The organism is Enterobacter cloacae complex sp. P14RS (genome assembly GCF_014895895.1).
In the GTDB taxonomy this organism is placed as follows: domain Bacteria; phylum Pseudomonadota; class Gammaproteobacteria; order Enterobacterales; family Enterobacteriaceae; genus Enterobacter; species Enterobacter bugandensis.
The window spans coordinates 29,015-82,710 of record NZ_JADBQM010000005.1; the positions used below are offsets into that span (position 1 = coordinate 29,015).

Genomic DNA, 53,696 nt, shown 5'->3' on the forward strand with positions numbered 1-53,696 from the left:
CAGTTGTCGTTTGCCAGGTTTTTGGGTCCATCGATAGTAAAATCCTGATTAAACTGGGCTTTGCGAATCAATGAGTACCATTAAAGATCAGCTGCTTACTTAAATAATTACCGAGTAAGCTTGAGGGGGGGAGATTGCGGCATGGCAGTATAAAAAAGGCCCATGATTAATACGATAATGGGCCGTTCTGTAAAGCTAAGATATTATGAATATTTTAATTTTTTTCAAAAAGATATGGTGAAATAAAAACCTTTCGATTAATTGCAAGATAATCCGACCACCATTGCATCATCGCTTTTCGAGCATCAAGGTATTCCGCTTTATGTATGTAAGCCGCCCGCACGCTGTTGCGCTCCTGATGGCTCATCTGGCGCTCCACTGCATCCTGCGACCATAAACCGGACTCCATCAGGGCGCTGCATGCCATTGCCCTGAGGCCGTGACCGCAGATATCATGTTTAGTGTCGTAACCCATAAAGCGCAGTGCCTTATTCACGGTGTTTTCACACATCGGTTTATATGGGTTATGGTCGCCGGGGAAGACCAGCTCACCATCACCGGAGATATCTTTAATCCGTTTCAGAATGGCGATGGCCTGTTCTGAGAGGGGTACGATATGAGCAGTGCGCATTTTGGCACCGCGCCCGGAATAACGCACGCCTGCAATGGCTTCGCGTGTGGCGGGTATCGTCCAGGTTCTATTTCTGAAATCTATTTCTGACCAGCGGGCAAAGCGCAGCTCACTGGAGCGAATGAACAGATGCAGCGTCAACAGGACGGCAAGCCGGGTCAGTTCACGGCCTTGATGATATGCCTCAATACGTTCAAGCAGTTCAGGCAGCCGCTCCAGTGGCAGGGCGGGATAATGCCGTCTGACGGGAGGAGCCGTTACGCCGTCAAGGTTTGCCGCCGGGTTGCTGTCGATTAACCCCTGATGAACTGCATGACGCATGATGTTGCTGAGGTGCTGCCGCGTGCGGGACGCAACTTCAAGCAGTCCTTTTTCCTCAATCCCTTTCAGCAGGCCAATGAAATGCCGGGGTTTAAGCTCTGAGACTGACAGGTGGCCGATAACCGGAAATACATGATTGTTCAGGCTGGCAAGCAGACGGTCAGCGGTGTTCTGCGACCATTTTTTATTACTTTTATGCCACGCCAGTGCCACGATTTTAAATACTTTCTCCGATGTGTAGGCTCCGCGTTCAACTGCCCGCTGCTGTGCCGGGTTGATGTTCAGCGCCAGCATCTTACGGATACCTTCGCGCTGCTGGCGGGCATCAGACAGGGAAACGGCAGGATAGGCACCCAGTGCAATGCGGGATTCTTTGCCGTTTATACGATATTTGAGATACCAGTGACGTGAGCCGCCCGGTTTGACAAGAAGATACAGACCGTGAGAATCGGAGACTTTAAAGGATTTATCAGAAGGTTTAAGAGTGCGGATTTTCGCATCGGTAAGGGACATATGGGGGTCACTCCATTATCGAACTAACCTGACCCCAGATTTGACCACCAATTTTTCCCGATGCGGAGGATTAAATCAAAATACACCGGGAAGAATTTTCACGCTAACCTCTTGAATCAGTATCAGATAAAGATTCGCAAGGAGGCATGAAAACAGGAAATTGGCTCCTCTGACTGGACTCGAACCAGTGACATACGGATTAACAGTCCGCCGTTCTACCGACTGAACTACAGAGGAATCGTTGTGGAGGCTTATCTTAGCGGCGAAAAAACTTTTGTCAAACCTGATCTTAGGGAAAATCGACTGATTGCCGATTCTGTCGTCAGTTTGTTGTAAATACACACATCTTTTTCAGGAAAATACTTTGCAGGATTAGCATTTCTCCCCCATCATTTGAAATGGAGTTTCAACTATTCTCGCTAAGGTCCATTTTGAACGTCACTGCCCCTCTGCGCCAGGCGATCGTGCGCACGCCATGGTACGCAAAACGTAAAAGCTATCGTGTTCTGTTCTGGCGTGAAATCACCCCTCTTGCCGTGCCTATTTTTCTGGAAAATACCTGCGTTCTGCTGATGGGAGTGCTGAGCACCTTCCTGGTGAGCTGGCTGGGGAAAGAGGCGATGGCGGGGGTCGGGCTGGCAGACAGCTTTAACATGGTGGTGATGTCATTCTTTGCCGCCATCGATCTCGGGACGACGGTTGTGGTGGCCTTTAGTCTCGGCAAGCTGGATCCCAAACGCGCGCGCGAGGCTGCACGTCAGTCGCTGATGATCATGACCCTCTTTTCGATTGTTCTGGCGGCGGTGATCCACTATTTCGGTAAAGAGATTATCGATTTTGTCGCCGGGGAAGCCACGAACGAGGTGAAGGACCTGGCGCTGACCTATCTCGAAATGACCGTCTTAAGCTATCCGGCGGCGGCCATCGCGTTGATTGGCAGCGGCGCGCTGCGCGGGGCAGGTAACACCAAAATCCCGCTGCTGATCAACGGTGGGATGAATATCCTGAATATCATCATCAGCAGCGTGCTGATCTACGGCGCGTTCTCGTGGGATGGGCTGGGGTTCGTCGGGGCCGGGCTGGGATTAACCATATCACGCTATATCGGTGCGGCGGCCATCATCGGGGTGCTGATGACGGGGATTACCCCCTCGCTGCGTCTTACGCTTAAGAGCTATTTCCGGCCCTTTAATTTCGCCATTATCTGGGAAGTGATGGGGATTGGTATTCCCGCGAGCATTGAATCCGTGTTGTTCAACGGCGGGAAGCTGCTCACGCAGATGTTTGTCGCCGGAATGGGCACCGACGTTATCGCCGGTAACTTTATCGCCTTCTCCATCGCCTCGCTGATTAACCTGCCGGGTAACGCCCTTGGGTCGGCATCAACCATCATCACGGGTAAACGGCTCGGGAAAGGGCAGATAGGCCAGGCGGAGCGGCAGCTGCGCCATGTGTTCTGGCTGTCGACGATTGGGCTGACGCTGATCGCCTGGGGCACCGCGCCGTTTGCCGGGCTGATGGCCGCGTTCTATACCCACGAAGATGACGTGAAAGAGGTGGTGAAGATCCTTATCTGGCTCAACGCCGCCTTTATGCCCATCTGGGCGGCATCCTGGGTGTTGCCTGCCGGGCTGAAAGGGGCGCGCGATGCCCGTTTTGCCATGTGGGTGTCCATGCTTGGCATGTGGGGGTGTCGCGTTGTTGCGGGCTATACGCTTGGCGTGGTGCTGGGCTGGGGCGTGGTGGGCGTCTGGCTGGGGATGTTCCTTGACTGGGCCGTACGCGGGGCGCTGTTCTACTGGCGCATGGTCAGCGGGCGCTGGCTGTGGAAATATCCGCGACAAAATGCCTGACAATTGCGCGAAATGGAGAATAATTCGGCAAACGATCGGAAATATGCATTCTGCCTTTGACATCATCGGGGAGCATCGATAATATGCGCCCCGTTCACACGATTCCTCTGTAGTTCAGTCGGTAGAACGGCGGACTGTTAATCCGTATGTCACTGGTTCGAGTCCAGTCAGAGGAGCCAAATTTGAAAAGCCTGCTTTTGAAGCAGGCTTTTTGCTTTTCTGCGTCAGGTAAATGCAAAACGGCAACCTTGTTGCCGTTTTTAGTGTTTTCACCCTCTCCCGTGGGAGAGGGATGGGGTGAGGGCATCAGACCGCACGAAATTACACACGAACCGGCGCCGTCGCCTCTTCCAGCCACGAACGCGCCTCGCTATTCACCCGCGGCGTCAGCGCCTCACGTACCTGCTGGTGATACGCATCCAGCCACTGCTTTTCCTGCTCGCTCAACAGCTGCAATTCCACTTGGCTTAGATCGATCGGGATCAGCGTCAGCGAGGCAAACTTGCAGAACCCCGGTCGGCTCTCCACAATTTCTACCTGGTTTTCAATACGGATACCGTGGCTATCGCCCAGATAGTATCCCGGCTCAATGGTCATGATGTTCCCTGCCACCAGCGGCCACGGGTTCACCTTTTTGGCGATGCGATGCGGGTTTTCGTGGATCAGAAGCTGGTGGCACACGCCGTGCCCGGTACCGTGATCGTAATCCAGCCCCATCTCCCACAGCGGACGACGCGCGAAAGCATCCAGCTGGTGCCCCTGCGTACCGGAAGGGAACTGCAGGGTAATCAGCGACAGGAAGCCTCTCAGCACGGCGGTGTAGTGCAGACGCTGCTGCGAGGGGACATTACCCCACGCCAGCGTGCGCGTGGCATCGGTGGTGCCGTTAGCGTACTGCCCGCCCGAATCGTTCAGGTAAAAATGGTCATGACCGATGGGCTTGTTGCTGGCCTCGCTTGAATGATAGTGGCACATCGCCGCATTGCTCGAAGAGGCGGAAATGGTCGCGAAACTCTGCTCGATAAAACCGGGCTGCTGTTTGCGAAATGCCAGCTGCTTCGCCTGCACTTCCAGCTCCGTTAGCGGTTGTCCCGCCGCCGCACGCAGCGGCACTTCGCGGCTCAGCCAGGCCAGGAAGTTGACCCATGCGGCGCCGTCCTGGAGATGGCACTCGCGATACCCTGCCAGCTCGACCGGGTTTTTGGTAGCCTTAATGAGGGTAATGGGATCTGTTCGCCAGACAATTTCACCGCGCGGTTCAATGGCAAAGCGCAGGGCCACCGGCGCGGAGTCGGCATCAACCATCACCCGCTTCCCTTCAGCAAGTTGCTGACAGCGCTCAATAAAGGTGTCCTGTGGCGCAATCGTGAAGGCGTTCAGAACTGCATCAGGGAGTTCTGCGAGCTTATTATCGTTAACAAACCACTCAACGCGGCTGTCGCGACCGAGCAGGGCAAATGAGAGCGGTACCGGACTGGTGGGGATATCTGAGCCGCGCACGTTGAGCAGCCACGCAATGTTATCCGGCAGCGTAACGGCCAGGTAGTCAGCGTTGTTCGCGGCCAGCACGGCGGCAACGCGCTGACGTTTGTCTTCGCTGCTTTCACCGCTTATCGCAACCGGCATCTCACGGATAAGCCCCGCCGGTGCGGCAGGGCGATCGATCCATAAGGCGTCAAACGGTGACGCGTTCAGCGGCACGAGCGCGCACGGTGTGGCAGACAGCTGCGTAAACTCGGTATTCGTCATCAGCATTGGGTCAAAACCGATGCGCGTGCCCGCCGCGACGTTGGCCGTCAGCCAGTCTGCCAGCGGCTCGTTGTGCAGATGGTGGATCTCAACCTCATCCATATTCACCTGAACGCGGGCCTGCACCTGATAGCGCCCGTCGACGAACAGCAGCGCTTTATCCCTCAGTACCAGCGCGACGCCAGCAGAGCCGTTAAAGCCTGTCAGCCAGGCCAGCTTTTCGTCGTTCGACGCGCAATTCTCGCTTTGCCAGGCATCGGTGCGCGGAACGATCATCCCGTCGAGGCTGTTTTCCTGAAGCCACTGACGCAGGGCAGAGAGCGGAGCAGGGGTGTGCATGGTTTTTCCTTATTGTTATTAGCGGAACGGCGGCTCGTTGAAGGTGCGCAGCTTACGCGAATGCAGTCGGTCGCCTTCCGCCCGCAGCAGGTCGATGGCGCGAATGCCGATCTGCAAATGTTCGGAAATCGCCCCTTCATAGAAACGGTTGGCCTGACCCGGCAGCTTAATTTCGCCGTGCAGCGGCTTATCGGACACGCACAGCAGCGTGCCGTAAGGAACGCGGAAGCGATACCCCTGGGCGGCGATGGTGGCGCTCTCCATATCAATCGCCACCGCTCGGCTCAGGTTGAAGCGCAGCGCGGAGGCGGAGTAACGCAACTCCCAGTTGCGGTCATCCGTTGTCACCACCGTACCGGTACGCAGGCGCTGCTTCACCTCTTCACCCGGCATGCCGCTCACCTCTTTGGTGGCGTCATACAGCGCGCGCTGTACTTCGGCGATGCTCGGGATTGGGATATCCGGCGGCAGTACCGCATCCAGCACGTGGTCGTCGCGCAGATAGGCGTGGGCCAGCACGTAATCGCCAATCAGCTGGCTTTCGCGCAGGCCGCCGCAGTGGCCAATCATCAGCCACACGTCGGGGCGCAGCACCGCCAGATGGTCACAGATGGTTTTGGCGTTCGACGGGCCGACGCCGATGTTGATCAGGGTGATCCCCTGACCGTCGGCGGTGATCAGGTGCCAGGCGGGCATCTGGTGTTTTTTCCACGCCAGATCGGAGATGGCCTGCTCGGGCGCTTCGGTCTCGGCGGTGATCCAGATCCCGCCCGCGCAGGAGAGGGCGATATATGGACTGTCCGGATCAAGGATCTGGCTACAGCCCCAGCGAACGAACTCGTCCACGTAGCGGGTGTAGTTGGTAAACAGCACAAACGGCTGGAAATGCTCGGCGGGCGTGCCGGTGTAGTGGCGCAGGCGCGCCAGGGAGAAATCCACCCGACGGGCGTCAAAGTGCGACAGGGGGGAAAACTCTGCCGGGTGATAAATCCCGTCAGCCGTCTCATCGCCAATCTGTGACAGCTCGGTCGTTGGGAAGTGGCGGGTCAGTCCCGCGCTCATGGAGCGGTCAAGAGTTAGCGCCGAACCGTCAATCACGTACGGGTACGGGATCTCATGCTGTGAAGGCTCCACGGCAATGTGCGCGCCGTAATCCTGATACAACAGCGTTAGCTGCTCTTCCAGATAGGGGCGGAACAGTGCAGGGCGGGTGACGGTGGTGCTGTAGCAGCCGGAGTGGGTAAAACGGGCGTAGGCGCGGGTTTTCGGCGTCGTGCTTGCGCTGCCGTCCCAGGTCACAGAGAGCGATGGATAAACAAAAAGGCCTTCGTTTCTGGCCTTTTGATCGGGAAGTTTCCCCGTTTCGATGTATTCGCTAATGGCGCTGCGCAGCGCGTTGACGGACTGTTCATACAGCGCGTCGAGTTTTTCCAGCGCCTGAGCCGGGGTCAGGCTGGAGCCCTTATTATTCATCTCTGTCTCCTTGTTCCACAGGTGTGCGACTCTATCCGATAGTATGTCACACGCCTGTGAAACAAAAGGGAGATCAGGCGTGGCTCGTCTCTTTCATCAGAAGCGCCGTTGCCGCCGACAGCAGGCAGCCGGCCAGCAGATAAATCGCCACGCTGTGCCAGTTACCACCGGAGAAGGCCACCAGCGCGGCGGCGATAAACGGCGTAAATCCGCCGCCGACCACGCTTGCCACCTGGTAACCCACGCCCGCGCCGCTGTAGCGGTAGCTGGCGCCGAACAGTTCGGTAAACATCGGCTGCTGCACGCAGACCACCATATCGTGAGCGATGTTCGCGAGCATAATGGCGAAGAAGACAATCCAGAACACAGAATGAGCCTCCAGTGCCATAAAGAACGGCCAGGCGCTGAGGCTGCCAATCAGCGCGCCGGTGATGTAGACGCGGCGGCGGCCAAACCGGTCCGCCAGCCAGGCGAAGCAGGGGATGGTCAGACAGCTGATCCCGCCAACCAGCAGACCGATATTCAGGAACAGTTCACGGGGCAGGCCGAGATTCTGCGTCGAGTAGTTCAACGCAAAGGCGGTGACGATATACATCGTCAGCAGCTCGCACAGGCGCAGGGCGATAATTTTCAGAAAAGCGCCAGGGTGCCGAATCAGGGCTTCCATCACCGGCAGCCGTTTTTTGACGGACGGCTCCTCACGCTGCTGCTGCTGTTCGAACTCTGCCGACTCATCCATCCCGTTGCGGATCCACAGGGCGGCAATGACCAGCACGATGCTGAAGATAAACGGGATGCGCCAGCCCCAGCTCAGAAACTGCTCGTCGGTGGTGAGCTGGCTGATTAACGATACCAGCCCGGTGGAAAGCAACAGCCCGACGCCGTACCCGACCTGCACGCCGCTGCTGTAAAACGCTTTCTTGTTTTTTGGCGCACTCTCAACGGATAACAGCGCCGCGCCGCCCCATTCGCCGCCCACGGCGAAGCCCTGGATGGCGCGCAGCGTCACCAGCAACACCGGCGCCCACCAGCCGATGGCGGAAAACGACGGGAGAATGCCAATCAGCGCGGTGGCAATCCCCATCATCCAGACGGTAAGCATCAGCATGCGCTTGCGGCCAAGCCGGTCGCCGAAGTGGCCGAAAATCACCCCGCCCAGCGGGCGAAACAGAAAGCCGACGCCGAAGGTGGCAAACGCGGCGAGCGTGCCCATCGCAGGGCTGACCTGGGGAAAAAACTCGCGGTTAAACACCAGCGCGGCGGTGATGCCGTAGAGCAGAAAATCATACCAGTCGACGACGGCACCCGCGAAGCTGCCGAGGGCGGCGCGGCGGGCGCGATTGAGCGAAGGTGTCTCCTCGTTGGGACGATCGGAGATGAGGGTGGAGTCCATAGTTGTCCTGTCCGTACTGTTTTTTATTATTGGTATAAGAAAAGGTCACTCACATAGCTGCCGTCATATAAACGGAACCTATGAGACTACCGCGACAAAACGCCTGAGAAAACGTTTTTATCTTTCCGGGAGGCGCTGAATAAATAAATTTCATCTTCCCCTGCCTCGAGATAAATCCGTCTGTTTGGCTCCGGTTCGTGCTGAATGGATTACAGTAATAGATACCGCTGCGTGACTAAAGCTGAGGGAAAAACGATGCAACGTAACTTTTCGGCATTCTGGATGATCCTGTTTTTATTCGCCGCACCGCTTCATGCCGAGCCGAAAGTCTATGGCGAACAGCGTATTAGCGGCTGGTGGAATGCGCTGACGGATGATATCTCCCAGACCTGGGAAGAGCCGCAACGTTACGATTTGTACTTGCCGTTTCTGAGCTGGCACGCCCGCTTTATGTACGATAAAGAAAAAACCGACAATTACAACGAAATGCCGTGGGGCGGCGGCCTGGGCGTGTCCCGCTATAACGAAGAGGGCAACTGGAGCGCGCTTTTCGCAATGATGTTCAAGGACTCGCACAACGAATGGCAGCCCGCGATGGGCTATGGCTGGGAGAAGGGCTGGTATCTGGATAATGCCAAAGATTTCCGCCTTGGGCTCGGTGCCGCCGCGGGCATCACGGCGCGAGATGATTTTGCAAACTATGTGCCTCTGCCGTTCATCTTCCCGCTGTTTTCAGCTGGCTATAAGCGCGTTACCGTCCAGTTCACCTATATTCCCGGAACTTATAACAACGGCAACGTGCTCTTTGCCTGGCTGCGCTTAGGCTTTTAAAGGGTGATCACCTTTTTTGCCACGGCGTTAGACAATACCAGCATGGAGAAGAGAACAGAGGTGACGAACGTAAGCACAATCAGCGCCAGCTTCATGCCGAGAGAGGTCACCGGTATCAGCGCCGTCAGCAGATGAAACACCGAGTAATGCACAATATATACGCCGGTCATCGTTTTGCTGATGGCGGCCAGAATGGACTCCTTTAATTCAGCATTGCGGCGAAAGCGAACGCCGTTCGCCGCAATCACCAGGGCAATAATCAGGATGTAGATCTGCGAGCCGGTGAGAATAAAGGCGTTCCTGTCGGCCTTAAACAGGGCAAAAAAGAAGTGGCGCTCGTAAAACCAGGTGAAGAGATAGATAAACGGGATGGCGACAACCGCCGCCCGAACCACGTTTTTGCGGCTTATCCACTCGGCGACTTTTGGGTCGCAGAAGAGCTGCCCGGTCAGATAAAACAGCAGCCATGTCCACAGCCGATACTGCGGCGAAAGCGAAAGGACGTGCGTTTCAGGATAAAGCGCCGATAACAGATCGTATCCGTAGGAAAAGCACAGCAGAGCAGCAATCGCGCCGCAGAACAGCGATCTCCGCTGGCTAAGCCACTCCACCGCCGGGTGGAAGGTGTAAATCACGACAAATGCGAACACGAACCAGGGCTGAATTAAATACCCGCGCTGATAAGGCTCCCAGAGGTAGTAGATCGTTATCCAGAACAGAAAAACAATCACCAGACTTTTTATTTTCCCCAGCTGCCAGCGCGTGCCGTGCCGGGATTGCCCGTCGAGATAGCCCGACACCACAAAAAACAGCGGCGTGGCGATGGTCGAGATAAAAGTTAAAAAGCCCAGGATCCAGTGATAGTCATAGTCATAATGATCCCAGGTATTGTAGATGGTGAAGAAGGTGACCGCCGTCATACAGCCCAGCGTCTTGATAATGTTCAGCCCTGTCGCATTCATTGTTGTTTGGCTTCGTCCTTACGATGGAAACACGCATAGATCACGGGGAGTACCAGTAGCGTCAGGATTGTAGCAAACCCCAGTCCAAACATAATCACAACGGCCATGCTCTGGAAGAAAACATCCAGCAGCAGCGGTGCCAGGCCAAGTACGGTCGTGAACGCGGTGAGCAGGATAGGGCGCAGGCGCGAGGTGGCGGCATAAACGATCGCGCTGTGCTGATCCTTGTGCGTTTTCTGCTGTTCGATCTCTTCCACCAGCACGATGCCGTTGCGGATGAGCATTCCGCTCAGGCTCAGCAGACCAATCAGCGCCATAAAGCCAAAGGGAATGCCGGTAATTAAAAATCCTGGCGTGACGCCAATCAACGCCAGCGGTACGGTCAGCCAGATCGCGACGGCATTTTTTACCGAGCTGAACATCAGCACCGTAATGACAAACATCACCAGATACCCGAGAGGTAGCGTAGTGAACAGCCCTTGCTGCGCTTCGCTGGAGTTTTCCGCGTCGCCCCCCCACTCGATGCTGTAGCCGTGTGGCAGGGGAAGGGCATCCACCTGCGGCTTCACGCGGGCGAGAATATCACCGGAGGTTTGCTGGCTCAGCGGGTCCGGATCCGTCTGAACCGTCAGTACCCGCGAGCGGTCGCGTCGAAGGATGAGCGGATCTTCCCACTCCAGCGTGAAGCTGCTAACGACGTTACTCAGCGGGATATACTGCTGCCGCGCCTGGCTCCACACCAGCACGTTGTTCAGGTGGCTGGCGTCCAGCCTTTCGCTTTCCGGAGGCCTCACCACCACGGGCAGCAGGTCACTGCCTTCCCGATACAACCCCGCCCGGCTGCCGGAGAAATTCATCTCCAGCGCGTTGTCGACGTCCTGCTTATCCACGCCAAGCTCGCGTCCCAGCGCGGCGACGTACTGCGGACGGATCACTTTGCTGCGGTTTTGCCAGTCGTTTCGGACGCTCCCCGTGGCCGGGTCGCGCGCCAGGATATCGTCCACCTGGCTGGCAATCAGACGCAGCCTGTCAGGATCCGGGCCTTTAATGCGCACTTCAATGGCGCTGTCGCCGGAGGGCCCAAACATCACCCGTTTCGTGCTGGCGTTGACCTGCGGGTAGTTACGCGCGATGTACTCATCCACGTAGCGCGTCAGCGCGGAGATGCTGCGCTGGTCATCCATACGCACCATGATCTGCGCGTAGTTGCTGTACTGCCGCTGTCCGCTGTAGGTCAGAATAAAGCGCATGCTCCCCTGACCGATGGTCGAGACGGTGGTTTCCACGCCGGGCCGTCCCTTGATGGTTTTCTCAATATCGCCGGTCATTTTCTCGGTCCATTTGATATCGGTCCCGTAGGGTAACCAGAGGTCGACAAAGAAAATCGGCGTATTGGACGACGGGAAAAAGTTTTGCCGCACCGCGCCAAACCCCCAGACAGACGCGGCCAGCAGGGCGGCCATCACTACCAGCGTTGGCGCTTTATGGTGCAGCAGTGCGTTCAGCAGGTGCTGGTAGAGGCGGTAGAGACGTTTGTCGTAAGGATCTGACTCGTTAGTGGCGTCCGGCGCACTGTCGTTTTTAAACAACCACCACTTAATCAGCACCGGGGTGAGGGTGAGCGCCGAGAACCAGCTCAGCATCAGGGAAATCAGCAGCACCTGGAACAGAGATTTACAGTATTCCCCGGTGGAATCCTGCGATAGCCCGATAGGGGCAAACGCAAGGATGGCGATCACCGTCGCCCCCAGCAGCGGCAGGGCGGAGCGGCGGATGATGTTGTTAGCGGCGGTTAACAGCGGGGAGCCCTGCTGCCGGGCAATCAACACCCCTTCGACAATCACGATGGCGTTATCCACCAGCATGCTGAGGGCGATAATCAGCGCCCCGAGCGAGATGCGCTGTAGCTCAATGCCACACAGATACATAATCAGCAGCGTGCCCAGCACGTTAAGGGCGAGAGAAACCGCGATGATGATCCCGCTGCGTACCCCCATAAAGATCAGCAGCACGCCGATGACAATCGCCAGCGCCATCAGGAAGTTAATAATAAAACCGTTAACAGAATGGCCCACTTCGGCTGCCTGATCGTAAAACAGATCTATCTGTATGCCTGCCGGTTTTTCCGCCGACATCTGGTTTAGCTTCGCCTCCAGCGCGTGGCCCACGTCGATCACGTTCACGCCGGGAATAAACGAGACGCCCATGGTGACGGCTTTTTTGCCGTTGGCATGGTAGATACTGGCGGGCGATTCGTTCAGCCCGCGCGACAGCGTGGCGATATCCCGCAGGCGCGTCGCCGCCCCGGTGCCGGAAGGCGTGATGATGAGATCCGCCAGTTCATCAAGATTCTCGAACTCACCAGTGGGGTGCAGACGAATGGATTCGCTGCCGGAGGTGATTTCTCCGGCGCTGGAAACGACGTTGAGCCTGCTGAGCAGGGCGGAAAGCTGGTTCAGCGTAATGCCGCGCGCGGCCATTTTGGTCAGGGAAATATCGATGTTGACCTGTTGGCTAATGGCCCCGCCGATGGCGACCTTCGCGACGCCGGGAACGAGAATCAACGCGCGGCGCAGCTGCTCTGCATATCTCACCAGTTCAGGATTACTGAATTCATCCCCGGAAATGGCGAAGAAGAAGCCGAACACGTCGCCGAAATCGTCATTCACAAAGGGCGTGACGACGCCGGGCGGGAACTGACGCGAGGCATCGCCCACTCGGCGGCGCAGCTCATCCCAAATCTGCGGCAGTTCGTTCGAGTGATAGCGTGAAGCGATGTTAACGGTGATTTGCGACAGCCCGTTTGATGAGATGGAGCTCACGTTGTCCAGATAAGGCAGCTGCTGAAGGGCATTCTCCAGCGGCAGCGTCACCTCTTCTTCAACCTGCTGAGCGGATGCGCCGGGGTAGTGGGTAACCACCACAGCGGTTTTGATGGTAAAGGCGGGATCTTCCAGCCTGCCGATATTCAACAGGGCGAAAATCCCCCCAATGCCCAGCAGCAGAATCGTTAGCCAGACGCGAACCGGGTTATTAATAAATTGACGAGTGATATCCATTACAGTCCCCGCTCACGCGTCCAGATACGCACCGGCTGGTTAGCATGGAGCTCTCCCACGCCTGCGGCCACCACGCGCTCGCCCGCCTTAAGCCCGCTGGTGATCGTCACGCCTTCGGTTATCACTTGCCCCACGCTGACCTTGCGGTCTTCAAGATGGAGCGTGTCGCCTTCTCCCGCCACAACCCAGACGTGCGGCTCATTGCGTGGGCTGTTGTCCGGGTTAAAGACGGCCTCAACCGGTACAACCAGCGTCTGAGCGCCCGCGCCAGCCGGGAGGTTGGTTAAATTGATGGTCACCGTACCGCTTACGCCACCGACGGCGGGAAAATCATCTGGTCGCGGCATGGTCAGTATCACCTGCCAGGTCAGGGTATTACTGTCGCTGCTGCCCGAGTGCTCTTTGTAGACGGCGGTAAATTCCCGATCCGGAATGGCGTTAATTCTCACTACCGGACGATACTGCGCGTTGCGGATATCAAAGGTCTTAAACAGGTTTTCAGGGATGCTGAACACCACATCAAGCAGATCGGTGCGGGTTAACGTCGCGATGGGCTGACCGGCAGACACCACCTGATGGTTTCGGACATGTACGCTGGCCGCCGTCCCGCTGAAGGGGGCGACGAGCGTCATCTGATTCAACTCTTCTCGGGCAATCTGCAGCGCCGCATTCGCCGAATCGCGGTTCGCACGCTGCACGTCCATTTCGGCTTTCGAAATCGCCTGGCGGCCCGCCAGCGTCTGGAAGCGATCGAACTGCCTCTGGGCCAGCGTCGCCGCCGTCTGCATGTCGTTAACCCGCTGCTGGGCTTCACGGGCGTTCAATCTTGCAAGCTGTTGGCCCTGCTTGATGGCTGCGCCCTGACGCACATCGAGCGCTTCAATTTGACCAGCGCGCTTGAAGGAAAGGTCTGTGGCATCGCCCGATTCAATGCGGGCGGGAAAAACGCGCTGCTGGGCATGACCGGGAACCGTCACCTCCGCCACTTTAACCATTCTGGGCAGGGGGGAGGCTTGTTCAGGTTTAGGATCGCACGCCGTGAGCGTTAACAAAACGAACGGTAAAAGAGAGAGGTAACGTTTCACTGTATTCCCCTAATAAATAACTGTTTTATTTATTCCATAACCTGGACAGGGGTGACACTATTCTGCCAGAACAGTGACGACCATATAGGTAAATAAACCAATCGCCGTGCTGGCGATAATGGCAAGCGCAATAAACATACCCAGTCGGATCAGGCTTATGCCATACATACATTCCTCCATGAGCCGGAAGCGGTAACTCACTATGAGCATAGTCGGCGAAAAGATAAATGTTAAATAACCATTAGCAGTGGGGACGCGCTAAACCTGAAATTCCTGTGCTACGTTTAATATTATTCATCTCTTTTACCGTAACTGGCATTAAGGGCAACCCCCTGCATTTAATGCGTTTTTTTTGCTTCATTCACTCTCATGTTGGTTATAAAAAGGATGCTCGATATGTATAAAAACATTCTCGTTCCGGTGGATGTCTACGAGACAAGCCTGGCGGATAAAGCGTTGCAGCATGCACAGTTTCTGGCGCAAAGCGCATTGGGTGACATTCATTTGCTGCACGTCATGCCAAAATTTTCAGCCGAGCTGACGCGCGGTTTTATTTCAGATGCGCGAAAGATGGATGAATATATGATTAATAATTCAAAAGAAAAACTGTCTGACCTGGTCAAAAAATTGAATTTGCCAGAAGAGCGCGTTCACCTCCATGTTCGCAGCGGAAATGTTCGTGATGAGGTTATTAAGCTGGCGGATGAACTTACTGCTGGCGCGATTATCGTCGGCTCCCGCAATCCAAATATTCAAACCCATTTGTTAGGATCGGAGGCGGCAAGTATTGTCCGTTACGCCCATGTTCCTGTTTTCGTTATTCGTTAATTTCATGAAAGCAAGGTGATTTCTGAATAGAACCTGAGGAAGTAACAATGAAAACAGGAAAACCTGAACGTCCGTATTATCAACAAACCGTTGATGAAACCCTGTCGAATATCCACTCCACTCTGGAAGGACTTAGCGGCACTGAGGCATCAGCCCGACTTCAGCAGCATGGTGAGAATGCGTTACCGCAAAAAAAGGGCAAACCCGCCTGGCTGCGCTTCCTGGCGCATTTTAACGATGTACTGATTTACGTTCTGCTGGTGGCCGCGTTGCTTAAGCTCTTTATGGGCCACTGGGTAGACATGTTTGTGATCCTTGGGGTTGCCATCATTAACGCGCTGATCGGCCATATCCAGGAGAGCAATGCTGAGAAATCGTTGCAGAGTATTCGCAATATGCTCTCCAGCGAAGCCGTGGTGGTACGACAGGGGAATCATGAAACGATCCCCACTACGGCGCTGGTCCCGGGCGATATCGTGGTGATCCGCGCCGGGGATCGTATCCCTGCGGACCTGCGCGTGATTGAGGCGCATAACCTTCGCGTGGAGGAGGCCATCCTGACTGGCGAATCCACCGTTGTTGAGAAAAACAGCGATGCGTTAAGCGGGGAACTGCCCTTAGGCGATCGCTATAATCTGCTCTACTCAGGCACCACCGTCAGCTCCGGCGGCGGTAAAGGCGTGGTGGTGGCAACCGGGGGCGAGACCGAGCTTGGCCACATCAATCAGATGATGTCCGACATTGAAAAGCACCGCACGCCGCTGATGGTGCAGATGGACAAGCTCGGTAAGACCATTTTCATCACTATCCTGGTGATGATGGTAGCGCTGTTCGTCTTTAGCCTCCTGTTCCGGGATATGCCGGTTTCTGAACTGGTGCTGTCGCTTATCAGCCTCGCCGTTGCCGCCGTGCCGGAAGGCCTGCCGGCCATCATTTCCATCATCCTTTCGCTTGGCGTACAGGCCATGGCGCGTCGCAAGGCCATTATTCGCAAGTTGCCCACGGTGGAAACCCTGGGCGCAATGACGGTCATCTGCTCGGATAAAACCGGCACCCTGACGATGAATGAAATGACGGTCAAAGCGGTGATTACCGCTGACACGACCTATCGCGTGGAGGGCGACAGCTACGAACCGGTGGGAAATATTCACCCCGTAGATGACCCGACGCCCGTCAGCGTGACGCAGGGTTCCCTGCTGGAACGCTACCTGCGCACCATTGACCTCTGTAATGACAGCCAGCTGATCAAAGACGAGCAGGGGCTGTGGAAAATCACCGGAGGACCAACCGAGGGTGCCCTGAAGGTGCTGGCGGCGAAAATCCCGCTCCCACCGCTTGATACGGAAATGCGCAGTAAAATCCCGTTTGATTCGCAGTATAAATACATGTCCACGCTCTACCGACTGGGTGAAGAAGAGGCGATTTTAATCACCGGCGCGCCGGACGTCCTGTTCCGCCTCTGCCAGTACCAGCAGACGAATGACGGACTGCAGCCGTTCGATCAACCTTACTGGGAAGGGAAGATTGAAGAGTATGCCCGGGAAGGGCTGCGCATGGTGGCGGCGGCCTGGAAACCTGCCCGCGAAGGACAGCGCGATCTGGATCACCCGGACCTCCATGATGGCGTGATCCTGCTGGGTATTGCAGGAATGATGGATCCGCCGCGTCCGGAGGCCATTACCGCGATTGCCGACTGTCTGCAGGCCGGGATTCGCGTGAAAATGATCACCGGCGACCACCCGCAAACGGCCATGAGCATCGGGCAAATGCTGGGGATTGGTAACGCCGCAAGCGCGATCACCGGACGCGAGCTGGAGGCGATGGATGACCGTCAGCTGAGCGACGCCGCGCAGCAGTACGATATTTTCGCCCGAACCAGCCCGGAGGATAAATTCCGCCTCGTGCAGGCCCTGCAAAGTAAACAGGAAGTGGTGGGCATGACCGGGGATGGCGTGAACGATGCCCCGGCGCTCAAGCGGGCGGATGTGGGTATCGCCATGGGGATTAAGGGGACTGAGGTCACCAAGGAAGCCGCCGACATGGTGTTAACGGATGACAACTTTGCCACCATTGCCAGTGCGGTCCACGAGGGACGGCGGGTTTACGATAACCTGAAAAAAACGATTCTGTTCGTTATCCCGAGCAACATCGCGCAGGCCCTGCTGATCATCATCGCGCTGCTGGCGGGGAACCTGATTCCGCTGACGCCGGTCCTGATCCTGTGGATGAACATGGCCACTTCAGCAACCCTGTCGTTTGGCCTGGCGTTTGAAGCGGGTGAGAAGGACATCATGAACCGGCCACCGCGCAAGGCGAATCTGCATGTGATGGACGGCTACGCTATATGGCGCGTGGTGTTTGTCGGTCTGATGATTGCCATTAGCGCCTTCGTGCTGGAAGCCTGGCTACAGCCGCGCGGCTACTCGGCGGAATTCATCCGCACCGTGCTGCTGCAAACCCTGGTGACCGCGCAGTGGTTCTACATGCTCAACTGTCGCGTTAATGACGGCTTCTCGCTGAGCAAAGGTCTGCTGGCGAATAAAGGGATTTGGATCGTGAGCGGCGTACTGCTGGCGCTACAGCTTCTTATCATTTACGCCCCGTTCATGCAGATGCTGTTTGGCACCGAAGCGCTGCCGTTCCGCTACTGGGTCATTACCTTCCTGATTGGTTTTGTGATGTTCCTTATTGTCGAGGCGGAAAAAGTGCTGACGCGCAGATGGCGTAAAATCGAAGCGTAATAGCGTAAACTGAGAAAGCCTGCCTGAGTCCAGGCTTTCTCTTTTGTGAGCACAGGAAATTATGATGCGACTTACCTGGTTCGTCCTTACGCTGTGTGCCGCTGTTCCCAGTGCGTTTGCCGTAACCTATACCCTGCCGCCGGAAGGCAGTCGGCTGGTGGGAACCCCGATTACCATCACCGTTCCCGAGCGCAATACGTTACCGCTTGAGGCCTTTGCTGCACAGCACGGGCTGGGGCTCAGCAATATGCTGGAAGCGAACCCGGGCGTGGATCCTTTTTTGCCCAAATCCGGCACCCGGCTGGTCATTCCTCAGCAGCTGATTTTGCCCGACACCGTGCGCGAGGGGATTGTCGTTAACGTGGCGGAAATGCGTCTCTACTATTACCCGCCGGGCAGCAATACGGTGGAAGTGTTGCCCATCGGCATCGGTCAGGCCGGGCGGGAGACTCCGCGTAACTGGGTGACGGCGGTTGAGCGCAAGCAGGAGGGACCAACCTGGTCTCCGACGCCGAACACGCGCCGTGCCTATGCGGCAGAGGGGAAAATGCTGCCCGCCTTCGTGCCCGCCGGGCCGGATAACCCGATGGGGTTGTATGCGATATATATCGGCAGGCTATATGCCATACACGGCACAAACTCCAATTTCGGCATTGGGCTGCGGGTGAGCCAGGGTTGTATTCGTCTGCGTAACAACGACATTAAATATCTTTTCGATAATGTCCCCGTGGGCACCCGCGTGCAGCTTATCGATCGGCCCGTTAAGGTGACCACGGAGCCGGACGGCAGCCGGTGGGTGGAGGTTCATGAACCGCTGTCACGTAACCGGGCGGAATTTGAATCGAGCCGGAAAGTGCCTCTGCCCATCTCCGCCGCACAGCAGACACAGTTGATAAACGAGGGGGCGGGCGCTGAACTGGAACGGCGGTCGGGGATGCCGGTTAAAATCGGCATGTAAGGGCATAGTGCGGGCTGGTGCCCTCACCCCAACCCTCTTCCACGGGAGAGGGGGAACACACTAAAAACGGCAACCCAGTTGCCGTTTTGCATTTACCTTGCGCAGAAAAGCAAAAAGCCTGCTTTAAAAGCAGGCTTTTCAAATTTGGCTCCTCTGACTGGACTCGAACCAGTGACATACGGATTAACAGTCCGCCGTTCTACCGACTGAACTACAGAGGAATCGTGTGAACGGGGCGCATATTATCGACCTGCGTTCGCCTTGTCAAAGGGTGGATCAACGCCTTTTGATCGTTTGCTGACAAAATCGGCAAAATGATGTTTTTGACAGCGGAATGCACCGTAATGGTGCGGATATACCTCTAATGGGGCAGATCGTAAACTGCTGTTTCAGTAATAAATCACCCCTCCATGATTAGGTTTCCTTATTTTCAGGCGGTTAGCGAACAATTCAGACCGCACGGTAAAAGTGGCATTCATATTGCAAAACCTGTTCAACAACGACAGCCGGTTCCGGCAATGCATTTCGAACAGGGGGCAAAATGAACTTAAGACGACTGAAATACTTCGTAAAAATCGTCGATATCGGCAGCCTGACTCAAGCGGCAGAAGTGCTGCACATCGCGCAGCCTGCGCTGAGCCAGCAGGTGGCTACTCTGGAAGGCGAGATGGATCAGCAGTTACTGATCCGCACCAAACGCGGCGTCACGCCAACGGAAGCAGGCAAGATCCTGTATACCCACGCCCGCACTATCCTGCGTCAGTGTGAACAGGCGCAGCTTGCGGTGAACAACGTGGGCCAGACCCTTAGCGGGCACGTTTCTATCGGGCTGGCGCCGGGAACGGCGGCGTCCTCTATCACCATGCCGCTTCTGCAGGCCGTGCGTGCCGAGCTGCCGGAAGTGCTGGTCTATCTGCATGAAAACAGTGGCTCTGTACTGAATGACAAGCTGCTCAACGGCCAACTGGACATGGCGGTCCTTTACGATCGCTCCCCGGTTGCCGGGATCACCAGCCAGCCGCTGCTCAAGGAAGATCTCTACCTCGTGGGCACCCGCGACTGTCCTGGCCAGAGCGTAGATCTTACCGCCGTGGCAGAGATGAACCTCTATCTGCCGCGCGACTACAGCGCCGTGCGCGTGCGTGTGGACGAAGCGTTCTCCCTGCGCCGTCTGACGGCCAAAATCATCGGCGAAATCGACTCAATCTCCACGCTGACCGCGGCCATTGCCAGCGGAATGGGCGTCACCGTACTGCCGGAATCCGCCGCGCGCTCGCTGTGCGGTGCGGCAAACGGCTGGATGGCGCGGATCACCACGCCTTCGATGAGCCTGCCGCTGTCGCTGAACATGTCCGCTCGCGGCTCGCTTTCGCCGCAGGCGCAGGCGGTAAAAGAGATTTTAATGTCGCTGGTCAGCAAGCCGTCGCTTGAGAACCGTGAGCTCCAGCTCGTAAGCTGATATTCCAGAAAAGCATAAGATGCTGGTTTTTATTATTTGTTCTGCAGCTCGGCTGACTCTAACAATAGAGCTATGTCAGATGCGCCGGAGTGAATCGTGAATTTCCAGCAACTTAAAATTATCCGTGAGGCGGCCAGGCGGGACTACAACCTGACCGAGGTCGCCAATATGCTTTATACCTCTCAGTCCGGCGTCAGCCGCCATATCCGCGAGCTGGAAGAGGAGCTGGGCATAGAGATCTTTATACGTCGCGGCAAGCGCCTGCTCGGCATGACGGAGCCGGGTAAAGCATTGCTCACCATCGCGGAGCGGATCCTCAACGAGGCCAGCAACGTGCGTCGCCTGGCGGATCTCTTCACCAACGATGCCTCGGGCGTGCTCACCATCGCCACCACCCACACCCAGGCGCGCTACAGCCTGCCGCCGGTGATCAAAGCCTTCCGCGAACTTTTCCCTGATGTCCGTCTGGAGCTTATCCAGGGCACGCCGCAGGAAATTGAAGTGCTGCTGCAAAACGGTGGGGCGGATATCGGCATCGCCAGCGAGCGCCTGAGCAACGACCCGCTGCTGGTGGCCTTTCCCTGGTTCCGCTGGTACCACAGCCTGTTACTCCCGCTCGATCATCCGTTGAATCAGGTTTCACCGCTGACGCTGGAAGCGATCGCGAAATGGCCGCTGATTACGTATCGCCAGGGCATAACCGGACGCTCGCGCATTGATGAGGCCTTCAACCGTAAAGGATTAACGCCGGACATCGTGCTGAGCGCGCAGGACTCTGACGTGATCAAAACCTACGTCGAGCTGGGGCTGGGCATTGGCCTGGTGGCGGAACAGTCCAGCGGCGAACGCGAGGACGGGAACCTGGTGCGCCTGGATACGCGGCATCTGTTTGACGCCAATACCGTATGGCTGGGCCTTAAGCGCGGGCAACTGCAGCGCAACTATGTGTGGCGCTTTATCGAGCTGTGCAATGCCGGGCTGTCGGTGGACGAGATCAAACGTCAGGTAATGGAGCCGGAAGAAGTGGCGATTGATTATCAGATTTAGGTTCGGGCTTGCCAGGTAGCGCTGCCGAATCAGGGGGGCAGGGATGTCGTCACTTATTGTAAGTTGTGGGGACATGCTGCTGCATCAACTCAACGATCCAGTCAATAAAAACGCGCAGTTTAGCGTTGACGTGGCGGTTAGGCGGGAATGCCAGGTACAGGGGCATTGGAGCAATACGCCAGCGTTCAAATAGCGGAATCAAGGCACCGCGAGCCTGATGTGCTGCCGCCATATAGACCGGCAGCGCAATCACGCCCAATCCCGCTAGTCCAGCTTCGAGGTAAGCATTGCCATCATCCACTGCAAGCACATAGCTGCCCGTAATTTCAATACGTTCACTCTCACCGTGCAGCACCAGAGGATCAATCTTACCGGTGCGTGAGGACAAGAATCCCACGATGCGATGGTCCGTGTTTTCCAGCTCTCGCGGATGCGCGGGGGCGCCAAGGCGTTCCACATAACTCGGTGCAACGTAAACACCGATTTGCAAATCGCCGACATGGCGTGCGATCAGGGACTGGTCGTTGATTTCGCCACCCCGCAGGACGCAATCCACGTTGTCGCCAATCAGATCCACCACCCGGTCACTTACGCCCATGTCGAACTGGATATCAGGGTAGCGCGCGTGAAAAGCCGGTAGCGCGGGCACCAGCACAAGGCGGGCGAGAGGAGTGGGCACATCCACCCTTAGCCGTCCCCTGGGCGTCATCGCCGCACTGGACAGGCTGTTTTCTGCATCTTCCATGTCCGCCAGCAGGCGGATGACGCGCTCGTAGTAGACCGCGCCATCGGGAGTGACGCCGAGCCTGCGGGTGGTGCGATGGAGCAGCTTGACGCGCAGGCGCGCTTCCAGCTGCTGAATAAGCTGCGTCACCGTGGTTTTGCTCATATGGAGCGTTTGGGCAGCCTTTGTGAAGCTGCCTGCCTCCACCACGCGAGCAAAGGCGCGCATCGCATCAAAACGATCCATCCCATGTCCTCTCTTTTCACCGATTGTTTGGATATTACAAACAATGATGGACAAAGTCGCCTGTTTATCCCTCTGCTTCAGCAGCTGTAAAGTCTCTTTAGGTTCACCGGGCAGAGTTCGCCCCATTACAAAGGTACAAATATGACAACACGCGAAGCCGTTTTTCCCTTCGGGCGCCAGGCGCTCTATGAGCGCAATCGCTATTCACCGGCCATCAAATCTAATGGCTTCTTGTTTGTTTCGGGGCAGGTGGGTAGCCGGGAAGATGGTTCGCCTGAAGAGGATATAAAAGCGCAGATCCGTCTGGCGTTTGATAACCTTAATGCTGTTCTCACGGCTGCGGGCTGCACGTTCGATGACGTGGTTGACGTTACCCTTTTTGTTGTCGATCCCGAGTCAAATCTCGACGCTATCTGGAGTGTCCTGCCGGAATACTGGGGGGAAGCACCTTATCCGACGCTGACCGGGATCGGCGTGACGTGGCTGTACGGATTCCAGTTTGAGATAAAGGTGATTGCCAGGCTACCCTGAGCGTTACGGATCTTTCCGACGGTCAAAAGGCAAGACAGAGGAAAATTTATGAAGGCAGCGGTTTATGACGTGGAAGGCGCTCCCGGCGTCCTGCAATATGTCGATGTTCCGGATCCGGTCGCAGGGCCTGACGATGTGCTGATTTCTGTCGAGGCTATCTCGATTGAAGGGGGAGATCTGATCAACCGACGTTCAACACCGCCGCCTTTTCCTTCATGGATCGTTGGCTAAGCGGCCGCGGGGACGGTGGTTGCCGTCGGGTCGAAAGTTTGTAGCCGCAAGGTTGGAGACAGAGTGACTGCTTTTAGCATGCAGGGATCGCATGCGGAACGTTGGGCTGTGCCTGCGGAACGAACCTGGCTTATACCAGACGGAGTGGATGCAGCAGAAGCGGCGGTGGTACCGATCTCCTTTGGAACCGCATATCACTGCCTCTTCACACGAGGCATGCTCCGGCACGGAGAAACCGTTCTGATTCAGGCAGCAGCGGGTGGCGTGGGGCTCGCGGCCGTTCAGCTTGCCTCACAAGCTGGCGCGACGGTCATCGCCGTGGCAAGCGGAACGCAGCGAAAAAACCGGTTGCTGGAACTGGGGGCCGATCATGTTGTGGATCGTGTAGAGAATAACGTCGTGGAGAGTGTCCGACAGGTCACTCGCGGCACCGGTGTTAACCTCGTCATCGATCCGGTAGGGACGACGTTGCCTGCATCGCTTTCTGCACTCGCGCCGGAAGGGCGTCTTGTTTTCGTCGGTAATGCGGGCGGTGGCAGCCTGACAGCCGATTTATGGCCGGCAATGCAGTCTAACCAGACGCTCATGGGAGTATTCATGGGCCCCCTTTTTGAAAGGCCCGAGGTTCGGGCAAGCGTGGACGAGATGCTGCAGGCTGTAGCGGCAGGGCGCATCAGGGTTGTCATTGACCGCATCTTCCCCCTGGCTAACGCCGCCGCGGCCCATGAATACGCTGAGACAGCGAAACCGCTTGGCCGTATTGTTATGAAGCCATGATGGGGGGACCTCAACCTGGCTCAGAAATTCTCCCGATGCGGAGGGGAAAATGAAAAGCAAAAAGCCTGCTTCAAAAGCAGGCTTTTTAAATTTGGCTCCTCTGACTGGACTCGAACCAGTGACATACGGATTAACAGTCCGCCGTTCTACCGACTGAACTACAGAGGAATCGTGTGAACGAGGCGCATATTATCGACCTCGGTACGCCTTGTCAAAGGGTGAAAACGCGCTTTTTGTTCGTTTGCCGACTATTTCAGCAAATCGCTGATTTTATAGTAAATTTGCTTCGAAATTACACAGCAAAATGCGCCGCCCGCAGGCGGCGCGCAGGATCAGAACAGTACGGAGTAGTTCAGACCAAAGGTACGTCCACGGCCTTTGTAGGTGTACAGGCCCGGTGCACCGTAGGTTGGGCTATACAGCCCCGGCGCGCGCTGGCCCCAGGCGGTGGTGTAGTCTTTGTCCAGCAGGTTTTCCACGCTGAAGCTGACTTTCCCCACCGGCAGGGCGTAGCTGCCCAGGAAATCGACCGTGTTATAGCCATCGATCTTCTTGCCGTCAGCGTCAGACACGTCAAAGGTCTGCGTGCTCTGCACGCGCAGGGTCCAGTCGCCCGGCGCCCAGTTGACCCATGCGCTGGCTTTCGACGGGCTGGCGCTGTCGACCGTCAGCTTCTCCCACTTCCCGTTTTCGCGGGTTTCAGACTTGATGGCGTTAAAGTTCGCGCCGGTGCTCCAGTCGCTGTCGGTGAAGAAATAGTCCACCTGGCCTTCAATCCCGTAGATACGACGCTTGTCGTCTTCCAGGTTGATGGTCATATCCGTCTTGTTGATGGTGATGGTTTTATCCGAGAGCGAGTAATACGCCGCGACCTGCGTGCGCAGGTTGTCACCGGTGAAGCGCCAGCCCAGCTCGTAGGCGTTGACCTTGATGCCGTCCAGCGTTGAGTCGTTGACGTTTACGCTGTTCAGCAGGCGATAGTGGCCGTTGCTGAGTTGGTAGGTGCCGGAGCCGTAGTACTTCGCCAGGTCAGGAATTTCAAAGCCCTGGGAGAAGTTAAACCACAGCTGCTGCTGTTCGGTCAGACGACCGAGGATCCCGGCGTTAAACAGGAAGTTGTTGTAATCGGTTTTCCCGCCCGGCACCGCGTCGGCGGAGGTGGCTTTCCCGGTGGCGATGGCTTGCTGCTGGGCGTAGCCAACAAAATCATCCACCTTGTTTTCGGTGTACTGGTAGCGCACGCCGCCGCTCAGGGTGATGGCGTCAATGTCATAGCTCGCCTGCAGGAACGGAGCGAGGTTGGTGATGCTGTAGCCCGGATAACGGCCCACGTTGTAGGCGTTGTCCAGCTCCATGCCGCCGCTCGCCGCCGCTTTGCTCAGGTCAAAGAACTGCTGGTTGGCATCGAACGTTTCGTGGTCGGCATCAACACCCCAGGTCAGCGTCAAATCGTCCACCGGCTTGCTGTTCAGCGTCAGCTTGCCGCCGTAAAAATCGGTTTTCTGCTGCGACGCGCCGATGCTGCTCACCACGCCTTTGGTCAGGGTCGGGAACGGGTAGTAGGTCAGGCTCTCGTCACGGTAGTAAATCTGCGCGACCAGATCCTGGCCCCAGAAATCAGTATTGGAGTACTGCAGGTTAATCAGATGGCGCTCGGTGCCCGGCACGCGGTCAGAGTCGAGATTATCCTTGTTGTACGCGGTGGCATCGCCCGTTACCGCCGAGAAGTTCTTCCCGAGATACAGCCCATGCTTGCCGTCGGATTCGCTCTTGTAGTACTGGGTAGTGAGCTGCAGCTGCTGGTGATCGTCGATGTTGAGGGTGCCTGTTCCCATCACATCAATACGGTCGGAATACTGGAGGCCGGTCTGGGTGTTATCGATGATCACCTCATCGCCGTTGCCGTCATACCAGCCGCCGTAGCGCTGATACGACACCGACAGACGACCGGAGGCGTTGTCGTTGCCGCCGCTGACCGCAGCCGACACGTTCTCATCGTGGTCGTTGTGGCTGTTAAACCCGCTTTTTGCTCCGGTCTGGAACTCAACTTCGGTCTCCGGCTGGCCCTTTTTGGTGACGATGTTCACCAGGCCGCCGGTGCTTCCGCCGCCGTAGAGTGACGTGGCGCCGGAGATGACTTCGATGCGGTCAATGTTGAACGGGTCGATGGAGTCGAGCTGGCGGCTGTCGCTGCGGGACGAGTTCAGGCGCACGCCGTCCACCATCACCATCATGGAGCGGCCGCGCAGGTTCATGCCGTAGTTGGTACGCCCCTGGCTGCTGACGTCCATACCCGGGATCAGCTGCGCCAGCACCTCTTTAATCTCTTTCCCGCCCTGAACCTGCTGCTCGATCTCAGAGCGTTCAATGACCCAGGTGGTCTGCGCCATCTCGGCCACGCTGCGGTGCGCGCGGCTGGCAGAGACCACGATATTTTCTTCCTTTTGTTCTTCCGCCCACGCAGAGGTAGAAAGCATTGCAAGCAAGCAAGGATTTAAAACCCAAAGATGAGAACGTTTCATTGTTATGTTGATCCTGATTGTGTGTGTCAGTACTCAGTGGTTTTTGCTAACGATTTAAAAACCTGGCTGCTCTCCGGGCTGGTGGTGCTCCGCCAGTGGATAACGCCAGGGGTGCTGGCCAGTTCAAACGGCTCGTCGGCATGTGCGCGATTCAGAATTCGCGCCGCGCGCCAGGCCATCAGGCTGAGCTGGGGTTCGGCAATGCCGAGACGGTGCATCCCGGCGTTCACGGCGAACAGGCGGTTGCTCTGCGGACCGTCCCATTCGAGGGTGAAATCGTTGTTAATGCAGAACGCTTCGTCCGCATCAAGATGCAGGCGGTGAGACAGCGGCGCGAGGAACGCGGGCTGCACGGCGCGGTAGCCGGTGGCGAAAATCACCACGTCGCTCTCCAGCTGCTCATGGCCGCCGTCGAGGTGATGCTGAATGCTCAGGCGATGTCCGGTTTCCTGACGCGTCAGGGCCGTCACCGAACGGGACGGCATCAGGTGCGCCCAGGGTTTTTCACGCAGCACTTCGAAGCGGTGGTACATGGCGCGGTAAATCGCCAGCAGGGACTCGGTGGTGATGCCGTCGGAGGTCATCTTCTGCTCGTGCAGCATCTGACGACGCGCCTCTTCACCGAGCGTGGAGAAGCTGTCCACATACTCCGGCGTGAAATACTCGTTAGCAAAGGCGGCTTCATCCAGCGCGTTGTAGTTATTGCGGCGCGAGACCCAGTTCAGGTTCAGCGGCTGGCCCCACTCGCCGCGGAAAATATTCAGGAACAGGTCGGCACCGCTCTGGCCGCCGCCGACGACGGTGACGCGCTTGCCGGCGAGGTCCGGCGTGCGCAGCATCATCTCGCTGGCGTGGAAGCAGGTATCGTCCTGCGCCGTGACGCAGTCAGGCAGGTTGATCTGTTTGCCAATCCCCACGCAGACGTGGCGCGCCAGGAAGCGGTCGCGCTGGGTCACCACCTCAAACAGGCCGTTTTTCTCATCAAAGCTCACCTGCTGCACCTGCTGGCTGAAGGCGAGATTGGTGAGGTTGTCCGCCGCCCAGCACAGGTAGTCCGCAAACTCTTCGCGGGAAACCGTGCGCTGCTCGGTGGTCAGGAAGCGGTAGAACTTTTTGCGCTGCACCAGGTAGTTCAGAAAGCTGTGGCGGTTGGTCGGCTCCACGGCGCTGACCAGATCCTTCAGGAAGCTGGTCTGCATGTGGCAGTCCGGCACCATCATGCCCGGGTGCCACGAGAAGTGCGGTTTACGCTCAAGGAACAGCGAGCTAAAGCCGTCCAGACCTTCTGCGAGGGCGGCGACGCTGAGGTTAAACGGGCCAATACCAATGCCGATGAAATCATAGGTTTTCATTGCGCGGACTCCCGGGAGGCCAGAAAAAGAGGGTTATCAAGATCGGTGACGTAGTTCGGCAGCATGCGGCTGCCGCCGTCGTGTTCGGAGAAGGTCAGTTTGACCGGGTTAAGGATCACGCGAATAATCTGCGGCTTAAACAGATCGAATTTCGCAAAGCGCTCCGCAAGCTCCGGATGCGCGGCCATATAGCGGTGCAGCACCCCGGCGAGGATCTGATAGAAGCGGTTTTCGCTCACGCCACTTTGCAGCGTGAGGCGTGAAATAAAGCGCAGCACCGTCACAAAGTTGCCGGTTTGCAGGTCGTGGATGATGTAATCCGCGCTCAGGCGCGCCGTCACCGCTTTTACCTGCTCCGGCAGGCTCTGCGCCTGCGGGAAATCCTCGTCCACCAGGCGCATATCGCCCTGGAAATCCTTCAGCAGGATCCGCTGCGGGACGTAGTCCTTCATCACCAGCGTCACGTTCTGGCCGTGGGCAATCAGCGCCACGCCGTAGCGGCAGAGCAGGTGGTAGAACGGGATCACCGTTGCCTCAAACAGCTTTTCCAGCCACGCTTCGGCGGTTAACCCCGAGCGCGTGATCCACGCGTCGATCAGCGGACGCCCGGCGTTGTCGGTTTCCATTAGCGCCGCCATCAGCACCGCCTGTTCGCCGTCCTGTAAATAGCAGGATGGGTTCTCGCGCCAGATCACGCCCAGCATCTCCTGATAGCGGTAGGGCGCTTTCGGCAGCGCCGCGTAGCCCGGATGCGACAGATACCCGGCGGCGGGTTCGCCCAGCACCTGCGCGCCAGAGCGGGCAAGCGTGGCGTCAGCGGCGAACTGCTGCTGCAGCCAGCGCGAAGCCAGAGGCCCGGCGGCAATGTACTTGCCCGGAATGCCGCGATAGCAGGAGGTGTTGTAGATGGTCAGCGGCAGCTTGATGTCATACGGCGCGCGGCGGCTGGCGTTGGTGAGCGTGCGCAGGGACTGCTGGGCCAGGTACTCATCGCCAAACTCGCCCAGCTCAACCATTTCACCGCGCGCCAGCTGCGCAAGAAAATGAATGGCAATTTTTTGCTGCCACTGCCACGGGTGCAGCGGCACGGGCAGCCAGCCGTCGTCGAGACCCAGCGCCTGCCAGCGAGCGTCAAACCGGGCGCGCTCGGCATCGTCCATGGTGCTGGCCAGCAGAGCGTGAATGTCGCAATCGGCGTCGCTGCTCCAGACCAGATGTTCACGCTGAACGGCGACCCAGTGCAGGCGGAAGCGCCCGCGGTATTCCGGCGCGTACTGGCGCAGCGCGTCCAGACCCCAGCCGCGGCGGCCTTTGTTGAAAATAAACTTCGGGTGGCCGCTCATCAGACACTGTAATTCGTCCGGGTCGAGGTGGATCAGCGCGTCCGCGTCCAGCGCTTCACGCGCCTGCAGCAGCTGCATGTCGCCGCGCAGCGTGGCGTAGAGATCTTCCATGTGCTCCGCCGTTTGCGCGTCGCTCATCTCCAGCACCGTCGCCAGCTGCAGCAGCGCGCTTTCCGCTTCCACGGCGGCGCCGCTGGCGGTGGTCAGGCTGTCCGGATCGATATGCAGCCAGCCCCAGATCCCGCGCGCGGCGCGAAACTGCCAGGACTCGTTGCCCATGGCGATGCGCCAGCCGTCCGATGAAACCGGCTCAGCGCGCAGGGTGCGTTCGTATTCCAGCTCCGCGAGGATCTTCGCCACCATCTCGCGGTTCACTTTCTGCCAGAGCGCGTTCACAGGCCCACCTCGCTGAAGAAGCGGTGACGCTGGCTCATGATGAGGCGCGAGCGCTTGTGCGGGAAGTCGAACTCTTTCACCGTGTCGAAACCGGCGGAGGCCAGATGGCGGAACAGGCGCTGGTTGTCGAAGCGCGGCTCGGCCACGATGCGCGCGGTGCGCGGTTCATCGAGATACAGATAGTGGCTCAGGCCGCGCAGCCAGCTGCGGATATACTGCGCGCCGCGCCAGTTTTCTTCGCCCACCAGCATGTGCAGCCCGCGGTCAAACGGCTGCCAGCGGTAGTGGCGGCCAATGCGGTCTTCTGCCGCCCAGTAGAGTTCAAAATAGCCAAACGGCTGGTCGTCGAAGCAGCCGATAACCGGGTAGCAGTAGGTCGAGTCAAGCTGACGGCGCAGATAGTTTTCCTGCTCGGCCTGCGGGCCCGCCATCTCCCAGAAGGCGTTCACGCGCGGGTTATTCATCCATTGAGTGAAACGTTCGCCGTCCAGCGCCACGTCCGCCACGCGGAAGCTCAAAGTGCGCTTGATTTGCGGATCGTAACGGCGATAGACCTCGCCCTGCGGGCGACGAGGACGCAGCGGGAAGTACAGCTGGCGGCTCTCATCAAACTGCATCCCGCCGCTTGCCTGCGGACGTTCGCCTTGCAGCCACAGCGGCAGCTGCCAGAAGGTTTCTCGCGCCAGATAATCCCCGTGGGCCTGGCTAAACAGCGCCTGCGCCTGGGGTTCATCCTGCCAGTCCGCCCACGGCAGGGTAATGCCGGTCAGGGCCGGCGCGGCAACAAACAGCTGATCGAGGGCTTCCACCAGCCAGCCGGCCGGGATCCCGGTCAGGCGCTCCAGCACCGCGCTGCCGTCAAGACCCAGCGTCAGCGGCAGGTTTTGTTCCGTTGCGGTGCAGCGAAAGCCGTAGCCGGAATGGACGATATTCGCGATGGCCATCACGCCTTCTCCTTGTAAAACGGGTTGCTAAAGTCGAAATAGATCACCGCCGGATCGACGATGGTGTTCTCATTGCGATCGTGCAGGTAGCAGAAGAAGTTGCCTTTGCAGTTCCAGGTCGGGCTGTCGAGCACGTAGTCGAGGCAGCGGGTCTGCTTCGCCGTCGTGCGCAGCCCGGCCAGCGCGTCACGCACGCGGGACATCAGGTGCTCTTCGCTGTCGAAACCGGCGGCGGCGAGAGCGGCGGTGACCGCAAGGGTGGAGTTCAGCAGCAGGTAATAAGGGAAGTAGCGCAGCAGCTGGCTTTCACCGAAGCGGTTTTCCACGTCGGTTTCGCCCGCCTCTTTCAGCCACGCGTCGGCCCCTTCGGTCCAGGCGCTGCCCTGGCAGTCGCGGTAGATCAGCCCGACGGGGAAATCCTGCTGCATCTCAACGAGGATATTTTGCTGGTGTGCCAGCAGCACCAGACCGTAGTCCGCCTCGGCGCTGAACAGCGGAAGCAACACGCGGTCGCAGTAGGCGTCCAGCCAGCAGCGGGCGGCCTGGGCGAGCGGTAAATCCAGACGCTGGCTAAGACGGCGTACCGCTGCGGCCAGCAGGCTGTCGCCGCCGTCAGGCGCGGCCTGCGTCAGGCTGACCAGCACGTTGGTCTGGGTGTCTGGCGTATCGAACAGCAGGTTAACGCGCAGGGCCATCAGGCTCTCTTCCTGAACGACGCCGTTTTCATCACGCAGTCCCGCCCAGCCGTCTTCCTGCATCACGCGCATGGTCGGGTAGCGGGCCTGTAAATTTTGCCAGCGTTCTGTTTTCGCCAGCCGCGCCAGGCGCATACCGCGCTTAACCTCTTTGACCGACAGCGTGCGCACGGAGTTGGTCAGGCGCACGCTGAGGGAGAATTTAATCATGTCGCTGTTGGTTTCGCTGTACAACGAGCGTGAGGAGCTGGTGGGCAGCCACTGTGCGCCCGCTTCACCCAGATCCTGTAATGAACCGTTTGCCGCCAGACGCTGACACCAGTCCTGCTCCAGCAGATAGTCGGCCTGCCACGGATGCATCGGCAGCAGCCAGCGGGTGTCGGTGAAGTGGCCGAGCAGATCGGGCGCGCTCTGGGCGGCGAAGCGCAGCAGACGCTCGCGCAGGGAGACGTTCAGGCTGTCGCCGGCAACGAGCGTGCTCTCAACGGCAAACCAGCGCAGCGGGAAGCGGGAGCCGAAATCCGGCAGATACCGGCGCGCCTCGGTTTCGTTGAACGGCTCGTGGGATTTTGGCGCAGGGTGAAACGCGTGGCCCACCAGCAGCGCCTGTTCCGCTTCGGCAAACGTCAGCGGCTTGTCGCGCAGCGTTGCCCAGCCGTGGCGCAAATCAATCGCCTGCCAGGTATGGGTATGGCTTTCCAGCGCGCGCTGTTTAAAACGCGTCAGCGTATCGGCATCCAGTGAGCCTTTAACTGAGGGTTTTTCAAGAATTAAATCAATCAGTTGAGTGAAAGTGACGGCGTCACCTCTGTCGCTATCGCTCTGAATAAGCGTTGCCGGGAAACGGTACTGATGATGCTGGGTTGGGGAGAAATAGCGTACCGGAACCCGAAGGGCCTGGGAGGAAGAGAGTGGAATATGAATGTGCGCTAACTCATCCGCTGCGGCTGCAGGGAGATAGCGCCAGTCCTTCGTTTCGCGTAACAGGGCGTTTAAAAAACACTGGGCTGCAACGTCTGTACCGGCAGAGCGGGGCAGAGCACGCATAGATGTACCTCATTCCATGACTGATAATAATTCTCGTTATGATATTCATTCTGTTTACAGTGGCAACTATTTTTGCAATATTTGTTTTCATTAACTTCATAATTTCCACATATTTATTGACACTATGTTCACATTCTCATGCACGCTGATTCTGAAACGTTGACCGAAGACATCACCACCAAAGCCAACTGGCCCCTGGCACTCTGCGCGGGCCTGCTGGGCATCGGGCAAAACGGTTTGCTGGTCATGCTTCCGCAGCTGGTGACCCTGACCGGACTTTCACTCTCGGTCTGGGCCGGGCTGCTGATGTTCGGCTCCATGCTTTTTTTACCCGCGTCCCCCTGGTGGGGACGCCAGAGCGAGCGCCGCGGCTGTAAGGTCGTTATGGTGGCCTCCCTCAGCGGCTATCTCGCCAGCTTTGGCGTCATGGCGCTGGTGGTCTGGGCGATGGCGGCAGGGAGGCTGGAAAGCACCTGGGGGCTGGCGGGGCTGATCCTCTCGCGTCTGCTATATGGCCTGACGGTGTCGGGCATGGTGCCTGCCGCGCAGACGTGGGCCATTCAGCGTGCGGGCCTGGATAAACGCATGGCGGCGCTGGCAACCATCAGTTCCGGCCTCAGCTGCGGCCGCCTGCTGGGGCCTCCGCTGGCGGCGCTGATGCTCAGCGTTAACCCGGTCGCGCCGCTCTGGCTGATGGCGATCGCGCCGTTAATCGCTCTGCTGCTGGTGCTGCGCGAAGTGGCGGATCCGCCGCTGCCGCCGGTGGCACACCAGGCGACCCGTCTGCAGATGACCATGCTGCCGTTCCTGCTGCTGGCGATGCTGCTGGCGGCGCTGGTGAGCCTGATGCAGCTCGGCCTGTCACCGCACCTCAGCCCCTTGCTGGACGGCAACGCCCGGGATATCAGCCATCATGTTGCGCTCCTGCTGAGCCTGGCCGCGCTGGCTACGCTCGCGGCGCAGTTCCTGGTGGTTCGTCCGCAGCATTTCAGCCCGCTGATCCTGCTTTGCATGGCGGCGGTGCTGATGGTGGCTGGGCTGGCGCTAATGTGTATCGCCGAACTGGCGCTGTTCTATGTGGGGATTGTTATCACTTCGCTCGGCGCGGCAATGGCAACGCCGGGCTATCAGCTGCTGCTGAACGATCGCCTGACCACGGGGAAGGGGGCGGGCGCTATTGCGACCAGCCACACGCTGGGCTATGGCGTCAGCGCGCTGCTGGTGCCCGTTGTGACGCGCTTTTTCGGCGAACAGTATTTAACGACGGCGGCCTTTGGCGTGGCGGCGCTGTTTTTAGCGCTGAGCATCGGGGTACGGTTAACCGAGCGTACCCCTGTCGAAAAAAATTAATGGACGTGGTGGGATGAAGGGCCGCCAGCGCCTTCATTTTGCCGCAGGCGCTGGAGCGGATCCTGCTGATAAAACTGGCTGAAACGCTGCCACAGCGCCGGGAAACGGGGCGCGAAGAGTTCGGGGGCGCTGAAGAAGTACTCCGAGAGCACTGCAAAGCACTCGGCGGGGTCAGTTGCCGCATAGGCATCAATGCTGGCCGCGCTTTCGCCCACCAGGTCTATCTCATCCTGGATGTTATCCATTGCCGCATGCAGGTCGTGCTCCCATCCTGCGACTTCACGTAGCGGAATAAAAGGCACGCCGCTGGCGCGATCGCCGTTGCGGGTATCAAGCTTATGCGCCACCTCGTGAATAATCAGATTAAAGCCCGAGGCGTCGAACGAGTCCTGAATGTCGAGCCAGTTGAGGATAATTGGCCCCTGCTGCCAGCTTTGTCCGGACTGCACCACCCGCTGGTTGTGTACCAGCCCGATATCATCCTCCCACTCGTCATCGACGACGAACGGTGCAGGATAAATCAGCACTTCATGAAAACCATCCAGCCACTCAATGCCGAGCTCCAGCACCGGCAGGCAGAAAAGCAGGGCGATGCGGGCGTTTTTCAGCGGATCAAGCTCGAACCCCTGCAGCGGCACCAGGCGTTTTTGCTGCAAAAAACGATCCGCCATCTGAACCAGTTTCGATTGTTCATCCGGCTTAAGATTCGCCAGAACAGGGATCGCCAGCGCGTCATCCCACGGCAGCGCCATATCCCGGCCAGCCTCATTCGTTTTCCAGGGCCACTTAATCATCGCTTTGCTCGCAAACTCGTCACTTGAACACAAAGGGGAACGTTATCATTGCAACACTTACAGCCCGAATAAACTATCATTTCGTACGTAGCGGTGGGTAGCGCTTTGCAGGCATCACCTTCATTTTGTGACGTCTGTCGTAGCCTTTATCCGCAGGTGGGGTGAATAAATCAGTACGGTATTGAAAAGATGAGCGATTTCAAAGGCAACAAGCAGGACCTGCCCAGTCGGCTGTGTGTGCACTGCCAGCGGCCGATGACGTGGCGCAAAAAATGGGCGAAATGCTGGGATGAGGTCAAATACTGTTCCGAGCGTTGCCGCAGGAGCCACCGTTGACCGAGCTGCGCCTGATCCTGGGCGATCAGCTTAATCCGCATCACAGCTGGTTTGATACCTGCAGTCCGAACGTCATTTACGTGATGCTGGAGCTGCGGGCGGAAACCGCATACGTGCTGCATCATGCCCAGAAGGTTATCGCTATCTTCGCCGCCATGCGCGCGTTTGCCTCAGCGTTGAAAGAGAAGGGGCATCGGGTGAGGTATGTCCGGCTCTCTGACGGTTCAAACCGCGGCGCGCTGGAAGACAATCTCAACGCGCTTGTTACGCATTACAGCGCCGACAGGGTATTATGGCAGGAGCCCGACGAATGGCGTCTTGATGCGCAGCTGCAAGCGTGGGCGAAAACAGCGTCCGTTGAAACAGCCTGCGTCAGCAGCGAGCATTTTTTGACCCCCCGGGACGCGGTAAGCGCGTTTTTTGCGTCGCGTAAAAGCTGGCGAATGGAATACTTTTATCGAGAAATGCGCCGTCGGCACGGGATTCTCTTGACCTCTGAAGGCGAGCCGGAAGGGGGGAAATGGAATTATGATGCTGAAAACCGCAGGCGCTGGTCCGGCGAGCCGCCCGCACCGGGTGACTCGCGCCCCCGCCACGATCGTTCAGCCTTGTGGGCAGAGATCCAACGCTGCGGCGTAAAGACCTTCGGCGAACCGCAGGCCGACAATTTTCGCTGGCCGCTCAACCGTTCGGAAGCCAAAGCCAGTCTGGATGCGTTTATTTCTCACGTGCTCCCGCAGTTTGGAAACTGGCAGGATGCGATGCACGCGGAGGAACCTTTTCTTTTTCATTCGTTAATTTCTTTTGCGCTGAATACCAAAATGCTTAATCCCCGGGAAGTGGTGGCCGCCGCCCAGCAGGCATGGCGTTCTGGCCACGCGCCGCTGCCTGCCGTTGAAGGGTTTATCCGACAAATTCTCGGCTGGCGGGAGTACGTGCGCGGGATCTACTGGTCGCAAATGCCGGGCTATCGCGAGCTGAATGCCCTGGAGCAGCACGCCCCGCTGCCGGACTGGTTCTGGACGGGCAAAACGCAGATGCGCTGCCTGGCGCATGCCGTTGGGCAATCGCTTACCGAGGCTTACGCCCACCATATCCAGCGCCTGATGGTGATCGGGAACTTTAGTCTGCTCAGCGGCCTGTCGCCCCAGGCGGTTCATGAGTGGTATCTGGGGGTCTATATTGATGCGTTTGAATGGGTGGAGCTGCCCAATACTCTCGGCATGAGCCAGTTTGGCGATGGCGGGTTACTGGCCAGTAAGCCCTATGTCTCAAGCGCATCCTACATTCATAAGATGAGTAATTACTGTCAGGGATGTCGGTACCAGCACAACCAGCGCACCGGAGAGCTGGCGTGCCCGTTCAATGCCCTCTACTGGGATTTCTTTGCGCGCAACCGGGCGCGCCTCGGTAACAATCCCCGCCTGGGCATTGTCTATAAACAGCTTGCGGATATGAAGGAAGAGGAACTGCAGGCGATTGCTGACCAGGCCGGGCGCATTCGCCTCAATCTCAACAACCTCTGACCTATTTCAACACCGCGCCGGTTGCGGAAGGTCAATAAGACGCTATTATTTTTGACTTTGTTGCTTTCCCTGACAGGACATCCAGACGCTATGCCCGTGAATTTCGACCTTAACGATCTCTATGCCTTCAGGGCGTTAGTGGAATACGGTAACTTCCGTGTCGCCGCTGAATCAATCTGCATATCCCAGTCGGCGCTAAGCCGCAGGATCGAAAAGCTGGAAGCCGCGCTGGGAACCAGGCTGTTTGACCGAACCACCCGCCGCGTCGCCCTGACGTTATACGGGCAAAACTTTGCTGAACGCTCAGCACAGCTGCTCGACAACGTAGAATCAATGCTGGCGGATGTCGATAAGGCCAGTGAAGAGCGGACGGGGCTGATTACGGTCGCCGCGGTACCTTCCGCCGCCTGTTACTTTATGCCTGATGTGATCCGTCGCTTTCAGTCCCGCTTTCCGCGCGTTCGCATTAAGCTCATCGACAGCAGCGCGGGGAATGTGATTGACGCCGTTGCCCGAAGCCAGGCGGATTTTGGCATCTGCTTTGCGGGAAACTTGCCGTCTGAAATTGAATTTTTCCCGCTGGTGGAGGATGTCTACGTTGTGGCGTGCAGAAAGGACCACCCGCTGGCGAAGAAGAGCCACCTGACCTGGCAGGCGTTTTACCAGCAGGACTATATCTCCCTCGATAAAACGTCGGGGAACCGCAACCTGCTGGATCGGATGCTGGGGGATATCATTCCCGAGCGCCCCAGCGTCTGCGAAACGCGCCACGTCACCACGATGCTCGGTATGGTAGAGGCGGGGATCGGCATTGCCGCCGTTCCCGCCATGTCAATGCCGACCTCAGAGCACACGCCGCTGACGCATCTGCCGCTGGTGGCGCCGGAAGTGAAACGCACCGTTGGGCTTATCCGGCGCCGGGGGCGCATCCAGTCTTATATCGCGGCTGAACTGGAAAAAGAGATCACCGAGCGGTATCGCCGGACGTAACGGGGATCATCCCCGTCTTCTCGATGACGGCGCGTGAGGGCGGTGAGGCGAGATAGGTCAGCAGCGCTTTCCCCTCGTCAGGATGTTCAGCGTGACGGGTGACCGCGCCTGCGAAGCGCGTGATGTACTGCAGATTATCCGGGATTTTACCGATAAAAGTGACGCCCTGAACCGGCAGCAGCTCGCTCACCTGCTGGAAGCCCACGGCGTATTTCCCTTTTGCCACTTCCGAAGCAACCGGAATGCGTTCGACCATCGTTGCTTTAGCCGCCGCCTCCTTTTCAATCCCTAGTTTCTTGAACAACGTCTGGCTGACATACCTGCCGCTGGCGCTGTCTGAATAGGCGATGGAGCTGGCCTGAAGCAGCGCGTTACGTAGCGTCGCCTCGCTGCTGATATCAGGGACATCCGCCCCTTTTTTCACCACCATTCCGACGGGGGAGTCCGCAAGTTCCGTTCGAGAACCCGGCTGGGTCTGGCTGGTTTTTTCGAGCTTCGCCAGCGCATCGCCCACCATAATCACCACGTCGGCTTTCTCGCCGCGCGCGAGCCGGTTTGGGATCGCCTGCGGCGTAGCGCCCATTGACGGACCGGGAATAATCACGATGGTATCGCCGGTCTGGCGTTCATATTCCGGTGCCAGCTTTTCAAGGGCGGCTTTGAAACCGCCTGAAATCATCACTTTCACCTCCTGAGCGCAGACATTGGCGCTCAGGAACGTCAGCATCAGCGCGGTAACGGTATAACGAGAAGTGCGAGTCATGCGGCCTCCTGCGACTTAACGGTGTTTTGCACCGAAACCGCGCGACGACGGTAGAGGTAGAGGGTTGCCAGCAGGGCACACACCGCGGCGAAGCTCATCCAGTAGCCCGGCGAGGCTTTGTCACCGGTGTATTCAATCAGCGCGGTGGACATCACCGGGGTAAAGCCGCCGAAGATCGCCGTTGCGAGGCTGTAAGCCAGCGAGAAGCCCGCCACGCGGACTTCAGCGGGCATAATTTCCGTCAGCGCCGGGATCATCGCCCCGTTATACAGCCCGTACAGGAAGGAGAGCCACAGCAGGACGCTCAGCATCATGGAGAAGCTTGGCGCATCAGCCAGCAGCGTCAGGGCCGGGTAGCTGCTGGCCAGCGCCAGCAGGGTCATGACAATCAGCACCGGTTTACGCCCGAAGCGGTCCGACAGCGCGCCGCCCACCGGCAGCCAGATGAAGTTAGAGATCGCTACCAGCAGCGTGACCAGCAGGCTGTCCGAGGCGCTCAGCATCAGCACTTTTTTGCCGAAGGTTGGCGCGTAGACGGTGATCAGGTAGAACGCGGTGGTGGTCATCGCCACCATCAGCATGCCCGCGACCACCACCTGCCAGTTGCCAAGCAGCGTTTTAAAGACCTGACGCATCTCCAGATGATGGCGGCGCGCGCTGAACTCTTCCGTCTCCTCCAGCTTGCGGCGCAGGAAAAAGATAAACGGCACGATTAAACAGCCGAACAGGAACGGGATGCGCCAGCCCCATTCACGAATGGCGCTCTCTTCCATCAGCGCGTTCAGGGCAAAGCCCATCGCCGCGGCGACCATAATGGCAACCTGCTGACTGCCGGACTGCCAGCTGGTATAGAACCCTTTGCGGCCCGGCGTGGCGATTTCAGCGAGATAGACCGAGACGCCTCCAAGCTCCGCACCGGCGGAAAAGCCCTGCAGCAGACGGCCCGTCAGTACCAGCAACGGTGCCCAAAGCCCGATGCTTTGATAGGACGGGATCAGCACGATCAGGAAGGTGCCTGCCGCCATGATGGAAAGCGTCACGATCAGCCCTTTGCGGCGACCGACCTTGTCAATGTAAGCCCCCAGCACAATGGCCCCGACTGGACGCATCAAGAAGCCCGCGCCGAAGACCGCGAAGGTCATCATCAGCGACGCAAATTCACTGCTCGCCGGGAAGAATGTGTGGGCGATGTAGGTGGCGTAGAAGCCGAAAAGAAAGAAATCGAATTGTTCAAGAAAGTTGCCGGACGTCACGCGAAGTATCGCGCCCGCCTTAGAGCGTACGGTTGCAGGTGAGGTTGAGGAAAACATGGTTATCTCCAGTTTATTGTTGACGTTTTACGCGTCTGTTTCTGAAAACTGGATCAGGATGAGGAATTAGATAAGCGCAAATGCCGCATCGACTGATGCATTTCTTGCATGAATATAATCCGGCGAATAAATACAATTAATGGCAACAATAACTTAACAAAATATTGGCTTTTTATTCACCAACATTCTGTAAGTCTCTGATATTGCGATTTTGTGATGTAGCGCAGAGGCGCGTTTTAGAATGAGCCGGGTAACCGCGTCGTTACCCGGCGGAGGCCATTTAGCGCAGCGCCCTGGCAATCGCGCTAAACATCAGAGAGGCTTCCAGCGGCTGGGCGCTGAAGGACGGTTCCGCCTGCGGCCAGGTAGACCACTGGACGATGACCAGATTTTCCTTCGGGTTCACCATAATCATCTGCCCGAAAATACCCAGCGCCCAGAGTGAACCTTTCAGCGAATCCTGGGCCGTCGGCTCTACGCCCGTGGCGTTGGCGGGCACTTCGTTGTTCCACCACTGATAGCCGTACAGCCCCTCGGGATGGGCGTCTGAGACCGAGCCTTTGGCCTTCGTCCAGTCTGACGTCTGCCGGATCCAGTTTTCCGGCAGAATGGTCTTACCGTTCGGCAGCGTACCGTTGCTCAGGATAAATTGCCCGAAGCGCCCCCAGTCCTCCAGCGTAGCGTTAAAGCCGTGCGCGCCAACGTCGTGCTGGCCTTTGCTGTAGGCATGCCACACGCCGTCGCTCGCCATGCCGTAAGGCTGCCAGATGCTTTTCTCCAGATAGGCCGCCAGCGTCATGCCGGTGGCCCGCTCCAGCACGTCACCCAGCAGCCAGGCGCCGCCCGAAGAGTAAGACCAGGTCTCTCCGGCCGGGTGCGCCCTGCGTAACCCCTTCACCAGCTTGCGCACGCAGTCATAGGTACCCGGCTTCGCCTCGCACTCGGTGAGCTGCGCGAAGTCGGATTTAGGGTTGGTGTAATCCTCGTTCCACGCCACGCCGGAGGTATGGGTGATAAGCTGCTTAAGCGTCACGCCGTCCCACGCGGTGCCTTTCAGGTCGGGTTCATACCGCGTGACCAGGTCGTCGAGCGAGTGAATTTTTCCCTCTTTGAGGGCCACGCCCACCAGCGCCGATACCACCGATTTCCCAACCGAGCGCGAGGTCCAGAGCGTGGAGTCGGTGTTGCCCTCTTCAAGGTACTTCCAGGCGATTTTGCTGTCCTTCAGCACCAGCATGCCGCTGACGTTCTGGCGTTTAAGGTACTCCTGAAGGCCGTAGCGCCTGCCGTTGACCTGATACCAGGCGTCAGTGAGCGGCTTATCCGACATTTCCAGCGCCACGGCGCTACCGTGGCGGAAAACATCCCCGGCGTAGTTGCGGTAGTCATTGCGAAAGCCCACCACGCGGTCGGCCTGACTCCAGGTGAGCATCTTATGGGTGTCCGGCAGCGCGGCGTCAAAGGGGGCAGGGCAGGCGCTAAGGTCGGTGCCTTTGCAGGCGGCCACTGCCGCAGGGGAGAGCAGGGCGCTGAAGACAAGGCCCGCCAGCAGGGCATGGTTTACTTTTCTGTTTTTCATATCCGTCTCTTTCAGGTTAAGAACGGCTTCAGTTTAAAAACCCCGGGGCTATAATAAAAAACGCGTAGTGGGGGAAAATCCCCCTATAAAACAGAGGGAGCGTAGCGTGGCGGGACTGATTTACTCTTTTGCACAGCTCGAGGCATTTACCGCCGTGGCCGAGAACGGGGGCCTGAGTAAAGCCGCGGTGGCGCTGAAGAAGGACCGCACGACGATTCGCGATCTGGTTGATTTTCTTGAGGATGGCTTGGGCTACGCACTGTTTATTCGCGACGGCCGCACCCTGCGGCTCACGCCCGAAGGGGAACAGCTTCAGCGCCAGGCGCACCTGCTGATGCGGCAGGTAAAAGCCTTTGAGGCGTTTGCCAGAGAGGTGCCGCACGGTGCCACGCAGGACCTGACGCTGGCCTACGATCCTTTTACGCCCAGAGCCTTTCTGCTCGGGGTGATTGCTGAAATGGCCGCGCGAAACATCCGGCTGAGCCTTATCTGCACCTCTCGGGATGAATCGGAACGGCTGCTGGCGAACAACGACGCGGATCTGGCCATCTGCCAGGCGCGCAACCGCAGCGTGGGCACTGATATGGAGTGGCGCGCCCTCGGCGCCATTGATATGGATTTTTATGCCGCCCGCGGGCTGTTTGCGGACAGTGCTTCCCCACTGTCGCTGCTCGATCTCTCCCTGGTGCCCCAGGTTGTCATGCACCCCGCCTCGGACGAGCCGGTGGCGCGCCGCCTGCAGATCTCCGGGCATACTCTCTTTACCAACGAACCGGAGATGCTGCGCGGTCTGCTGGAGCGCGGCTGCGGCTGGGGATTCTTACCGACGCATTTTCATGCCGGTCAGTGGCAAAACGTAAAAAGGCTGCACACCGAAGTGGGCAGCCAGGGGATTGGTCAGACGATGGTCACCATCTGGAAGCCGGGGAGCGACAAGCGCAGCACGATCGCTGAAACGCTGTCGCTCCTGCCGGACGTATGGAAGCACTCAGCGCTGTGAACAGCCTTTGCACTGCTTGTTCTGGATCTGCTGGAAGAAGTCGTTGCCTTTGTCATCCACCAGAATAAACGCCGGGAAGTTCTCCACCTCAATTTTCCAGATCGCTTCCATACCCAGCTCAGGATAGGCCACGCACTCCAGGCTCTTGATGCTGTTTTGCGCCAGCACCGCCGCCGGGCCGCCGATGCTGCCCAGGTAGAAGCCGCCGTGCTTATGGCAGGCGTCGGTCACCTGCTGGCTGCGGTTGCCTTTCGCCAGCATGATCATGCTCGCGCCGTGGGATTGCAGCAGGTCAACATACGAGTCCATGCGTCCCGCCGTGGTCGGGCCGAGTGAGCCAGACGCGTAGCCTTCCGGGGTTTTTGCCGGACCCGCATAGTAAATCGGATGATCTTTGACGTACTGCGGCAGCGCTTCGCCGTTATCCAGCAGTTCTTTGAGCTTCGCATGGGCAATGTCGCGCGCCACGATAATGGTGCCGTTCAGCGACAGGCGGGTAGAGACCGGATACTGAGACAGCTGCGCCAGGATCTCATTCATCGGCTTGTTCAGGTTGATGCTCACCACGTCGCCTTCGCCCTGCTGGCGCAGGGATTCAGGAATATACTGACCCGGGTTGTGTTCCAGTTTTTCAATCCAGATCCCGTCGCGGTTGATCTTCGCCTTGATGTTGCGGTCAGCGGAGCAGGAGACCCCCATGCCGATTGGGCAGGAGGCACCGTGGCGTGGCAGGCGGATCACGCGGATATCGTGGGCGAAGTATTTCCCGCCGAACTGCGCGCCGAGGCCGAGGTTCTGTGCTTCCTGGAGCAGTTCCTGTTCGAGCTGAACGTCGCGGAACGCCTGGCCGTGCTCGTTGCCTTCGGTTGGCAGCGCGTCGTAGTAGCGGGTGGAGGCGAGCTTCACGGTTTTCAGCGTGGCTTCCGCTGAGGTGCCGCCGATAACAAACGCGATATGGTACGGCGGGCAGGCTGCGGTCCCCAGGGTACGCATCTTCTCAACCAGGTAGTTTTTCAGCTTCGCTGGGGTAATCAGCGCTTTGGTTTCCTGGTAGAGATAGGTTTTGTTGGCAGAGCCGCCGCCCTTCGCCATGCACAGGAATTTATACTCGTCACCGTCGACGCTGTAGAGGTCAATCTGTGCGGGCAGGTTGGTGCCGGTATTCACCTCTTTATACATATCCAGCGCCGCATTCTGCGAGTAGCGCAGGTTGTCTTCAATATAGGTGTTATACACGCCCTGACTCAGGGCCGCTTCGTCACCGCCCCCGGTCCAGACGCGCTGGCCTTTCTTACCCATAATGATTGCCGTGCCGGTATCCTGGCAGGTTGGCAGCACGCCTTTCGCCGCAATTTCCGAGTTGCGCAGGAACTGCAGGGCCACGTACTTATCGTTCTCGCTGGCTTCCGGGTCGTTAAGAATGGCGGCGACCTGCTTCTGATGGGAAGGACGCAGCATAAATGCGGCGTCGTGGAAGGCCTGCTGCGCCAGCAGGGTCAGGGCTTCGGGCTCCACCTTCAGCACTTCCTGGCCGTCGAATTCGGCAATGGAGACATGCTCGTTGGTCAGCAGGTAGTATTCGGTGTCGTCATGCGAAAGAGGGAAGGGGTTCTGATAAAAAAACGGTTTATTCGACATAGTATTGCTCCACAAAAATAAAACCGCCGGAGGAGAAGTCCGGCGGTCAGGAATCAGAACATCATGGACATCCACGGGTAGCCAATCAGCAGCAGGGCCGCCAGGAAGATGGCACCAAAGATGGTGCCGAGGCGCCAGTAGTCTTTGGTTGGCAGGTAGCCGCTACCGTAGTAAATCGGGCTTGGGCCAGTACCGTACGGGGTGATGATCCCCATCACGCCCAGCGAGGTCACCATCAGCAGAACGAACACTTCCATATTCATGCCCGGAATGGTGGAGGCGATGGTCAGCATCGCTGGCAGCAGCGCCGTGGTGTGCGCGGTGGTGCTGGCAAACAGGTAGTGCAGCAGGTAGAACGCCAGCAGCAGGACGATGGTCGCCACGCCCGGAGAGATACCGCTCATCAGCAGGCCGCCTTCTTTACCTAACCAGCTGATAAAGCCGGTAGAGGAGAGGCCGTCCGCCAGCGCCACCAGGGTGGCGAACCAGACGAAGGTGTTCCACGCCGCTTTGTTGCCGGTGATATCGTTCCACTCCAGCACGCCGGTCCACAGCATCAGGCCGACGATGAGCAGGGCCGCCATCGCGGGTTCAATCCACGCGGCGGCGAAGATCCACATCAGCAGCGCGCAACATACGAACACCAGCAGCAGAATTTCATTGCGCGACAGTTTGCCCAGTTTTTCCAGCTCGCGGGTCGCCCACAGCGGCACTTCGTTGTTCACCTTCACCTCTGGCGGGTAGAACCAGTAGGCCAGCAGCGGCATAGTCAGGATCAACAGGATGCCCAGCGGCAGGAAGGCGAGGAACCAGGTCCCCCAGGAGATGTCGATCCCAACCGTACTTTTCACCAGCGCCAGGGCCAGCAGGTTCGGCGCAAGGGCGGAGAGGAACATTGAGCTGGTGATACAGGCCGCGGTGATCGCCACCCACATCAGGTAAGAACCAATCTTACGCGCGCTTGGGTCGTTGGGTTTTGAACCGTACAGCGGCGGCAGGTTAGCGATGATCGGGTAGATGGTCCCACCGCTGCGCGCGGTGTTGGACGGAGTGAACGGTGCCAGCAGCAGGTCCGCAAACGTAATCGCGTAACCGAGCGTCAGGCTGCGACGGCCAAGGTACTTCACCAGAATCAGCGCCAGACGGCGGCCGAAGCGGGTTTTGTCATAGCCAGCGGCGAACATAAAGGCACCGAAAATCAGCCAGACGGTGGAGTTACCAAACCCGCTCACTGCCCACTTAAAGGAGGCGCCCGCCAGCTTGAATTTCGGGTCAGCCAGCTGTTCAGGGCTGAACAGCACCCACTGGCTGCACAGGGCAATGGCGACCACGCCGGTCAGGCCGATCACCGCGCCCGGCAGGGGTTCGAAGATAAGACCGACGATTACGCCGACGAAGATGGCGAAGTAGTGCCACGCGTAAGGCGGCAGCCCTTCAGGAACGGGAACAAACAGCAGCAGTACGGCGACGATGACGGGCAGTGCCATCATCAGCAGACGTTTTGCGTTTCCATTTGATGCCTGGTTCGCCACAGGGGGCGTTACAGCAGTTTTTGTATTCATAGTTTCACGTCTTAAGTTGTCAAAAATTCGGTCGCACTGAAAAGTCAAAATTGCTTTCTTAAGTTTCTTTGCTTTTTTTAGTTATTAAAGGTGCGTTTTTGTATTTTCAGTAATAGCGATTTAACGCTTTTTGGTGTGCGTTAAATTAAAAAATGATGATGTTTTTATATTGCGCTTTTAAATGCCATGACTATTGATTGAGATCAAAAAAACAGAATTGCAGCGTTATTTTTATGCTTTTATTAATAACCACTCCGGCGTATGTGGTTATTATCTTTTTTGTGGGTTTATTTTATCATTTCTGTAACAATTCGAGATTTTAATAACGCCTATTCATTTGATTTTAAAGGATGTTTTTGGTTTTTGGTGAAGTGGTTTTACCATTTTTTATTTAACGTATTTTAAAATATTGTGAATGCCTGAATGACAATCGCTAACACCAATGTATTATTAGTGTTATCACAGGGATTAAATAGTTTTTTAACTAACGTAATAACTTTAGAAACTAAAAAAATCATTATATTAATATCATGACATCGGCAAAAAACGACGAAATAAAAAATCAATCCGATAACGAATTCTCAATTTTTAAAAGTTTGGAGTTTCTATTATGAGCACTAACGAACGCATTCTTAGCCCCTTCACATTACCGAATGGCACTGAACTGAAAAACCGTTTGTTAATGGCCCCTATGACCACCTGTACCGGCTATTATGACGGCACCGTCACCAGCGAGCTGGTGGAGTACTATCGGGCCCGTTCCGGCAGCATTGGCACCATCATCGTGGAGTGCTGCTTCGTCGACGATCTCGGCCTCGCCTTCCCGGGCGCAATTGGTATTGATAACGACGAGAAAATCGCCGGGCTGGCGAAAATCGCCGAGGCCATTAAATCCAAAGGATCTAAGGCCCTGCTGCAGATCTACCACGGCGGCCGCATGGTTGATCCGAAACTGATCGGTGGCCGTACCCCCGTTGGCCCAAGCGCCGTGGCCGCGCCGCGTGACGGCGCCGCAACGCCGGTTGCCCTGACCGCCGAAGAAGTGGAAGGCATGATCGGCAAGTTTGGTGAAGCCGTGCGCCGCGCCATCCAGGCCGGTTTTGACGGCGTGGAAATCCACGGGGCGAACACCTACCTGATTCAGCAGTTCTACTCTCCAAACTCTAACCAGCGCGACGACGAATGGGGCGGCAGCCGCGACAACCGCGCGAAGTTCCCGCTGGCGGTGCTGGACATCACCCACAAAATGGTGCGCCAGTACGCGGACGACGCGTTTATTATTGGCTACCGTTTCTCCCCTGAAGAGCTGGAAGTGCCGGGCATCCGCTTTGAAGACACCATGTACCTGCTGGAAAAACTGGCGGCGCGCGGCGTGGACTACCTGCACTTCTCCGTCGGCGCGACCCTGCGTCCGTCCATTGTCGACACCCAGGACCCGACGCCGCTTATCGAAAAATACTGCGCGATGCGCTCTGAAACCCTGGCGCAGGTTCCGGTGATGGGCGTGGGCGGCGTGGTGAATGCGTCAGACGTGAATGAAGCGCTGGACCACGGTTACGACCTGATTGCCGTTGGCCGCGCCACCATTGCCTACCCGGACTGGACCGACCGCATCGCGGCGGGTGAAAGCCTTGAGCTGTTTATGGACAGCACCAAACGCGAGGAACTGAGCATTCCTGAACCGCTGTGGCGCTTCTCGCTGGTGGAAGCGATGATCCGCGACATGAGCATGGGCGAATCGAAATTCAAACCGGGCATGTTCACCGAGAAGGTGCAGGACGACGCGAACGAGCTGGTGATTAACGTCAGTCTGGAGACTGACCGCATTGCGGACATCGAGCTGGCCTCTGGCCCGAGCGATGACGTTGAGTTCGTCACCAGCTTTGAAGAGATCCGTACCCGCATTCTGGACGCCAATACCCCGCACGTGGATGCCATCACCGGTGCAACCAGCCAGAGTGAAGCGGTGAAGAAAGCGGTCTCTAAAGCGATGCTGAAATCCAGCAAAGCGCTGGCAGCGGAAGAGGGCGTGGACCCGAACGAAACCCGCAGCGTGGACGTGGTTGTTGTCGGTAGCGGCGGCGCCGGTCTGGCGGCGGCGATTCAGGCTCACGACGAAGGCGCGAGCGTGCTGATTGTTGAGAAGATGCCAACCATCGGCGGGAACACCATTAAAGCCTCTGCTGGTATGAATGCCGCTGAAACCCGCTTCCAGCGCGTGAAGGGCATTCAGGACAGCAAAGAGCTGTTTTACCAGGAAAGCCTGAAAGGCGGCGGCAACAAGAACAACCCTGAACTGCTGCGCCGCTTTGTCGAGAACGCGCCGCAGGCGATTGAGTGGCTGGCAACGCGCGGCATCATGCTGAACGACATCACCACCACCGGTGGGATGAGCATCGACCGTACTCACCGTCCAAAAGACGGCTCTGCGGTGGGGGGCTACCTGATCAGCGGCCTGGTGCGTAACGTCAACAAACGCAACATCGAGGTGATGCTGGATACCTCCGTCAGCGACATCATCTTCGAAAACGGTGAAGTGACCGGGGTTCGCCTGACCACCGAAGAGAACGAAACCGTCACCGTGGCAGCGAAAAGCGTGATCGTGGCGACGGGCGGATTCAGCGCCAACAGCCAGATGGTCGTCAAATACCGTCCGGATCTGGAAGGGTTCGTCACCACCAACCACAAAGGGGCAACCGGCGGCGGTATCGCGCTGCTGGAGCGCATCGGGGCGGGCACCGTGGATATGGGCGAAATCCAAATTCATCCAACCGTTGAGCAGAACACCTCGTACCTGATTTCCGAATCCATCCGCGGGGGCGGGGCGATTCTGGTCAACCAGAAAGGGGAGCGCTTCTACAACGAAATGTCGACCCGCGATAAAGTCTCGGCGTCAATCATCGCGCTGCCGGAGAAATACGCGTACATCGTCTTTGACGAGCACGTACGTGCTAAAAACAAAGCCGCGGATGAGTATATTGCTAAAGGCTTCGTCACCAGCGCCAGCTCGCCAAAAGCGCTGGCGGAAGCGCTCGGTATGGATCACCACGCTTTCCTCGCGACCCTGGAACGTTACAACGGTTTCGTTGAAAAACAGCACGATGACGATTTTGGTCGTACCACCGCGTTGCGTGCGCCTATCAACGAAGGGCCTTTCTACGCTATTCAGATTGCGCCAGGCGTGCACCACACCATGGGCGGCGTGACCATCAACACCGAAACCTGCGTGCTGGACAGCAACCACAACGTACTGCCGGGGGCGTTTGCGGCGGGTGAAGTGGTCGGGGGGATCCACGGCGGCAACCGTATCGGCGGTAACGCGGTGGCGGATATCATTATTTTTGGTACCCTTGCAGGACATCAGGCGGCGATGCGCTCAAAAAGAACGTAAGGCTCCTGTCTCCCCGGCGGCGCGGTGCCTGCCGGGGCTACATCTGAGGACACATGCAATGCCTGATAGCCATCGCGTTTACAGCTACTCCGCCGTTCTGATGGGCTCGCCCATTCTCCTGAAGCTCTTCTCCCATGACGAAGCCCTCGCGTCCCGCGTTTTCCGCCTGATCAAACAGTACGAAGATCTCCTCACCGTTAACCGGGCGCATTCCCAGGTGATGGACATCAACCATGCGGCGGGCCAGCATCCGGTTGCCGTCAGTCGTCCGGTGTTTGAACTGATCCGCTGTGCCAAAGCGGCAAGCCTGCTAAAAGACAGCGCGTTTAACCTGGCGATCGGCCCGCTGGTGAAGCGCTGGAAGATTGGCTTTCAGGGAGACAGCGTTCCGCCTGCCGATGACATTGCGTCCCTGCTGGCGATAACCCGGCCCGAGGAGGTCATCCTTGATGAGGCGCAGACCAGCGTGTTTCTGACCAGAGCGGGGATGGAGATTGATCTGGGTGCCATCGCCAAAGGCTATATCGCCGACCGGGTGCGGGACTACCTGCGCAAAGAGGGCGCTGAGCTGGGGCTGATCAACCTCGGCGGAAACATCCAGACGTTAGGCTCGCCGGAAGGTGGCTGGAGCGTGGGGCTAAAAAAACCGTTTGCCGGTGACGCGCTGATCGGTGCGATGACGGTGGAGAACCTCTCCGTGGTGACCTCGGGAACGTACGAGCGCTACTTCGAGCAGAACGGCAAGCGCTATCACCATATTCTCGATCCGCGCACCGGGTATCCGCTCGACAACGAGCTGGAGAGCGTCACTATCATTTCAAAAGACTCCATTGACGGCGACATCTGGACCACGCTGATATACGGCATGGGGGTAGAAAAGGGCTGTGCCGCCCTGCGCGCGCGCCCCGATATTGAAGCTATCTTTGTGACCAAAACAAAAGAAGTGGTGATCTCCTCGATGCACCACTTCCGTTTTACTCTCCTTGACGAGAGCTACCGCGTTACTGGCAGTACTGTTTGAGCAGCCCGATCTGTTCCGGCTGTAAGCGGTAGCGATACACCGGACGCCCGGTGGCGCCGTAGTGAATGCTGGTGAACAGAATGTTGATCTGCGCAAGCCAAATCAGGTACTTACGGCAGGAGACGCGGGAGATATTGACAGCGTTAGCCAGATCGTCGGTGGAAAATTCCGTCTCCGGGTGGCCATCAATCCACTGGCAAATCGTGCGCAGCGTTTGCGGCGTTAACCCCTTCGGCAATTTTTTAGTGTCCGCCAGCTCCGGCGCGCCGCCGTGGATCAGCCTGTCGACGTCCGCCTGCTCGTAATACTGGTGCGAGCCCATCAGGCTGTGTTTTGCCTTCCAGCCGTTCAGCGCCTCTTCAAAGCGCGGGAACTGGAAAGGCTTTATCAGATAATCCACCACGCCATAGTGGATGGAGGTCTGGATCGTGGCGGCATCGGCGGCCGAGGAGATCATAATCACATCAATCGGGCGGCCTGACGCGCGAATATCGGGCAGCAGATCCAGCCCGTTATCCTGCTGCATGTAGACGTCCAGCAGCACCAGATCGACAGGCTGGCTGGGGTTATTGATAAAGGCCCTGGCCTGATTGAGCGTGGAGGCGACGCCGCAGCAGCTGAAGCCTTCAACACGGTTGACGTACAGACGGTTGAGATCGGCTACCATGGCGTCATCATCGACAATTAATACATTTATCACGCGATATTCCTCTCGCTATCCCAGGGGATGTGAACAAAAAATTGGGTAAATACGCCAGGCTCAGACTCGACGGTGATATCGCCGCCCAGGTTCTGGATCTGCTGGCGAGCAAGGAACAGCCCAACGCCGCGGTTTTCACCTTTTGTTGAGAACCCCTTAGTAAAAATAGCCTCCAGCTGAGTGGGATCAATGCCGGGGCCGTCGTCGCTGACTTCGCAGCTGAGCCAGCCATTCTGATAATGCAGCAGCAGGCCAATCTCGCCTTCCTGCTGTCCTGCCATCGCGTCGAGCGCGTTTTCGATTAAGTTACCCAGCGCGGTGATCAGCACCGCAACCTGCTCTTCACTGGCGGTATCCGGTATCAGGCTTTCATCCGCCAGGGTCAGGATGACGCCGGCCTCTTTCGCCCGGTTGATTTTACCCAGCAGGAACCCGGCAACGACCGGGGACTTTACCTTGCTCTGGATCGTGCCAATGTCCGTCTGGTAATTATGCGCCGTCTGGATGATGTACTCCTCCAGCTTGTCGTAACGCTTCATGTGCAGCAGGCCGAGGATCACATGCAGTTTATTCATAAACTCGTGCGTATGGCTGCGCAGGGCGTCGACGTAGTTGACCATGCCATCAATACGCTGCATCAGCTGGCTGATTTCCGTTTTATCGCGGAAGGTGCTGATAGCCCCGATCACCCGATTCTGGCTTTTGACCGGCACCATGTTGCAGAGCAGCAGTCGTCCGTTGCAGCTGATCTCCTGATCCTGACGCGCAATCCCGGTTTTCGATACCTCACGCAGGCTTGCCAGCAGCGGCTCGCTGGTGTTTTCGGTCTGCTTGCCGGAGGGAAGAAGTAATATCTCTCTGGCAGCGTGGTTAATCATCGTCACACGGCCGTGAATGTCGACGGCCAGTACCCCTTCGCGAAGCGACTGCAGCATCGCCTGGCGCTGTTCGAACAGGGCGGAGATTTCATAGGGTTCGAGCCCGAACAGGATGCGTTTCAGGACCCGTACCAGACCCCAAATCGCCATCGAACTCATAAATATGCTGAACAGAATCGTCCAGAGCGCGTTGAGCCGCCCGCGGGCTATCTGGTCTTCCACCTTTTTGAGGGAGATCCCGACCACGACGACCCCGATCTGATCGTGCTGGCTGTCATAGACCGGCGTGAAAACGCGAAGCGCCTCGGCGAGGGCACCACGGTTAACTGAGACATTCTCTTTGCCTTCCAGCGCGGGTTCCAGATCGTTGCCGATAAAATGCAGGCCGATGAGCGCCTCGTTCGGGTGCGAGTAGCGAATCCCCCGCATGTCGGTCACAACGGTAAGCAGCAGATCGTTGCGTTGGGTGACGGCTTTGGCGATGGGCTGAATGATGTCGGCCTGCGGCGACTGCATCAGGCCGCGCTGGATCTCCGGGCTGTCGGCCAGCGTGCGGGCGATGCCCAGAGCGGTATCTTTTACATCATCGCGGGTCGCCCGGGTGATCTGCACGGAATAGAGCGCAAAAACTACCAGCAACACCGAGGCGATAATCGCGGACACCATCAACGTGACCAGCGTGTACAGTTTCATGGGGCGCTTGCGCGTCAGAGGGAAAGGCTGCAAATCGCTCATCAACACTCCGCGATGATTAAGAAAGGGAGTGATTATCGCTGATGATGGGCTTTTCTTAAAGCCATGTAAAAGCGTCGATTTACTCTTCTTTTCGTGACCCCACTCGCAGGTCATCTATATAAAACACTTTATAGTGTGTGGGTACTCATAATAAGGAGGCTGTTTATGAGCATTACGCTTACCGGTTCAGTCAAGGAAAGACGGCACGCCAGCACGATGAATATAGATAGATTGTCCACGCTGGACATGCTGAAGGTTATCCACGAGGAAGATGCACGCATTTCTGCTGCAATAACCCCCTGCTTAACGACAATCGCCCGCGCGGTGGATAACGCCGCCTCGGCGCTCAACCACGGCGGCCGTCTGGTGATTGTCGGCGCGGGCCCGTCAGGCTGCATCGCACAACAGGCTGCAGATGAGTATGCGCCGGGTAAAACGCCGGTAATTGCCGTGACGGCAGAAGAGGGGGATGGGGGCTACGAGCGCGGGGTGGCTGACCTGCAGGCCATTAAATTTGATGAGCACGATATGATGCTTGCCGTGAACGTCAGCGGAAAAACGCCGTGGGTCTGGGGGGCAATGCGGCATGCGTGGTCGTTGGGTTCACCGGTCGCCATTATTACCGGTGATGCGCAAAGTGAAGCCGCGCAGTTGGCGAGTATGGTTATTGCTCCCGAACTGGGTGCCGATGTGGTGGCCGGCTATCTCAACACCAAATCGGGGATCGCGCAAAAAATGATCCTCTCAATGATTACCACGGCGCTGGCCGTTCGTACCGGGCGCGTTTACAGCAACCTGCGCGTGGATCTTGAGGCAAGCAATACCAAATGGGCCGAACGGCAGATCGCCATCGTGATGGAGGCGGGGGGATGCACCCGGGCGCAGGCAAAGGCCGCGCTGGAGAGCTGTAACCACCACTGTAAAACGGCGGTGTTGATGGTGCTGACCGGTCTGGATGCGTGGAAAGCCCATGAGCTGCTGGCGCAGAATAACGGGTTTATCCGCGTGGCGCTGCAGGAAGCGCCGTAAAATAGTGTCCCTTGAAACAAAAAAGCCCGCAAATGCGGGCTTTAGTATTTTCAGGGATCAGAACTGGTAGATCATGCCGATGCCAACAATGTCATCGGTTGCAATACCGTTGTCATTGTAGAAGGCGTCATCTTCGTCCAGCAGGTTGATTTTATAATCAACGTAGGTGGAGAAGTTCTTGTTGAAGTTGTAGGTCATGCCCAGGTCGATGTAGTTAACCAGATCCTGGTCTACATAGTCATAACCATTGCGTGGGTGATAATCGTTACCGCCCAGATCGATGCCTTTGGAATAGACCCATGCCAGGGATGGACGCAGACCGAAGTCAAACTGGTATTGCGCTACGGCTTCAAAGTTCTGCGTTTTGTTGGCGATGCCGTCGCTGCCGTACGGCGTCATGTTGCGGGTTTCCGCGTACATCATCGCCAGGTAGACGCCTTGAGCATCATATTTTGCGCCAACGGTCCATGCGTCTGCACGGTCACCGCCTGCGTATTTGCTGAAGCGGTTATAGTTGCCCGCACCATAAGCAACCTGATCGTTGGTACGGTCAGAGGAAGAATACGCCGCACCCAGCGTCAGACCGAAGTCGAAGTCATAGGTGGTAGACATACCGAAGCCGTCGCCGTTCTGGAAGCGTACGTCGTCGTGACCGTTTTTGGTGCCTTCCTGATCTTCGTTAGCGTTTGCGCCTTCGTTAGCACCCTGATACTGCAGCGCGAAGTTCAGGCCATCAACCAGACCGAAGAAATCATTATTACGGTAGGTCGCAACACCGTTGGTACGGCCAACCATATAGTTGTCAGTCCAGGTGTAGGAATCGCCACCAAATACCGGCAGCATATCGGTCCAGGCTTCAACGTCATACACGACGCCGTAATTACGGCCATAATCAAATGAACCGTATTCGCCATATTTCAGGCCCGCATAGGCCAGACGGTTGAAAGAGGTATCCCCGGCGTCTTCGGTATCATTTGCGTAGGTTTTATATTCCCACTGACCGTAACCGACCAGATCGCGGGTAATTTTTTTTTTTATTTTTAT

At 57.6% G+C, this 53,696-nt stretch carries 41 protein-coding genes and 4 tRNA genes; 20 read left to right on the forward strand and 25 right to left on the reverse strand.

Annotated features, from left to right (window positions below):
• Window positions 1-214 precede the first annotated feature (214 nt).
• Window positions 215-1,465 carry an integrase arm-type DNA-binding domain-containing protein gene (locus tag IM295_RS03830; protein WP_193066244.1) on the reverse strand — a complete coding sequence of 417 codons (1,251 nt, stop codon included), beginning with the start codon at window positions 1,463-1,465 and terminating at the stop codon, window positions 215-217.
• A 161-nt stretch (window positions 1,466-1,626) separates the two neighbouring features.
• Window positions 1,627-1,702 (reverse strand) — tRNA-Asn (locus tag IM295_RS03835).
• A gap of 6 nt (window positions 1,703-1,708) precedes the next feature.
• On the opposite strand from IM295_RS03835, the gene IM295_RS23265 reads away from it, so the two are divergent.
• The 3 genes from IM295_RS23265 (at window position 1,709) to IM295_RS03845 (ending at window position 3,497) form a co-directional block, all read left to right on the forward strand.
• Window positions 1,709-1,801, forward strand: coding sequence for a DUF5951 family protein (locus IM295_RS23265; protein ID WP_219358334.1), 93 nt, complete (start codon window positions 1,709-1,711; stop codon window positions 1,799-1,801).
• A gap of 62 nt (window positions 1,802-1,863) precedes the next feature.
• Window positions 1,864-3,318, forward strand: coding sequence for a multidrug efflux MATE transporter EmmdR (emmdR, locus tag IM295_RS03840; protein WP_120787280.1), 1,455 nt, complete (start codon window positions 1,864-1,866; stop codon window positions 3,316-3,318).
• A 103-nt stretch (window positions 3,319-3,421) separates the two neighbouring features.
• Window positions 3,422-3,497: transfer RNA gene (locus IM295_RS03845), tRNA-Asn, on the forward strand.
• 142 nt (window positions 3,498-3,639) lie between these two features.
• Here the strand turns inward: IM295_RS03845 and IM295_RS03850 are convergent.
• From IM295_RS03850 to shiA, 3 genes are all read right to left on the reverse strand, one after another.
• On the reverse strand, window positions 3,640-5,406 hold the full coding sequence (locus IM295_RS03850) for an aminopeptidase P family protein (RefSeq protein WP_193066245.1): 1,767 nt from the start codon (window positions 5,404-5,406) through the stop codon (window positions 3,640-3,642).
• 18 nt (window positions 5,407-5,424) lie between these two features.
• Window positions 5,425-6,879: an AMP nucleosidase gene (locus tag IM295_RS03855; protein ID WP_041909184.1), complete on the reverse strand. Its 1,455-nt coding sequence runs from the start codon at window positions 6,877-6,879 to the stop codon at window positions 5,425-5,427.
• A 73-nt stretch (window positions 6,880-6,952) separates the two neighbouring features.
• A complete protein-coding gene (gene shiA / locus IM295_RS03860; protein ID WP_193066246.1) occupies window positions 6,953-8,272 on the reverse strand; it encodes a shikimate transporter in 1,320 nt (439 codons plus the stop codon).
• A gap of 255 nt (window positions 8,273-8,527) precedes the next feature.
• On the opposite strand from shiA, the gene pagP reads away from it, so the two are divergent.
• Window positions 8,528-9,103 (forward strand): lipid IV(A) palmitoyltransferase PagP, encoded by a 576-nt coding sequence (gene pagP / locus IM295_RS03865; protein WP_193066247.1) that lies wholly within the window; start codon window positions 8,528-8,530, stop codon window positions 9,101-9,103.
• Here pagP and IM295_RS03870 read toward each other — a convergent pair.
• From IM295_RS03870 to IM295_RS03880, 3 genes are read right to left on the reverse strand one after another with little or no spacing between them, the layout of a single operon-like run.
• Window positions 9,100-10,065, reverse strand: coding sequence for an acyltransferase (locus IM295_RS03870; protein ID WP_045629806.1), 966 nt, complete (start codon window positions 10,063-10,065; stop codon window positions 9,100-9,102). The genes pagP and IM295_RS03870 overlap by 4 nt on opposite strands.
• Window positions 10,062-13,124 (reverse strand): efflux RND transporter permease subunit, encoded by a 3,063-nt coding sequence (locus tag IM295_RS03875; protein WP_193066248.1) that lies wholly within the window; start codon window positions 13,122-13,124, stop codon window positions 10,062-10,064. The genes IM295_RS03870 and IM295_RS03875 overlap by 4 nt, the downstream gene beginning before the upstream one ends.
• Window positions 13,124-14,209 (reverse strand): efflux RND transporter periplasmic adaptor subunit, encoded by a 1,086-nt coding sequence (locus tag IM295_RS03880; RefSeq protein ID WP_193066249.1) that lies wholly within the window; start codon window positions 14,207-14,209, stop codon window positions 13,124-13,126. The genes IM295_RS03875 and IM295_RS03880 overlap by 1 nt, the downstream gene beginning before the upstream one ends.
• A 396-nt stretch (window positions 14,210-14,605) precedes the next feature.
• Between IM295_RS03880 and IM295_RS03885 the strand changes: the two genes are divergently transcribed.
• The 3 genes from IM295_RS03885 to ldtA all read left to right on the forward strand — a co-directional run bounded on the left by IM295_RS03885 (window position 14,606) and on the right by ldtA (window position 18,736).
• Window positions 14,606-15,037 (forward strand): universal stress protein, encoded by a 432-nt coding sequence (locus IM295_RS03885; RefSeq protein ID WP_047367872.1) that lies wholly within the window; start codon window positions 14,606-14,608, stop codon window positions 15,035-15,037.
• 47 nt (window positions 15,038-15,084) lie between these two features.
• The gene (locus tag IM295_RS03890) at window positions 15,085-17,778 is read left to right on the forward strand and encodes a cation-transporting P-type ATPase (protein ID WP_063437793.1); all 2,694 of its coding nucleotides are present in this window, start codon (window positions 15,085-15,087) and stop codon (window positions 17,776-17,778) included.
• Between the two features lie 61 nt (window positions 17,779-17,839).
• Window positions 17,840-18,736, forward strand: coding sequence for a L,D-transpeptidase (gene ldtA / locus IM295_RS03895; RefSeq protein WP_193066250.1), 897 nt, complete (start codon window positions 17,840-17,842; stop codon window positions 18,734-18,736).
• A 145-nt stretch (window positions 18,737-18,881) separates the two neighbouring features.
• On the opposite strand, the gene IM295_RS03900 is transcribed toward ldtA, so the two are convergent.
• Window positions 18,882-18,957 (reverse strand) — tRNA-Asn (locus IM295_RS03900).
• 320 nt (window positions 18,958-19,277) lie between these two features.
• Between IM295_RS03900 and nac the strand changes: the two genes are divergently transcribed.
• Together nac and cbl are read left to right on the forward strand one after the other, a co-directional pair.
• On the forward strand, window positions 19,278-20,195 hold the full coding sequence (gene nac, locus IM295_RS03905; RefSeq protein WP_028013742.1) for a nitrogen assimilation transcriptional regulator NAC: 918 nt from the start codon (window positions 19,278-19,280) through the stop codon (window positions 20,193-20,195).
• 96 nt (window positions 20,196-20,291) lie between these two features.
• Window positions 20,292-21,242, forward strand: coding sequence for an HTH-type transcriptional regulator Cbl (gene cbl / locus IM295_RS03910; protein ID WP_048998856.1), 951 nt, complete (start codon window positions 20,292-20,294; stop codon window positions 21,240-21,242).
• A gap of 49 nt (window positions 21,243-21,291) precedes the next feature.
• Here cbl and IM295_RS03915 read toward each other — a convergent pair whose 3' ends face one another.
• The gene (locus IM295_RS03915) at window positions 21,292-22,212 is read right to left on the reverse strand and encodes a LysR family transcriptional regulator (RefSeq protein ID WP_193066251.1); all 921 of its coding nucleotides are present in this window, start codon (window positions 22,210-22,212) and stop codon (window positions 21,292-21,294) included.
• Window positions 22,213-22,353: 141 nt separating this feature from the next.
• Here IM295_RS03915 and IM295_RS03920 point away from each other — a divergent pair, with 141 nt between their 5' ends.
• From IM295_RS03920 to IM295_RS23000, 3 genes are all read left to right on the forward strand, one after another.
• A complete protein-coding gene (locus tag IM295_RS03920) occupies window positions 22,354-22,743 on the forward strand; it encodes a RidA family protein (RefSeq protein WP_041909204.1) in 390 nt (129 codons plus the stop codon).
• Between the two features lie 48 nt (window positions 22,744-22,791).
• Window positions 22,792-22,974 (forward strand): hypothetical protein, encoded by a 183-nt coding sequence (locus IM295_RS22995; protein WP_226859415.1) that lies wholly within the window; start codon window positions 22,792-22,794, stop codon window positions 22,972-22,974.
• 216 nt (window positions 22,975-23,190) lie between these two features.
• Complete coding sequence (locus tag IM295_RS23000) at window positions 23,191-23,751, forward strand: zinc-binding alcohol dehydrogenase family protein (RefSeq protein ID WP_226839592.1); 561 nt, start codon at window positions 23,191-23,193, stop codon at window positions 23,749-23,751.
• Window positions 23,752-23,843: 92 nt separating this feature from the next.
• Here the strand turns inward: IM295_RS23000 and IM295_RS03930 are convergent.
• The 6 genes from IM295_RS03930 to IM295_RS03955 all read right to left on the reverse strand — a co-directional run bounded on the left by IM295_RS03930 (window position 23,844) and on the right by IM295_RS03955 (window position 32,050).
• Window positions 23,844-23,919 (reverse strand) — tRNA-Asn (locus IM295_RS03930).
• 164 nt (window positions 23,920-24,083) lie between these two features.
• The gene (locus IM295_RS03935; RefSeq protein WP_028013734.1) at window positions 24,084-26,273 is read right to left on the reverse strand and encodes a TonB-dependent siderophore receptor; all 2,190 of its coding nucleotides are present in this window, start codon (window positions 26,271-26,273) and stop codon (window positions 24,084-24,086) included.
• A 26-nt stretch (window positions 26,274-26,299) separates the two neighbouring features.
• Window positions 26,300-27,625: a lysine N(6)-hydroxylase/L-ornithine N(5)-oxygenase family protein gene (locus IM295_RS03940; RefSeq protein ID WP_193066252.1), complete on the reverse strand. Its 1,326-nt coding sequence runs from the start codon at window positions 27,623-27,625 to the stop codon at window positions 26,300-26,302.
• Window positions 27,622-29,364, reverse strand: a complete 1,743-nt coding sequence (gene iucC, locus IM295_RS03945) for an aerobactin synthase IucC (protein WP_367117861.1) — start codon at window positions 29,362-29,364, stop codon at window positions 27,622-27,624. Before iucC ends, IM295_RS03940 begins: the two co-directional genes overlap by 4 nt.
• Window positions 29,361-30,308, reverse strand: a complete 948-nt coding sequence (locus IM295_RS03950) for a GNAT family N-acetyltransferase (RefSeq protein WP_028013731.1) — start codon at window positions 30,306-30,308, stop codon at window positions 29,361-29,363. Before IM295_RS03950 ends, iucC begins: the two co-directional genes overlap by 4 nt.
• On the reverse strand, window positions 30,308-32,050 hold the full coding sequence (locus IM295_RS03955; RefSeq protein ID WP_193066253.1) for an IucA/IucC family siderophore biosynthesis protein: 1,743 nt from the start codon (window positions 32,048-32,050) through the stop codon (window positions 30,308-30,310). Before IM295_RS03955 ends, IM295_RS03950 begins: the two co-directional genes overlap by 1 nt.
• A gap of 138 nt (window positions 32,051-32,188) precedes the next feature.
• On the opposite strand from IM295_RS03955, the gene IM295_RS03960 reads away from it, so the two are divergent.
• Window positions 32,189-33,400, forward strand: a complete 1,212-nt coding sequence (locus tag IM295_RS03960; RefSeq protein ID WP_193066254.1) for an MFS transporter — start codon at window positions 32,189-32,191, stop codon at window positions 33,398-33,400.
• Here the strand turns inward: IM295_RS03960 and mtfA are convergent.
• Complete coding sequence (gene mtfA, locus IM295_RS03965; protein ID WP_045260370.1) at window positions 33,397-34,194, reverse strand: DgsA anti-repressor MtfA; 798 nt, start codon at window positions 34,192-34,194, stop codon at window positions 33,397-33,399. The two genes, IM295_RS03960 and mtfA, sit on opposite strands and share 4 nt — an antisense overlap.
• 189 nt (window positions 34,195-34,383) lie before the next feature.
• On the opposite strand from mtfA, the gene IM295_RS03970 reads away from it, so the two are divergent.
• The 3 genes from IM295_RS03970 (at window position 34,384) to IM295_RS03980 (ending at window position 37,046) form a co-directional block, all read left to right on the forward strand.
• Window positions 34,384-34,530, forward strand: a complete 147-nt coding sequence (locus IM295_RS03970) for a DUF2256 domain-containing protein (RefSeq protein ID WP_072001212.1) — start codon at window positions 34,384-34,386, stop codon at window positions 34,528-34,530.
• Complete coding sequence (locus tag IM295_RS03975; RefSeq protein WP_193066255.1) at window positions 34,527-36,056, forward strand: cryptochrome/photolyase family protein; 1,530 nt, start codon at window positions 34,527-34,529, stop codon at window positions 36,054-36,056. The genes IM295_RS03970 and IM295_RS03975 overlap by 4 nt, the downstream gene beginning before the upstream one ends.
• A 90-nt stretch (window positions 36,057-36,146) precedes the next feature.
• Window positions 36,147-37,046 carry a LysR family transcriptional regulator gene (locus IM295_RS03980; protein WP_192979423.1) on the forward strand — a complete coding sequence of 300 codons (900 nt, stop codon included), beginning with the start codon at window positions 36,147-36,149 and terminating at the stop codon, window positions 37,044-37,046.
• Here IM295_RS03980 and IM295_RS03985 read toward each other — a convergent pair.
• From IM295_RS03985 to IM295_RS03995, 3 genes are all read right to left on the reverse strand, one after another.
• Window positions 37,021-37,809 (reverse strand): substrate-binding domain-containing protein, encoded by a 789-nt coding sequence (locus IM295_RS03985; RefSeq protein ID WP_193066256.1) that lies wholly within the window; start codon window positions 37,807-37,809, stop codon window positions 37,021-37,023. The two genes, IM295_RS03980 and IM295_RS03985, sit on opposite strands and share 26 nt — an antisense overlap.
• The gene (locus IM295_RS03990) at window positions 37,806-39,119 is read right to left on the reverse strand and encodes an MFS transporter (RefSeq protein WP_193066257.1); all 1,314 of its coding nucleotides are present in this window, start codon (window positions 39,117-39,119) and stop codon (window positions 37,806-37,808) included. The genes IM295_RS03985 and IM295_RS03990 overlap by 4 nt, the downstream gene beginning before the upstream one ends.
• 280 nt (window positions 39,120-39,399) lie before the next feature.
• Window positions 39,400-40,698: a serine hydrolase gene (locus tag IM295_RS03995; protein WP_193066258.1), complete on the reverse strand. Its 1,299-nt coding sequence runs from the start codon at window positions 40,696-40,698 to the stop codon at window positions 39,400-39,402.
• 106 nt (window positions 40,699-40,804) lie between these two features.
• Here IM295_RS03995 and IM295_RS04000 point away from each other — a divergent pair, with 106 nt between their 5' ends.
• Window positions 40,805-41,698 (forward strand): LysR family transcriptional regulator, encoded by an 894-nt coding sequence (locus IM295_RS04000; protein WP_193066259.1) that lies wholly within the window; start codon window positions 40,805-40,807, stop codon window positions 41,696-41,698.
• On the opposite strand, the gene fumA is transcribed toward IM295_RS04000, so the two are convergent.
• The gene (fumA, locus tag IM295_RS04005; RefSeq protein ID WP_193066260.1) at window positions 41,687-43,336 is read right to left on the reverse strand and encodes a class I fumarate hydratase FumA; all 1,650 of its coding nucleotides are present in this window, start codon (window positions 43,334-43,336) and stop codon (window positions 41,687-41,689) included. The two genes, IM295_RS04000 and fumA, sit on opposite strands and share 12 nt — an antisense overlap.
• 53 nt (window positions 43,337-43,389) lie before the next feature.
• The gene (locus tag IM295_RS04010; protein WP_023325580.1) at window positions 43,390-44,898 is read right to left on the reverse strand and encodes an anion permease; all 1,509 of its coding nucleotides are present in this window, start codon (window positions 44,896-44,898) and stop codon (window positions 43,390-43,392) included.
• Between the two features lie 610 nt (window positions 44,899-45,508).
• Between IM295_RS04010 and IM295_RS04015 the strand changes: the two genes are divergently transcribed.
• Together IM295_RS04015 and IM295_RS04020 are read left to right on the forward strand one after the other, a co-directional pair.
• A complete protein-coding gene (locus IM295_RS04015) occupies window positions 45,509-48,289 on the forward strand; it encodes a flavocytochrome c (RefSeq protein ID WP_060571682.1) in 2,781 nt (926 codons plus the stop codon).
• Between the two features lie 58 nt (window positions 48,290-48,347).
• A complete protein-coding gene (locus IM295_RS04020) occupies window positions 48,348-49,310 on the forward strand; it encodes an FAD:protein FMN transferase (RefSeq protein WP_193066261.1) in 963 nt (320 codons plus the stop codon).
• Here IM295_RS04020 and dcuR read toward each other — a convergent pair.
• Together dcuR and IM295_RS04030 are read right to left on the reverse strand one after the other, a co-directional pair.
• The gene (gene dcuR / locus IM295_RS04025) at window positions 49,291-50,010 is read right to left on the reverse strand and encodes a two-component system response regulator DcuR (RefSeq protein WP_028013719.1); all 720 of its coding nucleotides are present in this window, start codon (window positions 50,008-50,010) and stop codon (window positions 49,291-49,293) included. The genes IM295_RS04020 and dcuR overlap by 20 nt on opposite strands.
• On the reverse strand, window positions 50,007-51,623 hold the full coding sequence (locus tag IM295_RS04030; protein ID WP_193066262.1) for a sensor histidine kinase: 1,617 nt from the start codon (window positions 51,621-51,623) through the stop codon (window positions 50,007-50,009). The genes dcuR and IM295_RS04030 overlap by 4 nt, the downstream gene beginning before the upstream one ends.
• Window positions 51,624-51,788: 165 nt before the next feature.
• Between IM295_RS04030 and IM295_RS04035 the strand changes: the two genes are divergently transcribed.
• The gene (locus tag IM295_RS04035; protein ID WP_193066263.1) at window positions 51,789-52,652 is read left to right on the forward strand and encodes an N-acetylmuramic acid 6-phosphate etherase; all 864 of its coding nucleotides are present in this window, start codon (window positions 51,789-51,791) and stop codon (window positions 52,650-52,652) included.
• A gap of 57 nt (window positions 52,653-52,709) precedes the next feature.
• Here the strand turns inward: IM295_RS04035 and IM295_RS04040 are convergent.
• Window positions 52,710-53,696: porin (locus IM295_RS04040; RefSeq protein ID WP_226859416.1), on the reverse strand; the 987-nt coding region annotated here is incomplete at its 5' end.

Coding starts and splice junctions, on each gene's coding strand:
- IM295_RS03830 (WP_193066244.1), bottom strand. CDS start 1,465: ATGTCCCTTACCGATGCGAAAATCCGCACTCTTAAACCTTCTGATAAA.
- emmdR (WP_120787280.1), top strand. CDS start 1,864: ATGGAGTTTCAACTATTCTCGCTAAGGTCCATTTTGAACGTCACTGCC.
- IM295_RS03850 (WP_193066245.1), bottom strand. CDS start 5,406: ATGCACACCCCTGCTCCGCTCTCTGCCCTGCGTCAGTGGCTTCAGGAA.
- IM295_RS03855 (WP_041909184.1), bottom strand. CDS start 6,879: ATGAATAATAAGGGCTCCAGCCTGACCCCGGCTCAGGCGCTGGAAAAA.
- shiA (WP_193066246.1), bottom strand. CDS start 8,272: ATGGACTCCACCCTCATCTCCGATCGTCCCAACGAGGAGACACCTTCG.
- pagP (WP_193066247.1), top strand. CDS start 8,528: ATGCAACGTAACTTTTCGGCATTCTGGATGATCCTGTTTTTATTCGCC.
- IM295_RS03870 (WP_045629806.1), bottom strand. CDS start 10,065: ATGAATGCGACAGGGCTGAACATTATCAAGACGCTGGGCTGTATGACG.
- IM295_RS03875 (WP_193066248.1), bottom strand. CDS start 13,124: ATGGATATCACTCGTCAATTTATTAATAACCCGGTTCGCGTCTGGCTA.
- IM295_RS03885 (WP_047367872.1), top strand. CDS start 14,606: ATGTATAAAAACATTCTCGTTCCGGTGGATGTCTACGAGACAAGCCTG.
- IM295_RS03890 (WP_063437793.1), top strand. CDS start 15,085: ATGAAAACAGGAAAACCTGAACGTCCGTATTATCAACAAACCGTTGAT.
- ldtA (WP_193066250.1), top strand. CDS start 17,840: ATGATGCGACTTACCTGGTTCGTCCTTACGCTGTGTGCCGCTGTTCCC.
- nac (WP_028013742.1), top strand. CDS start 19,278: ATGAACTTAAGACGACTGAAATACTTCGTAAAAATCGTCGATATCGGC.
- IM295_RS03915 (WP_193066251.1), bottom strand. CDS start 22,212: ATGGATCGTTTTGATGCGATGCGCGCCTTTGCTCGCGTGGTGGAGGCA.
- IM295_RS03920 (WP_041909204.1), top strand. CDS start 22,354: ATGACAACACGCGAAGCCGTTTTTCCCTTCGGGCGCCAGGCGCTCTAT.
- IM295_RS22995 (WP_226859415.1), top strand. CDS start 22,792: ATGAAGGCAGCGGTTTATGACGTGGAAGGCGCTCCCGGCGTCCTGCAA.
- IM295_RS23000 (WP_226839592.1), top strand. CDS start 23,191: ATGCTCCGGCACGGAGAAACCGTTCTGATTCAGGCAGCAGCGGGTGGC.
- IM295_RS03935 (WP_028013734.1), bottom strand. CDS start 26,273: ATGAAACGTTCTCATCTTTGGGTTTTAAATCCTTGCTTGCTTGCAATG.
- IM295_RS03940 (WP_193066252.1), bottom strand. CDS start 27,625: ATGAAAACCTATGATTTCATCGGCATTGGTATTGGCCCGTTTAACCTC.
- IM295_RS03950 (WP_028013731.1), bottom strand. CDS start 30,308: ATGGCCATCGCGAATATCGTCCATTCCGGCTACGGCTTTCGCTGCACC.
- IM295_RS03955 (WP_193066253.1), bottom strand. CDS start 32,050: ATGCGTGCTCTGCCCCGCTCTGCCGGTACAGACGTTGCAGCCCAGTGT.
- IM295_RS03960 (WP_193066254.1), top strand. CDS start 32,189: ATGCACGCTGATTCTGAAACGTTGACCGAAGACATCACCACCAAAGCC.
- mtfA (WP_045260370.1), bottom strand. CDS start 34,194: ATGATTAAGTGGCCCTGGAAAACGAATGAGGCTGGCCGGGATATGGCG.
- IM295_RS03970 (WP_072001212.1), top strand. CDS start 34,384: ATGAGCGATTTCAAAGGCAACAAGCAGGACCTGCCCAGTCGGCTGTGT.
- IM295_RS03980 (WP_192979423.1), top strand. CDS start 36,147: ATGCCCGTGAATTTCGACCTTAACGATCTCTATGCCTTCAGGGCGTTA.
- IM295_RS03985 (WP_193066256.1), bottom strand. CDS start 37,809: ATGACTCGCACTTCTCGTTATACCGTTACCGCGCTGATGCTGACGTTC.
- IM295_RS03990 (WP_193066257.1), bottom strand. CDS start 39,119: ATGTTTTCCTCAACCTCACCTGCAACCGTACGCTCTAAGGCGGGCGCG.
- IM295_RS03995 (WP_193066258.1), bottom strand. CDS start 40,698: ATGAAAAACAGAAAAGTAAACCATGCCCTGCTGGCGGGCCTTGTCTTC.
- fumA (WP_193066260.1), bottom strand. CDS start 43,336: ATGTCGAATAAACCGTTTTTTTATCAGAACCCCTTCCCTCTTTCGCAT.
- IM295_RS04010 (WP_023325580.1), bottom strand. CDS start 44,898: ATGAATACAAAAACTGCTGTAACGCCCCCTGTGGCGAACCAGGCATCA.
- IM295_RS04015 (WP_060571682.1), top strand. CDS start 45,509: ATGAGCACTAACGAACGCATTCTTAGCCCCTTCACATTACCGAATGGC.
- IM295_RS04020 (WP_193066261.1), top strand. CDS start 48,348: ATGCCTGATAGCCATCGCGTTTACAGCTACTCCGCCGTTCTGATGGGC.
- IM295_RS04030 (WP_193066262.1), bottom strand. CDS start 51,623: ATGAGCGATTTGCAGCCTTTCCCTCTGACGCGCAAGCGCCCCATGAAA.
- IM295_RS04035 (WP_193066263.1), top strand. CDS start 51,789: ATGAGCATTACGCTTACCGGTTCAGTCAAGGAAAGACGGCACGCCAGC.